Origin of the sequence: Psychroflexus lacisalsi, from assembly GCF_020164495.1 — a bacterium.
Lineage (GTDB): Bacteria > Bacteroidota > Bacteroidia > Flavobacteriales > Flavobacteriaceae > Psychroflexus > Psychroflexus lacisalsi.
Genome location: NZ_JAIQYZ010000001.1, coordinates 1,498,971 through 1,556,641, shown reverse-complemented (window position 1 = coordinate 1,556,641; position 57,671 = coordinate 1,498,971). Strand labels below are relative to the sequence as shown.

Here is a 57,671-nt window from a genome sequence, read left to right as displayed (position 1 = left end):
TATCGCTGAGCCAGTCGCTCAAATTTTTGTGTTTTATTCATCATTAAAATGCGGTCTCTTAATTTATCTATTTCTTCATAACTCATTTTATCACCATCAAAATAAATGTAATTGACCCTAAAATGTTCTACATTTTTTTTCTTAATAATTTTAAGCTTCTTTTTTTCTCTACCCTTCAGGGTTATACTCTTGCCTTCACTTAATTCGAAAAGCTTATTAGCAAGATTAGAATTGTGCTTCTCTGCATTAAAAATGGATAAGTTTCCTTCTGATTTTAATTCTAAAATTTCTTTTTCAGAATAATCAAAATCTGAATATGGATCCTGATTATGTCTGAATAAGTTATTTTGGGAATGAAGCTGAAAACTTAGTAAAATTAAAAGTAAAACTGATTTCATAAGGTTTGGTTTAGATGGCGTATCTAGCTTTGGAAGCGGTTGCTAAATCTGTAAATTGATTTTTCTGAAATTTTAGATATCCTACTATTCCAATCATAGCAGCATTATCTGTGCAATATTCAAATTTAGGGATGAAGACATTCCACCCAGCTGATTCTTTTTTTTCTAAAAGTGCATTCCTTATTCCAGAATTAGCGGAAACTCCTCCTCCAATGGCAATTTGATTGATCCCTGTTTCTTTGACAGCTTTTGTCAATTTTGTCAATAATATATCGACAACTTTTCTTTGAAAAGAAGCACAGAGATCTTCAATATTTTCAGAAATAAATTCAGGGTTTTCTTTAGTTTGTTTTTGAAGAAAATAAAGTACCGAAGTTTTTAAACCACTAAAACTAAAGTCTAAACCTTTTACCTTAGGTTTTGCAAATTCAAACTTTAAAGGGTTACCAAGTTTTGATAACTTATCGATTTCTGGGCCTGCAGGGTAGGGAAGTTTCATCATTTTTCCGCATTTATCAAAAGCTTCTCCAATAGCGTCATCCAGGGTTTCTCCAATGACTTCCATTTCAAAATAATCTTTGACTTTCACTATTTGAGTATGACCGCCACTTATAGTTACCCCAAGAAAAGGAAACTTTGGAACATCAGTTTTTCCGTCATTGATGAAATGTGCAAGTAAATGCGCTTGCATATGATTAACTTCTATTAATGGAATTCCTAGTGCAAGACTCAGAGATTTTGCAAATGAGCTACCAACGAGTAACGAACCCATAAGGCCAGGTCCCCTTGTATAGGCAATAGCAGACAAATCATTTTTATTAATATCTGCTTTTTTTAAAGCCTGATCAATCACAGGTACTATATGTTGTTGATGTGCTCTAGAAGCAAGTTCCGGAACCACTCCGCCATACTCTTTGTGAACCTGCTGAGTTGCGACAATATTACTTAAAACTTTATCGTTACAAAACACAGCAGCTGAAGTGTCATCACAAGAAGATTCAATTCCTAAAATGTAAATATTCTTCTCAATTTCCATCAGTTAAATTTAAATCTTTATAACCCTAGCAAATCTAAATAAATTTGTGGCTTCATATGAAGCATTTAGGATTAGTATTTGATATATCTTTGAAAAAAATATAATAGTAGAGTGCTCAAATCCCTTTGGAATTTTTTAAAAAAAACTGTTACAGCTGTAATATTGATACTATTGCTTATTGTACTTGTTTTTTTGATTCCTCAGGTACAGACTTATTACGGAAGCAAACTCACAAAAACCTTCAATGAAACTTATAATACAGACTTAAATGTAAGTAGGCTGAGTATAAACTACAAAGGCAATATTGTTTTAGACAACTTACTTTTGAGAGATGATTATGAAGATACAATCATCTATGCAAAGTCTCTCTCTACATCTTTAATAAATTTGGCTAATCTTTCTGGGAAAAATCTTCATTTCTCCAATACAGAGATTGATCAACTTAAATTTAAATTGAAACAGTATCAAAATGAAAAATATGATGAGTTTACTAAGTTTCTAGACAAACTGAATGACACAACTACAACTTCTGGCCAGTCTTTTCAACTTAAGATAAACAGAGCGCTTGCTTACAATAGTGATTTTAGTATCATCAATCAAAATATAGGTCAAGATCCCACTTTTTTTATCAAAGATTTAGATTTCAATCTATCAAACTTTAAGTTATTAGGGCCAGACCTTGATTTTAATCTCAGAAGGATGTCAGGCATCCTAAAGCAAGGAATAATAATCGACGATTTCAAAACTAGGTTTTCTTACAGTCCAAGTCAAATGCATCTTGAAGATCTAAGCTTAGAGACTCCTTATTCCAACATAGAAGGGGAAATAGAATTTGATTATAATCGCGAAGATCTTAAGGATTTCTTTGATAAGGTAAATATTAATGCCAAATTCAATAACTCATTGGTGTCGAGTACAGACTTACGACGATTTTATGATGGTTTTGGATATTCTCAAGAGCTGAATATTACTGGTGTTGCTTCCGGTCAGCTAAATAATCTTGAATTAAAAGCATTAAATATAACAGGAGTTCAGGATACTAGACTCGATGCCGAATTAAAACTTGTGAACTCATTTAGTGATTCTCCTTTTAGCATGAAAGGCTCTTCGATGGATATTTCTACTACCTATGGAGACCTTATATCTCTTTTTCCAGATGATCTGAATGAGAATTTGCCAATTTATTTTAAGCAATTTGGTTTGACAAATCTTAAAGGTAAAATTGAATTATCCAGCGACGAATTGTTTACAGTTCTAGACGTAAAATCAAAGCTCGGTAAGGCATCATTAAATTTAAATTTTGAAAACTACCAAAGCCCAGATGTTGTAAAATATGCAGGATTCCTAGATGCAGTCAAATTTGATTTAGCCTCTTTTTTAGGAATAACGACTTTAGGAAAAACAACCTTTAACTTCAATGTCAATGGATCTGGGTTTACGAAATCTTCACTTAACACTTTAGCAGAAGGGACCATAAATTCTATTGAAATAAATGGATACGAATACAGAAATATCAGACTTAATGGTAACCTGAAAGCACCATATTTTAATGGAAGATTAGAAAGTTTGGATCCAAACTTTCTTTTTTCTTTTGATGGTCTTTTGGACGCTTCAAAAAAAGAAAATACATACAATTTTAGTGCTGATATTGATTACGCCGATTTGGCTAAACTAAATATTATCAAACGCGATACTGTGGCAGATTTTCAAGGTAAGTTGAGAGTTGACCTTGAGGGAAATTCATTGGATGAGTTAAAAGGTAAGCTTAGCTTCAATTCATTTAAATATGAAAATACAAACGAAAAATATAGTTTTGAAGACCTTATTGTTCAATCTTCCTTTGAACAAGACAAACAGACCATAAGTATTGACAGTCCAGATGTGATCAGTGGTAAATTGGAGGGTGAGTTTAAATTGACCTCGTTACCACAACTTTTTTCTGATGCTGTTGAAAATTTATACTTCAGAAGCAAAAAAGACTCTAAAAGCAAAAATCAGTTTGTTGATTTTGATCTCAATATTTATAACAAAATTGTTGAAGTATTCTTTCCAGAGATTGAAGTTGCTCCAAAAACTTATATAAGAGGGAGTATTGATGCAGATGCAAATAATTTATCATTGAATTTTAGGTCACCTCATTTGGATATTTATGGTAATACGCTAGATAATATTAACATACAGATAGATACAGAAAATCCACTGTATAACTCATATGTCGAAATTGAAAGTATTATCACTTCGTTTTATAACATTTCAGATTTCAATATGATTAATGTAAATCTGAAAGACACATTGTTTGTTAGAACTGAATTTAAGGGAGGCAAGTTGCAGAAAGACAATTTCAATTTAAGTATTTATCAAACCTTGGATAGTGATGATAAATCTACATTTGGATTCAAGCGTTCAAGTATTGTTTACAATGATAATTTATGGTTTATCAATAGAGATTCCAATAAAAATAATAAAGTTGAAATCGAGCGAGGTTTTCAAAATTTCAATGTAGACTCCCTCAAAGTTACAAGTGGAAATCAATCAATATTTTTTGATGGGATTCTAAGGGATTCAACTTTTAAAGATTTAAAACTTACATTCAATAAGGTAGAGCTTGCTGATATAGTTCCTAAACAGGATAGTATCAATTTTGCAGGAGTTCTGGATGGAAGATTGGATATTTTCCAAAAAAACAATTTATATGCTCCAAATCTTGACATCATAATTGAGGATTTTGTGTTCAATGAAATTAAATATGGACAGTTTTCTTTGGAAGCAGATGGTAACAAGGACTTGAGTTCATTTAATTTACTTTCTGAATTAAAACTTGATGATGATTTACTTTTCAAAGCAGATGGATCAATATTTTCAATAGAAAATGATCAATATTTTGATGTTGACGTTAGTGTTAATGAGTTTGATCTTAGCTCTTTGACTGTGTTTGGTGAAGATGTCATTTCCAAGATCCGTGGATTTGCTTCAGGCAATGTTGATGTCACTGGCAAGCTTAACAATCCATACTTAAATGGAGAATTATTATTGAATGAAGCGGGATTAAAAGTCCCTTACTTAAATATTGATTTTGATTTTGATAAAAATTCAAAAATAAGTTTCGATGATAAAGACTTTGTTTTCGATAATATTGGTGTTACAGACGTCAAATACAATACCCAAGGTCTGTTAAACGGAAGAATAAGCAACCAAAATTTCAGTGAATGGTTTTTAGATTTAAATCTAAGTTCAAATAATTTAGTGGCTCTAGATACTGAATTTGAAGAAGGTGATCTTTATTATGGAACTGCGTTCATTGACGGATCAGCTTCGATTACAGGACCTACAGATGAAATAGAAATCAACGTAAATGCAATTACTCAGAAAAATACTGTGTTTAAAATACCCTTGGACGATTCTGAGTCTTTAGGCGATAATTCATTTATTTATTTTCTAAGCCTGGAAGACAAGCTATCCAAAGAAGCCGGCAGAAAAATAGAGTTGAAGGAGGTAAAAGGTTTGAGTCTAAACTTTGATCTCGATATCACTCGAGATGCCGAAGTGGAAATAGTAGTAGACCCAGCTAGTGGTAGCAGCTTGAAAGGAAGAGGGGCAGGGACACTTCTAATAGAGATCAATACCAATGGGAAATTCAATATGTATGGAGATTTCGTTGCCTATGAAGGTGAATATAATTTCAAATACTCAGGTTTGGTACAGAAGCGATTTGAGGTTGTTCCAGGATCGAATTTGACTTGGAATGGTGATCCTGTGAGAGCAAATATAGATGTACAGGCAAAATATATAACTGAAGCAAATCCAGCGATTTTACTTGAAAATCCTTCAGTCAACCGAGAAATTCCTGTGGAAGTCCTCATCAATTTAACTGGACAGATCATCCAACCTGATATTGAATTCAGTTTAAATTATCCCAATTTGTCTTCTGTAGTAAAAAGTGAGTTAGAATATCGTGTTCAAGGCCGAGAAAATACTGAACTTCAAGCTTTATCGTTGGTTACTCAGGGAACTTTTTATAGTCAGGCAGGTCTAGGACAGAATGCAATCACAGGTAACTTGATTGAAAGAGCTTCCGGGATAGTAGATGATATTATTTCAAAAGAGGATAATAAATTTAAACTCGGTTTGAATTATCAACAAAATGACAGAAGTCTTACTCAAAACAATCTTGCAGATAGAGTTGGACTTTCTATCAAAACTAAGATAAGTGATCGGGTCTTAATCAACGGTAGGTTTGGGGTTCCAGTAGGGGGAGTTACAGAGTCTGTTGTGTTTGGTGATGTAGAGATAAATTTTCTTCTGAATGAAACAGGGAGTTTGAGAGCAAATGTGTTTAACAGAGAAAGTGATATACAATTTATAGGAGAAGAACTAGGATATACGCAGGGAATTGGCTTGACTTACACCGTAGATTTTAACAACTTCAAAGAGTTGATTAATAAAATAATGAATAAGGAATTCACTAAAGAGAAGAAAGAAGACAAAAAAGATGAAAATGATAAAACAATTGAATTGCCTTCTTACATCAATTTCCCTTCAAATAGAGGAGCTAATTAATAATTCTTTTCCAAAAATAAATTATAACAGCTATAGAAATCAGGCAGATTAAAGCTGATAAAATAAAAAGAGTCATCTCATTATAAATAAGATACCCCGTAGCAAACAATGCTGAGTATACTCCAGCGACTCCTGCTATAAATCCAATTATTTTATACTTAAATCCATCAAATTTTTGACCGTTATCAAATACTTTCTTTTCAAAAGAATCTATAGTTTCTTTTGATGATGGTTTGGTTAGTAAAGTAACTCCTACCCAAATACAAGTCGTTATTAATACACCAATTACAAGTTCAATATGGGATTCTAATTGCCAAATCCCATAGGTTTTTCCTACAAAAAATGTAACAGCGATAATAAAGGAGGAGAGCATCGCCGCAATTTCACTATATGGATTTATTTTGTACCAAAACCACCTCAATATAAAAAGTAGACCAGTGCCAGCACCAATTTGAAGTAATAAATCGAAGGCTTCTTTTGCTTCTTCGAGGACTAAAGCAAGAAGAGCAGCAAAAATCATCATGAACAAGGTGGAAAGCCTACCAACTAATACTTTATTGCTTTCCGAGGCATTAGGCTTTAAAAACCTTACATAAAAATCATTTACAACATAACTACTTCCCCAATTGAGATGTGTGGAAATCGTACTCATAAATGCTGCAATCAATGATGTAATGACAAGGCCAAGAAGTCCAGCAGGAAGATAAGATAACATAGCAGCATAAGCTAAATCATTTTTAATAAAGTCTTCATTCAGATCTGGGAATGCAAGAGCTAGGCTTTGTAGGTCAGGAAATAATACAATAGAGGCTAAACCAATAATTATCCAAGGCCATGGTCTTACAGCATAATGCACAACTGTGAACAGAAGTGTTGCAAGGGTTGCATGTTTTGTGTTTTTGGCGGCTAGCATACGCTGGACAATATACCCCCCGCCACCTGGTTCGGCACCAGGATACCACACACTCCACCACTGGACGGCTAGGGGTACAACTAAAATTGGAATAAAAACTTTAGGATTTGAAAAATCTGGGAAAATCGAACTTTTCTCATTCACCTCAGGAACTGCAAGTAATTCTTGTAAACCACCAATTTCAGGCATTTCTACGATGTAGATAGTTGCCCAAATACTACCAGTAATAGCAATTGCAAACTGTATAAAATCGGTAAGAATAACACCTTTTAAACCTCCAAGCATTGAGTATAGGACAGTCACTGAACATGAAATTACTAAAGATTCAACTGCAGAAAAGTTGAACATCACATGACCAATTTTAATAGCAGCCAAGCAAACGGTCGCCATAATAACTATATTGAAGAATACTCCTAAATATATGGCTCTAAACCCTCTTAAAAAGGCAGCACTTTTGCCGCTGTAGCGGAGTTCATAAAACTCAAGATCTGTTGATATTTCACTTTTTCTCCAGAGTTTGGAATAAAAAAATACGGTAAGCATTCCTGTGAGTAGAAAACTCCACCAGACCCAATTACCATAAACCCCATCGTTTCTTACTATACCTGCTACAAGCCCTGGGGTATCAGCAGCAAAGGTGGTGGCCACCATCGATATACCAAGCAACCACCAGGACATATTCCGTCCGGATAGAAAGAAATTCTTCGCATTTTTCCCACTAGACCTGGAAGCATAGACGCCAATCCCAAGGCTTATTGCAAAAAAGGCGATGATAATAACCCAGTCAATGAAGCTTAGTAGCATATAATTTATCCTTGAAAGGCAATAAGGCTTATCTCAACATTAGCATCTTTTGGTAATCTTGCGACTTGAACAGTTTCTCTGGCTGGAGCTGTATCTTCATTAAAGTATGAGCCGTAGATTTCATTGATTTTTGAAAAATTATTCATGTCAGAAATAAAGATGCTTGTTTTTATCACATGAGAAAAGTCTAAGTTAGCTTCACTTAAAATGGCCTTCAAACTTATCATGACGCGGTTCGTCTCTTCCTCTATGGTATTAAATTCGGTTTTCCCTGTTTCAGGGTTTATTGCAATCTGCCCTGAGGTATAGAGAAAGCCATTTATGCTTACAGCTTGATTATAAGGTCCAATTGGAGCAGCAGCATGTTTAGTTTTAATTATTTTTTTCATAATGATTAATTTAAAGTTCTATCTCTTTCTCTGTTCTTATCATATTTCACATCTTGTAATATATTGGATTTAATTCCTATAAAGAAAAACCATGATTTTCTTATTCCAAAAGGTGTCCAGTTAAAACTCATCTGCCAACTTTTCAAGTCTTTAGCAAACCGAAGTTGTGTAAATGAAAATCCTTTATTTTTAATATCATAACCAGATGATACACCCACCTTCCATGTAGGAGATAATTCTACATCTCCAGAAAACATTAAGGAATGAGAACTTATCTCGTTTTCTCTTGCTTGATTAGAATAGGTCATTGTGTAAGATAAATTTAAATTCCAGGGTATGGCGTAATTATAAAATTCATTTTCATCACTTTTAGACTCTTCATTATTGGGCCGTCGATTCATCATTTCACTCGTTCCAAAAAGATCATCCGGACGTCCACCATTTCGATAGCTTTCAGAATCAAATTCTTCATCATCTCCGTCTCCATCATCTTCACCTTCATCTTTTTGAAAATCTTTATTTGAAAATGAATAACTAAAACTTAAATTACCTCTTGTAAGTCTAAATAAACTTCCTCCGTTATTAATATTAAGAGTGTTTATTCTACGATTATTACTGTTTAGAGCATACATGTCTAACGACCCCAAGAAGTTGACTGCCAGCTTATCTTTCACTACAGGCAATGTACCTCTCACAGATACTGGACTTAAATTTAATGAATCAAGTGCAAAATTATAATTTGTACTAAAGCTTAAATTACTTAAAAGACTTCTCTTTTCGAAGCGGTCATCACCTGTAAGTGTTGAGTCTTTTTTTCTCACCTTGGCTTCAAAATCATTTGTGACACTGAAGGACATACTACTGGTGAAATTGTTTCCCGGCGCACCATTTAGTGTTCCTTCAAACCTTGAATACTCTACAACTTCATCTTCAAGTCCCGCAATTCCTGTTCTCGTATATTCATCGTAATATTGATCAAAGGCTGGTCCTATGTTGTAAGACACAGAAGGTCTTATCACATGACGGATGGCTTTTATATTACTATGATCGCCAAAATCGAACATTCCGTAGACAGTGGTTCCTACCGAAGTTGAAAAATCGTATGTTCTGTAAGAATCAAATCCATTTATCGTGTCCCTTTCTACTTGACCTATCTGCTCATCAAATCTCTGTTCGAAGGTCTTAAGAGTCCAGACTTCGTTAAAATTTGCACTTGTACTCACACTAAAATGATCAAATATTTTAAAATTTGTTGAAATTGGGATTGTATGTCTAGCTCCTGAATTTGCATTTTCAAACATTTCCGGGCGAAAGAATAATGAGTCTGTTGTAGTAATTCTGTTTTCTGCTCTTACATTATACTGAAGATTTATATTTTGTATAGCTCCCTGCTTAGTTCCTGTTTTTGGCTCAAAAGGGAAAACCCTCCCAATGCTGAACTGTAAGGTAGGTAATGTAAGGTTTATGACTTCAGTATTGGTATTTTGGTTATGTGTAGCAGAGATATTCAAATTCATACCCGGTTCTCCTTCAAACGTTTTTGAATAGGAAATGGAAGAATTTAATGTATTATTTAAAAAATTACCTGTATTATTCTGGTTTACAGATTGCTGGTAGTAATCACTGGATCCTAAATTTACAGAAGCTGAGAATCTTGATGATGGGTTTGCCTTTTGGTCTTGATTATGACTCCAACGCAGGTTATATATGGTCGTTTCACTAAAATTTGGAAATCCCCGTTCTTCGAGTAATAATTTCTCATATCTAAAGGCTACGTTTCCGTTAAAACGATACCTGGCATTGTAGTTACTTTCTAGCCGAACACCGTAACTTCCATTGGTGTAATAATCTCCCTGTACTGCTAAATCGGCATAATCACTTATTGCAAAATAGTATCCACCATTTTGTAAAAAGAACCCTCTATTTATATTTTCACCGTAAGAAGGAATGATAAAACCAGATGATTGTTTTTCTGTCAATGGAAAGTATCCAAAAGGTAAACCTAAGGGAGTTGGAACATCTGCTATATACATATTGACAAAACCCGTAACGATTTTGCTATCAGGAACAAATTTTATTTTTCTTGCAAAAAAATAGTAATCTGCGTCATCTACATCTTCCGCAGTGGTGAATTTTGCGTTAGCTAAATAATAAATGGAATCGTTTTGTCTCTTAGAAATTTCCCCTTTTACCTTAAAGCCACCCTGTTCTGTCCTTGAATTAAAAACCAAAGCTTTCTGTGAATCAAAATTAAAAATCAAACTATCGGGTTCAACTAAATTATTACCTTGTTTGAAAGTTGGTTTTTGGGTGTAAGTCCCCGTAGAATCAATAATTCCTGCTGCAAAGACTTCTTTAGTTGAATTATTCATAACGATTCTCCCTGCATTGATGATCATGTCACCATACTCTACAACGGCTTCGTTATAGAGGTACATTTTGTTTTCCTTTCTTGATAATTTTTTGTAGTCTTTGGCAAAAGCATTTACAATATCAGTCAAAGTTTCTCGCTTTCTAACTGTTTGATTTTGAGAAATGGTGTCCCCAATTATGTATTTTATTCTCTGAGTTATAGAATCGGCCTTATTATTGATTAAGTAACCAAGGTCAGTTTTTTTTGATTCTTTTTCTTGTCCATAAAGGCCGAAATTCAAAAGAAATACAATAAAAAAAAGTATGTAAAGTAAGTTTGTACGCAAAGCTTTTAGTACTATTTTTGTAAAAGTGGCCATTATTAAGAAGTCCCAAAATTACATTTTATTTTTATGCTTCCTAAAAAAGTTTCAAATAACATCCACAATTATAAAATCTATGTTTAGACCTAACTTTAGTCTCCCTTTATTATTGTTTTTATTCATTTTTAATTTGAGTGTAAATTTGACTTACGCTCAATCTGCTTCTAAAAAATTTATTGTGGTATTAGACGCTGGACATGGTGGTAAGGATGCAGGTAATACTGGTAATAATTATTTTGAGAAGGATATAGCATTGAAGATTGTTCTTAAGGTTGGTGAGCAGCTTAAAAAATATGAAGACTTAAAAGTGATTTATACAAGAGATAAAGATGTGTTTATTCCTCTAAATAAAAGGGCTGAAATTGCAAATAAGGCTAATGCTGATCTGTTTGTTTCGGTACATTGTAATGGTGTAAATAATAGCGCCCCATCTGGTACAGAGACTTTTGTTCTAGGTTTGCATAGAAACAAGGACAATTTGGAAATTGCAATGAAAGAGAATTCAGTTATAAAGTTTGAAGATGATTATCAGATAAAATACGATGGTTTTGACCCCGATTCTCCTGAGTCTTATATTGGGTTTTCAATCATGCAAGAAGAATTTTTGGATCAGAGTGCTTTGCTTGCCGATTTTGTTCAAAAACAATTTTCAAGTACAATGAGTTTAAAAAATAGAGGTGTTAAGCAAGCTGGATTTCTTGTATTGAGAGAAACTTACATGCCAAGTGTTTTGATCGAAACTGGATTTCTGACCAATAAAGCTGAGGGCGCTTTTTTAAATTCTGTCAATGGGCAGACCAAACTCGCAGATGCAATTGTCGATGGTATTAATAATTATAAAAACATTATTAATGTTAAAGCTTTAGAGGCAGAGCTTAGCGAATACAAAGTAAATTCTAGTGACGTAATAGAAGATTTTTCTTCAGTAAAATTTAAAATTCAATTAGCGGCAAGTTCAAGAAAAATTGATCCAAGTCCAGAAAACTTTAAACAATTGGTGCCAATATCAAGATATCAAGAAAATGACTTGTTCAAATATCTATTTGGAGAAACAAATAACTACATGAGTGCACAAACCTTAAGAGATAGAGCTAAAGCAGAAGGTTATACATCTGCATTTATTGTTGCTTTCAATTCTGTAGGTGAAAAAATTTCAATAAAAGAAGCGCTCAATACAAGAGTTAATAACTAGTTTTCATTAAAGTTTACTACATTTGAAACAAAACATTATCCTTTGAAAAAAGAAGTAAAAGTTGGCATTTTAGCCATTGTTGCGGTAGCCTTATTTATTTTTGGTTACAATTTCCTTAAAGGAAATAACTTATTTAATACATCACGAACTTTTTATGCGGTTTATGATAACGTTGAAGGTCTAAACCAATCAGCACCTGTTACTATTAATGGATATCAAGTAGGTTCAGTTACCAAAATTGATTTTATCGAATCTGGTAAATTATTGGTTACCATGAATATGAGCGACGATTTCACTTTTCCTAAGAAAAGTGTTGCAAAAATTTACGGTGGAGGACTTATAGGTGGTAAATCTATGAAAATTGAACTAGATGATGATTTTAGTAATATAGCCAAGTCCGGTGATACTTTACAATCTGGAGTTGAAGAAGGTTTAATTGAACTTGTAAATGAGAAGCTTACACCATTAAAGGATAAAATTTCTCATGCTGTTGTAGAAATTGATACTTTACTTGGGTCTATTAATTATGTTCTGGATGCACAAACAAGAAATAATTTAAAAGAATCTATAAAGAGTCTTAATGGGACAATGGCTTCACTAAACTCATCTTCCTCTAAAATGGAAGGTATCCTAGATACAAACAGAGATAAGATAAACCTGTCCATAGATAAATTCAGTCAGACTGCAGATAATCTTTCTAAAATGACAGATTCTTTATCTCAAATTGAGTTTAAAAGTATTGTTCAAAATGCAGATGAAACACTGTTAAACCTGAATGAAATTTCAAGTAAATTGAATAGCGGAGAAGGAAGTTTAGGTAAATTACTAAATGATGATCAACTATACCAAAATGTTGAAAACGCTACTAAAGAGATGGAAGAGCTTATGAGAGATTTGAAATTAAATCCTAAGCGTTACGTTCATTTTTCAGTATTCGGTAAAAAAAACAAAGAGTATAACAACCCTGAAGATTAAAAAACAATGTTAGAATATTTACCACAGATTTTATTTTTAATAGTTTTAGTTGGAGCATTTTTATTTTTTATTAAAAATGTCTCTTCCTTAAAAAGGAATATCAATTTAGGTAAGGAAATTGATCGATCTGATCGAAAAGATCAAAGGTTAAAAAAAATGTTGAGGGTGGCTTTAGGTCAGTCTAAAATGGTTGCAAGACCCATAGCTGGGATTTTACACATAATTGTATATGTGGGGTTTGTGATCATAAACATCGAAGTCCTTGAAATAATAATTGACGGTATTGCTGGAACTCATAGAATCTTCGGATTTCTTGGGCCTGTGTATGATTTTTTAATCGGTAGTTTTGAAATCTTAGCTTTCTTAGTATTAGCTAGTGTCATCATTTTCTGGATCAGAAGAAACATGATGAATATCAAAAGATTTTTATCCAAAGAATTAAAAGGTTGGCCTAAAAATGATGCAAATTATATTCTTTATTTTGAAGTTGTGTTAATGGTGCTTTTCTTAACCATGAATGCTACAGATTATCAGTTACAACTACTCGGGGCATCTCACTATGCCAGTGAAGCTGGTATCACAGGATCATTTCCTATTAGTCAGTATTTGCTTCCTCTTTTTGATAAAATGAGTGTAGAGTCACTTGTAATCATAGAGAGAACAGCTTGGTGGCTTCATATTGTAGGAATTCTAATTTTTCTGAATTATTTATATTATTCAAAACATCTTCATATTTTACTCGCTTTTCCAAACGTATATTTTTCGAAGCTTGATGATTTAGGAAAGTTTAAAAATCTTGATGCAGTTACAAAAGAAGTAAAAATGATGATGGATCCAGACGCAGATCCGTATGCTGAACCAGAAGGAAGTGATGACGATATCCCAGAGAAATTTGGAGCTAGTGATGTTCAAGATCTTAGCTGGTTCCAGTTATTGAGCGCTTATACATGTACAGAGTGTGGACGTTGTACTTCAGAATGTCCAGCTAACCAAACTGGTAAAAAATTATCTCCAAGGAAAATAATGATGGACACCAGAGATCGATTAGAAGAGGTTGGTCAAAAACTAAATAATAAAGAAGAAATTACAGCAGATAATCAACTACTCGATAATTATATTAGTCGTGAAGAGTTATGGGCATGTACAACTTGTAATGCATGTGTTGATGCCTGTCCTATAGGAATTGATCCATTGTCTATAATAATGGACATGAGACAATACCTCGTTATGGAAGAAAGTGCTGCTCCTGTAGAATTAAACAATGCAATGTCCAATATTGAAAATAATTCTGCACCATGGCCTTACAACCAGCAGGATAGATTGGACTGGGCAAAAGAAGAAGCTTAATCATCATGTCACAAAAACAGCAAGATTCCAAAGGCCAAACAATCAGTCCAAGTTTACCAGATGGTGTAAAAAACTATTTAATTGATATTGATGGAACAATCACAGACGATGTTCCAAATGAAGAGCCAGAGAGAATGGCTACCTGTGAGCCTTTTCCCGACGCATTGAAAACTGTGAACAAATGGTATAATGAGGGACATCAGATTTGCTTTTTTACGTCTAGGGTACAGGAACACAGAAAAGTAACTGAAGATTGGCTGAATAAACATGGTTTCAAATACCATAGTTTATTAATGGGGAAACCCAGAGGTGGTAATTATCATTGGATAGACAACCATATTGTAAAAGCTACTAGATATAAAGGTCAGTTCACAGATTTAGTCGATAAAAAAGAGACAATACAAGTATTTAAAGAATAAAAGATACAATAATGAGTGAAAATTTAAAAGTGCCTACAATGGCATCATATTTAGCAGAAGGAAAACAACCAGAAGTCCTATTTTGGGTAGGTTGTGCAGGTAGTTTTGATGATAGAGCCAAAAAAATAACCAAGGCCTTTGTTAAGATTTTAAATAATACAAATGTTGATTTTGCAGTTTTGGGAACTGAGGAAGGCTGTACTGGTGATCCTGCCAAGAGAGCTGGTAACGAGTTTTTGTTTCAAATGCAAGCCATGACAAACATTGAAGTTTTGAATGGCTATGAGGTGAAGAAAATTGTGACAGCTTGCCCTCATTGTTTCAACACAATCAAAAACGAATACCCATCGTTGGGTGGAAACTATGAAGTTGTTCATCATACTCAGTTCTTAAAACAATTATTGAATGAAGGGCGATTAAAAGTTGAAGGAGGAAAATTTAAGGGAAAAAGAATCACCTATCACGATCCTTGCTATCTTGGAAGAGCAAATGGAGAATATGAAGCACCAAGGGATTTACTTCGAAAACTTGAAGTAGAACTTGTTGAAATGAAATCATGTAAATCTAAAGGTTTATGTTGTGGTGCAGGCGGTGCCCAGATGTTCAAGGACGCAGAAAAAGGTGATAAAGAAGTTAATATTCATAGAACTGAACAGGCTGTTGATGTTAAGCCAGATGTTATTGCAGCTGGATGTCCATTTTGTAACACAATGATGACAGACGGAGTGAAAAACAAAGAAAAGCAAGATGATATTGCAGTTTTGGATGTTGTCGAAATGATTGCAAACGCTGAAGATTTATAAAATATATGGTAGTAGAATTTAACCAATTACCAGATTCTTCACGAGTCTGGGTTTTTCAAGCCAATAGAGGATTTAGTGAAACTGAGCTCGAAGAAATCAAGCCTGAGGTTGAAGCGTTCTTGAAAAGTTGGACTGTACATGGACAAGCTTTGAAAGCTGGTTTTGAAATAAGATATAACAGGTTTATTATACTTGGACTAGATGAGTCACAAGCAAATGCAAGTGGTTGTTCAATAGACGCATCAGTTCATTTCATTCAAAGTTTGGAAAAGGAATACAACGTGGATCTTTTGGATAAAATGAATGTAAGTTTTAAAAATGGAGAATACGTAGCCTATAAATCACTTCTAGACTTCAAAAAAATGGTAAAGCAAAAAGCAGTTTCTCCCCAAACAATTGTTTTCAATAATCTTGTGAATACAAAAGCTGAATATGAAGAATTTTGGGAAGTGCCAATGACGGAGAGCTGGCACAGCCGTTTATTATAATTTTATATGATTTCTAAAAACTATTTGAAAGTCGTCTTTATGATGACTTTTTTTTCATTCAATTGTGTTTTTTCACAAAGCAGCTTGTTTTCTGAAGATATAAATAAACAGAGAAAATGGGTAGAATCTGTTTATTCAAACTTGAGTCTTGATGAGAAAATTGGACAATTGTTTATGATTGACGTTTTTACAAACAAATCTGATAGTGAACTTGAATCTATAAAGCGTTTTATAAAAACAAACCACATTGGTGGTGTTATTTTTTCAAAAGGTACACCATATAGACAAGCAAAATTCACAAATGATATTCAAACTGAAAATAAAGTCCCTCTTTTAGTAGGTATGGATGCAGAGTGGGGGCTCGCCATGCGTCTGGACTCTACTTACGCTTTCCCCTGGAATATGACTTTGGGTGCAATCCAAGATACAAGTATTGTGAAAAAAGTTGGATATCAGATAGGTAAACATAATAAAAGGCTTGGAGTTCATATCAATTTTGCCCCGGTAGCAGACATAAATACCAATCCTGAAAATCCAATAATTGGTAACCGTTCTTTTGGTGAAAGCAAAGACATTGTGATTTCTCACTCCGTTGCTCTCATGAAAGGCATGCATGAGGCTGGTATCTTGACAAGTGCAAAACATTTTCCAGGGCATGGTGACACTCAGCAAGACTCACATAAGACGCTTCCAACAATCAATTTTTCAGCAGATCGCATTCGTGATGTTGAACTAGAGCCTTTTAAAGCCTTAATTAAAGAAGGTGTAAGTAGTGTAATGGTAGCACATCTTAATGTACCAAGTTTAGATAATCGTCCAAATTACCCCTCTTCACTTTCTCCGAAAATTGTTTCTGAAATACTTATAGAAGAACTGAACTTCAAAGGGCTAGTTATCACAGATGCGTTGAATATGAAAGGCGCAAGTGATAATAACTCTCCAGGTGAAGTTGATCTAAGGGCTTTTATGGCTGGAAGCGATATTCTTCTGATTTCAGAAAACGTTCCGAAAGCTATTCAAATTATAAAGAATGCAATTTCAAAAGGTGATCTTTCTAAAGATAGATTGGAAAGATCAGTAAAAAAAATATTGTATGCGAAATATAAAGTTGGCTTGAATGAATTTGAACCAATAGAGACTTCAAATTTGACAGCAGAATTAAATTCTGAAGAAAATGATGCCTTATATCAACATGCAATTGAAAATGCAAGTACCCTAATAAAAAATGACCTGGGGATCTTACCTATTAATGATATAGAATATCAAAAAATAGGATATTTGGAGCTCGGGGATGATAGTGGTGATAAGTTCTTTAAAGCTATGAATACTTATGCCGATGTCAAAAAGATTGAGAATAAGGATTCAATACTTGATGATCCTGGACAATTGGATTTTGATCATGTCATAATTGGCTTTCATAAGTCAAATGCAAACCCTTGGACAGATTATAAATTTACCCCTTTTGAATTAAACTTAATAAACTCCATTTCAAAGGAAAATAAAGTTACGCTTGTCAATTTTTCGAGACCTTACAGTCTGCTTGATCTTCAGAGTTTTATAAATATAGATGTGATCTTACAAATATATCAGAATAGTGATATAGCTCAATTTGTTGCCGCTCAGCAAATCTTTGGAGCTTCATCTATAAACGGTAAACTACCAGTAAGTATTTCTTCAGCTTTTCCAGTAGGGACTGGTTATAAGTTAAAATCTAACGGTCGACTCGGTGTGGGCTACTCTCAGAATTTAGGTTTCGACTCGAGTTTTGAAGCTAAAATCGATTCTCTTGCTAATTATGCACTAGAAGAAGAGATGACACCGGGTATGCAAATATTGATTGCCAGAAAGGGAAAAATTATTTATGACAAAAATTTTGGGTTTCATACCTATGATAAAAAAATAAATGTCGAGTCCAGTAATGTCTATGATTTAGCTTCTCTTACCAAAATACTTACAACATTACCTATTTTGATGACCCTTCAAGAATCTGGCAAACTTAGTTTAGACTCAAAGCTCCACGAGCTGTTACCAGAACTTGCTAGCACAAATAAGGCCAATATTACCGTCCTAGATATGCTATCGCATTATGCTAGATTAGAACCTTGGATTCCTTTTTATAAAAAAACTCTTGAGAATAAAAACGACTATTACGAAACCGAACAGTCTAAAGATTTTAGTATAAAAGTTGCAAATAATATGTATCTAAGGACAGATTATAAGGATTCTATTTATGCTGAGATTGTTGAGAGCGATTTAAGAGATACGTTGGAATATAAATATTCAGATTTGCCTTATTACTTTTTAAAAAAGTTCATTGAAAAAGAAACAAATTCTTCATTGAACAGTTTAGCAGAAACTTTTTTTTACAAACCAATGGGGCTTCAACGCTTAAAATTCTTTCCACTACAGCACTTTGCAAAAGAAGAAATTGTACCTACTGAATTCGATACAGAATGGAGAAATGAACTTGTTCATGGAACAGTCCATGATCAAGGTGCGGCAATGCTTGGCGGAGTTGGCGGGCACGCAGGATTATTTGGAAACGCTCGTGATGTAGCTTCTTTCATGCAATTGTATTTAAATGGAGGTGATTTTGGGGGTAAAACTTATTTTAAACCAGCTACAATGACTAGATTTAATACTTGCTATTACTGTGAGCAAAATGTGAGGAGAGGAGTTGGTTTTGATAAACCGCAGCTTGAAGACATTGGTCCAACATGCGGATGTATTTCTATGTCGAGTTTTGGTCATTCTGGATTCACAGGCACTTATGCCTGGGCAGATCCAGAAGAAGAAATTATCTACGTTTTTCTATCCAATAGAATTCATCCAGATGCTTCCAATGCAAAACTTATCAAAGAAGACATAAGGACCAAGATTCAAGGTTTTATTTATGAAAGTCTGCAATTGAAAAATTAATTTGAGATTAGTTTAAGACTAAGATATTTTTCAAACTTCTACTTTTGAAATCTATAATTTAAAATATGAAAATAGCCATAGTGTGTTATCCTACATTTGGTGGGAGTGGAGTAGTAGCTACAGAACTTGGAATTGCACTGTCAAAACGTGGGCATGAGATACATTTTGTGACTTACAAACAACCTGTAAGACTGGAATACTTGTCCAGTTCAATTCATTACCATGAAGTTCTAGTTCCTGAATATCCATTATTTCATTATCAACCTTATGAACTGGCTCTTTCCAGTAAATTGGTGAGAGTAGTACAAAAACATAAAATAGATATTCTACACGTTCATTATGCTATTCCTCATGCTTATGCAGGATTTATGGCTCAACAAATGCTATTGGAAGAAGGAATGAAGTTACCAATGATGACAACATTACACGGTACTGATATTACTCTTGTCGGCAGCCATTCTTTCTACAAACCAGCGGTAAACTTTAGCATTAACAAGAGTGATATTGTCACATCGGTTTCCGAAAGCTTAAAAAACGATACACTCGATATTTTTGACATTAAGAAGAAAATTGAAGTTGTACCAAACTTTATTGATATATCCAATCTTAAAGAATCTTTTGAAGATTGTAAACGTCATATGGTTGCTTTTGAAGATGAGAAAGTGATAACTCATGTCAGTAATCTCAGGGAAGTAAAACGCCTGACTGACGTCATTGAAATCTTTTATAGAATTCAATCTAAAATTAAGTCGAGATTGATCATCGTTGGTGATGGACCTGACAGAGAAAAAGCTGCTAATTTGGCCAAAGATTTAAATATAAAAGATAGAGTGATTTTCTTAGGAAAAAGTAATGAAGTTGAGCGTATACTTTGCTATTCGGATCTTTTTCTCTTGCCATCAGAAAAAGAAAGCTTCGGACTTGCAGCCCTTGAGGCTATGGCTCATAGAGTTCCTATTATTTCTTCTAATGTAGGAGGTTTGCCAGAAGTTAACAAGCATGGTATTTCTGGTTATTTGAGTAATGTAGGTGATATTGATGATATGGCCCAAAATGGAATTAAAATCTTATCAGATGATAATGTTCTAAATAAGTTTAAAGCTGGAGCTAGAGCTATTGCTGAGCAATTTGATGTAGAAAGGGTTGTTTGTCAGTATGAAAAATTATATCAGAAGATGATTTAACTCGCTAGGTTAATAGTGATTTAAGAAAATACCTCGACAGCTTTGCTTCGAGGTATTTTTTTACTCCTTAATATTCCTAATATCAATCTTTTCAGACCTAAATTTATTTTTTCCAAAATCCAAAGTTCTTATTGGGAATGGTATGTTAATATCATTTTCGTTATAAGCTGCTTTAATCGCTAGAATTGCATTATGTTGAGCTTTATAAACATCGCCCTGATTGCCAACATCTGCCCAGAAGCGCAATTGATAATTTATAGAACTATCACCAAATTCTGTATAATAGAACTGAATGCTTTCCCCTGGTCTTTGCTCAAAAATCTTTTTGATAGCGTTTACCGTTATTTCCTGCACTTTTGGCAAATCACTTTCATAACCAACTCCGCATGTCAAAATTATACGACCTCGAGGTGTTCTACTGAAGTTTTTAAAAGGTGCATCAACAATTTTAGAATTAGGGATTATAACTAAATTGTAGTCAACTGTTTGAATCACGACACTTCTCAAATTGATATCCACTACAAAGCCTGCATAATCATTCGTCTCAATCCAATCTCCTATCTGAAGCTTGGGTATAAAACTTATAATTACTCCGGCAAAAGTATTGTGCAAAGTGCCCTGAAGAGCAAAACCAACAGCAAGACCAATAACACCAGCCGCACCTAAAATAGACGTAAGAACTGTATTCAAGTTTAAGATACCTAAGGATAAAAATAATCCAAGGCCTATTATAAATACTTTAAAAACTTTTACAGAAACCGTACGAATAGAATCTTGCGCACTGCTTTTTCTAAAGATTTTATCGACTAATTTGCTTGAATATTTAGCAAAAATGACGAATAGAAATAAAACGAGAACTGCAAGTAAAAAATTGGGTAGATTCAAAATTAATGAATCTACCCAATTTATAACTTTGTCAGATAACTCTGACCATGACTTTTCAGTCTTTTCAATTATTTCAGAATCTTGCATTTTTTAATTTAAGAATGTTGTTTTTCCTCTTTTTTCATTATCCAAGCATCAAGCATCCAACTTGTTTTCTCTAACTCTCTAATATAAGCTCCAACAAGATCAATGGTACCTTCATCTTCATTTTTATCTGCTACATCTATAGTAATCCTCATTTGAGATATGATTTTGCTATGGTCTCTAAGCAAAGCGGCTACCATTTCAAAATCTTCGATATCTGAAGAAACTTCAGATAAATTGGATATATCGAGGTATTGAGTAAAATTACTTTCTGGTTGAAAACGTAAAGTTAAAATCCGTTCAGCAATTTCGTCAACTTTAACTTTTGCATCATTATACATATCTTCAAATTGTTCATGTAGGTCAAAGAAATTATGACCTGAAACGTTCCAATGAAAATTTCTCAATTTTTGATAATATAAATGATAATCAGCAAGTAAAATATTTAATTGTTTTACTGTGTCTTTAGTTTTTGATTTATCTAAATTTAGATAATTCATAAATTAAAATTTTTAAAATTAAACTTTAGTCATTTTTATTTGTCTGCTAGCTTGTTATTCCAAGCGTCAAGCATCCAGCTTGTTTTTTCTAGCTCTCTGATGTAAGCACCAATTAAATCAATTGTTCCTTCATCATCATTAGCATCTGCAACTTCTATAACTTTTCTCATCTGGGTAATAATAAAACCATGATCATGTAAAAGCTCACTAACCATTTCAACATCTTCTTTGTCCGAAGTCGATTCTTTCAGATTAGATAGTTTTAAATAAGTTGAAAGATTACTTTCTGGATAAGATCTTAAAGTTAAAATTCGCTCAGCTATTTCATCAACTTTGAGTTTAGCATCATCATACATGACCTCGAATTGCTCATGTAAATCGAAGAAGTTATGACCCACAATATTCCAATGAAAATTCCTCAATTTCTGGTAATACATATGATAGTCTGATAAAAGAATATTTAATTCCTTGACCGTATCTTTAGTTTTGTTTTTATCTAAGTTTAAGTAATTCATATAATTATTGTTTATTTAATTTTCAATTTATTCATCATTTCTTGTGATACTTGACCGCCGGATTTTCCGTAACCATCAACTAGCATCCCTTTATGTCCATCTGAAGTTTTTATAGCGTACAAAATGGAATTATCAGCTGGATTTGCCATACCCTCAAATCTGAAATATTCATCAACTTTAAACTCATTAATAGGATATTTTTTATTTTTAGACCGATTTTCAATTTTGTCATCAAGAAGATTTAGATCATCTATATAACCTTTATCTCTCAATGCATTCATTGTTTCGGATAATGTATCTTTTTTTTTCATCTTTTACTGTTTATTATAAATGTAGAGGTAAACTCAGTCTAAGTCAAAAAATTGAATTGCTTTAATCAATATTTAACTATTAGTCTTTCTTATCGTTTCCTTTAGTATAATAGAATATACCTAAAGGAAAACTTAGCAATAAGAATATGAACTGACGAGTTACAATACCATATATGGTAATGAGTGCAGCAATGACATATATCCAAGTCGTTTTAGTGACCTTCATGGGTTTTGTTTGTATTTGATTTCAAATCCACATAATACAAAAAAGCTCCTTTATAGGAGCTTTTTTGTAATTTAATTCTAATTATGATTCCTTATTAGCTGCTTTTTGAACTTCTATCACTAGCTCATCTTTTTCTTTATCGAAGTCCATATACAAAGAATCACCTTCTACAATAGATGAATTGATAATTTTTTCTGCTAAGGCGTCTTCAATATATTTTTGAATCGCCCTATTAAGAGGTCTCGCTCCATATTGTCTATCAAAACCTTTTTCAGCGATAAAGTCTTTAGCCGACTCACTCAAAGAAAAACTATAACCAACATCATTTATTCTAGAGAAAAGTCTTTCTAATTCAATGTTGATAATTTTCTTAATATCCTCTTTTTCCAAAGCATTGAAAATAACTACATCATCAACACGGTTTAGAAATTCTGGTGCAAAAGCTTTTTTCAATGCACCTTCTATGACTTTTTTGGTATTATCATCCTCCTGCTGTTTTTGGGATTGAGTTCCAAACCCAACACCAGTACCAAAATCTTTAAGCTTTCTTGCACCAACATTAGAGGTCATTATAATAATCGTATTTCTAAAATCAACTTTACGTCCAAGACTATCCGTTAAGTGTCCATCATCAAGAACTTGCAGTAGCATATTAAATACATCGGGGTGAGCTTTTTCAACTTCATCGAGTAAAATTACAGCATATGGTTTTCGTCTTACTTTTTCAGTTAATTGACCACCTTCTTCATATCCAACATATCCTGGAGGTGCTCCAATCAATCTTGAGACAGCAAATTTTTCCATATATTCGCTCATATCAAGTCTAATCAAAGCATCATCATTGTCAAATAACTCTCTAGCTAAGACTTTTGCAAGTTGAGTTTTACCAACTCCAGTTTGACCTAGAAATATAAATGAACCAATTGGTCTATTTGGATCTTTTAAACCAGCTCTATTCCTTTGAATCGCTTTAACTATCTTAGTTACTGCTTCGCTTTGACCAATGACTTTGTTTTTGATGGTTTCAGGTAATTCAGCAAGTTTATTGCCTTCAGTTTTAGCAATACGTTTTACTGGAATACCCGTCATCATTGAAACAACATCTGCAATATGGTCCTCAGTTACTGTTTCTTTATTTTCTTTTGAATCTTTCTCCCATTCTTCTTGAGCTTGCTGCAAATCATTTTCAATTCTTTTCTCATCATCTCTTAATTTGGCAGCTTCCTCATACTTCTGTTTTTTAACAACAGAATTTTTTTCATCACGAATATCTTCAAGCTCTTTTTCGAGTTCAAGAATACGTTTTGGAACATTGATATTTGTGATGTGAACTCTACTTCCAGCTTCATCCAACGCATCAATTGCCTTATCAGGTAGAAATCTATCTGTCATGTATCTGTTTGTTAAAGTGACACATGATTTGATAGCTTCTTCAGTATAAAGAACATTATGATGGTCTTCATATTTGTCTTTAATATTGTGAAGAATTTCAATGGTTTCATCAATTGAAGTAGGTTCTACTATAATTTTTTGAAATCTTCTTTCAAGAGCACCATCTTTTTCAATATGCTGTCTGTATTCATCAAGAGTAGTTGCACCAATACATTGAATTTCACCTCTAGCAAGTGCAGGTTTAAACATATTACTGGCATCCAAACTTCCAGTAGCACCTCCAGCACCAACAATGGTATGAATTTCATCGATGAAAAGTATGATGTCATCATTCTTTTCTAATTCATTCATGACAGCCTTCATGCGTTCCTCAAACTGTCCTCTATACTTAGTCCCTGCAACAAGACTGGCAAGATCTAAGGTGACAAGCCTTTTGTCATAAAGTATTCTTGATACCTTACGTTGAATAATTCTTAAGGCCAAACCCTCTGCGATTGCACTTTTACCTACGCCTGGTTCACCAATAAGTAGAGGATTATTTTTCTTCCTTCTACTTAAAATCTGAGATACTCTTTCAATTTCTTTTTCACGGCCCACTACAGGGTCAAGTTTTCCTTCCTGCGCCATTTCTGTTAGATCTCTACCAAAATTATCTAAAACGGGTGTTTTAGATTTTTTAGTAGATTTTCCTTTGGAATTTCCAGAACCTCCAAGAGATTCTCTTCCAGAATCACCAGAACTAGTGGCATCATCAGAAAAGGCATCTGTCGGTGTATCCATGTAATCTCCATCTTGCGTGATCATAGCTTTGAATTCTTCTTTGACGTTATCATAATCAACTTTAAGCTTATTCAACAGCTTGGTTGTTGGATCATTTTCGTTTCTTAAAATACATAACAATAAATGAGCAGTGTTTATTGAAGAACTTTGAAATAATTTGGCCTCCAAAAAAGTAGTTTTTAGAGCTCTTTCAGCTTGTCGCGTTAAATGAAGATTTTTCTTTTCTTGAGATATATCTGTGTTTGTGTGGTCTGAAGGATTTAAAATTTCAACTTTTCTTCTCAACAACTCCAAGTCAACATTCATCGCATCTAGTATATTTATAGCCTTTCCGCTACCATCACGAAGCAAACCAAGCATAAGATGCTCAGTTCCTATAAAATCGTGACCTAAACGTAAAGCTTCCTCTTTACTATATGCAATTACTTCTTTTACTTTCGGTGAGAAATTATCATCCATAGTCTTTAAATTTATTAGACATTACTCAAAAATAATACCTTATTAGTGATATATGCTATTTCAATAGTGAAAATCTTATTAAATATGAATTCAAAAAAAGTTTGTATTTCAAGATTAAGGGTCTCTAAGGATTTGTTAGGTTTTGTATATTTGCTAATTAGCAACTCAATAGTTGTTGAACTATAATATTTAAAAATACTTTAAAATATTAATTTAAATTGAATTAAATGGCGAACGGTGAACAGCTAATACCAATTAATATTGAAGATGAAATGAAAACAGCTTACATCGATTATTCGATGTCTGTAATTGTTTCTAGAGCGCTTCCAGATGTGAGAGATGGTCTAAAGCCAGTGCATAGAAGAGTCCTTTTTGGGTTGCAAGAGCTTGGTATATTCTCAAACAAATCACATAAGAAATCAGCAAGAATAGTAGGTGAAGTTTTAGGTAAATACCACCCTCATGGTGATACTTCAGTTTACGACGCTATGGTAAGAATGGCTCAAGAATGGAGTATGAGGTATCAGCTTGTCGATGGTCAAGGTAACTTTGGCTCTGTTGATGGGGATAGTCCAGCTGCAATGAGGTATACAGAAGCCAGGATGCAAAAAATCAGTGAGGAAATGCTTGCTGATATTGATAAAGAAACTGTTGATTTCACTCTAAATTTTGATGATACCCTAGAAGAACCAACTGTTCTTCCTACAAGAGTTCCAAATTTATTAGTAAATGGCGCAAGCGGTATTGCCGTTGGTATGGCTACCAATATGCCACCCCATAATCTTACAGAAGTTGTCGATGGTGTAAGAGCCTACATCGATAATAGAGATATTTCGATTGAAGAGTTGATGACCTACATCAAAGCCCCAGATTTTCCTACTGGTGGTATAATTTATGGTTACGAAGGCGTGAAAGATGCCTTTATGACAGGGCGTGGACGAGTTGTCATGCGTGCTAAAGCAGAAGTAGAGGAAATTAAAGGTAAAGAATGTATTATTGTTACCGAAATTCCTTACCAGGTCAACAAAGCAGATATGATTAAGAAAACTGCTGATTTGGTTAATGATAAAAAAATTGAAGGTATTTCATTGATCAGAGATGAATCTGACAGAAATGGAATGCGTATCGTCTATATTTTAAAGAAAGACGCTCTACCAAACGTTGTTTTAAATACTTTATATAAGCATACAGCACTTCAGTCTACTTTCAGTGTAAATAATATCGCACTAGTGAAAGGCAGACCTCAAATGCTTAATCTTAAGGACATCATTTACAATTTTGTTGAGCATAGGCATGAAGTTGTCATTCGAAGGACTAAATATTTACTTCGTAAGGCAGAGGAGAGAGCACATATTCTTGAAGGTTTAATTATTGCATCAGACAATATTGACGAAGTGATTGCTTTAATTAGAGGGTCTCAGAATGCGGAAGAAGCTCGAGGAAAATTAATAGAGCGTTTTGAACTTTCTGAAACTCAAGCTAAAGCGATTGTTGAAATGCGTTTGAGACAACTTACAGGCCTTGAACAAGATAAACTTAGATCTGAATATGATGACTTAATGGTTACTATTGAAGATCTTAAAGATATTCTCGATAACGAGCCTCGTAGGATGGAAATTATCAAAGATGAACTTATAGAAATAAAAGATAAGTACGGTGATGAGCGTCGTTCAGAAATAAACATGATTGGTGGTGACTTTAGTATGGAAGACATGATTCCAAACGAAAGTGTTGTTCTAACTATTTCTCATGCTGGCTATATTAAAAGAACGCCACTCAAAGAATATAAGACTCAAAATAGAGGTGGAGTTGGTCAAAAAGCTTCTACAACTAGAGATGAAGATTTCTTAGAATATATTTTTTCAGGAACCAATCATCAATACATCCTATTTTTCACTCATAAAGGGAAATGTTTCTGGATGAGAGTTTTTGAAATTCCTGAAGGAAGTAAAACTAGTAAGGGCAGAGCTATTCAAAACTTGATGAATCTTGATCCCGACGATAGAATCAATGCCTTTATTCTAGTTGAAAACCTTTCTGATGAGGAATACATTAATAATCATTACGTGTTAATGGTGACCAAAAAGGGACAAGTTAAGAAAACGGTTCTTGAACAATATTCCAGACCTCGCGTAAACGGTATTAATGCTATTTCTATAAAAGAAGGCGATGAATTATTATCTGCTGTATTGACAGATGGTGAAAACCAAGTGATGTTAGGATTGAGAAGCGGTAAAGCCTTAAGATTCGAAGAAAAACACATTCGACCAATGGGACGTGGAGCTGCTGGAGTGAAGGGTGTGACTTTAGCTTCAAATAAAGATGAAGTTATCGGCATGATTTGTGTAAAACATCCGCAAGATGAAACAGTTTTAGTTGTTTCAGAAAAAGGCTATGGAAAAAGAACTTTCATCGATGACCAGGATGGTGAGCCAGTATACAGAATAACCAATAGAGGTGGAAAAGGTGTGAAAACCATTTCTATTTCAGAAAAAACAGGTGAATTGGTTGCTATGAAAACTGTGAAAGATGATGATGATTTGATGATTATCAAAAAATCTGGTGTTGCAATTAGAATGTCTGTGTCTGATATCAGAACAATGGGTAGATCTACACAAGGAGTCAGATTGATATCCTTAAAAGGTGATGATGAAATTGCTGCCGTAGCTAAAATTCTGAATGAAGATGAGGATGATGCTATTGAAGATAACACTGAAACAAATGAATCTGACGATCAAACAACAATTGAATAATATTAACTTTAAATAAATAAATAGGATAAAACATGAAAAAGTCAATTTTAGCAATAGCTCTAATAGGAATAACAAGCTTAGGGTTTTCTCAAAGAAGCGAGATCAGAAGTGCCGAAAGTGCTGTTGAGGATGGAAATTATAGTGAAGCTTTAACAGAACTAAATGCTGCAAAGCCACAATTGGTTGATGAAAAAGATAAATGGGTAGTTCGTTATCATTTAGCTAAGGCAAAAACACATGGTAACATGGCATCCAGCCAGTCTGGTGATGAGATGATGGATAATCTTAATACTGCTTTGGAATCTGTAGATAAAGTCTTGGAGCTAGAAAATGATAATGAAGATGCATTAAACTATCAGACCAAATTAAGACAAACTATGGTGCAGACTGCTATAGATGGTCAAAATGAAGGTGATTTTGATACAGCACAAAAATTGTTGTACAAAACTTACCAGATGAATAAAAACGATACTGTAATGCTTTACTATGCAGCATCAGCTGCAGTAAATGGTAAGATTTATGATAAGGCTTTAAATTACTACGGCAAACTTTTAGATCTTGGTTTTGATGGTTCAACTACACAATATGTAGCTACGAATAAAGAATCTGGAGAGGTTGAAATTTTTGAATCTAAAAATATGCGAGATATCGCAGTGAAAACAGATGAGTTCGCTGATCCGTCAATTCAAAAAACACCTAGACTTACCGGTGAAATTGCAAAAAATGTTTCTTTGATCTATATCCAGCAAGATAAGCCAGATGAAGCTTTAGTGGCGATTCAAAAGGCAAAAGAAGAGAGTCCAGATGACATAAGTATTATGCAAGCTGAAGCTGATTTATACTACAGAATTGGAAAAGTTGATAAGTATAATGAAGTGATGAAACAAGTCGTATTAAAGGATCCAGAAAATCCTTCCTTATATTACAACTTAGGTGTGGCATCTGAACAATTGGGAGACAAAGATTCTGCAAAGGATTATTACAAAAAAGCGATTGAGCTAGATCCAGAAATGGTCAACGCTTACATTAATTTAGCAGCACTCACCTTAAGTGGAGAAAGAAGCATTGTTGAAGAAATGAATAAACTTGGAAATTCTAGAGCAGACAATAAGAAATATCAAGAATTGAATGAAAAGAAAAAGCAATATTATAAAGATGCTTTACCATACCTTGAAAAGGCAAATGAATTAGATCCTGACAATTTGGATGCTATGCAAACTCGTTTGAACATTTATTACCAATTAGAAAAAAATGAGGAAGCTAAAAAACTTCAGGAGCAAATTAATTCAATGAAGGAATAATCAAATAAAGAAATACCAATCACTAAAAAAAGCCGAAACAGATGTTTCGGCTTTTTTGTTATTAAAAATTTTATTGATTTATCTGGAACTCATCTTCTCTTTCTTCTTTTGAAGCTGTCTAGTGATGTCATCTATTGTATTTGTGATGGCTAATTCAAAACTTTTTTCATTTGACGAAGCAAAAACATTTTGACCAGGCGCACTCAATTTAACTTCGCAGATCATACCAGTATCAGGACTAGATGTATTTTCAGTCTTGAAGAAAACTTCACCTCTGACTATCCAATCGTATCTATTTTCCAGCTTGTTTAACTTTTTACTTATCAATTCTTCAAGTCTTTCGCTCGCAGTAACGTGTACGTAATTAAAATTAATGTCCATAATTAAAAATTTTGAGTTGTCTGTTTAGTGTAACTTTTTAGATTTAATCAAACTCAACCCATTGTTGAGCTTAAAACATAAATTTAGCAAATTAAAGTTACTGTATTTATTTTTTTCAAAACTTTAATGTTAAGCTCTGATTTTTATCATTTAATTTTAGATTTAATCTTATACTTTGTTCAGGATTGAAATAAAATAATCTACAGTATTTTTGATATCTTATTCAAGTATAATGAAATTAGAATTTAAATCTTTATCCAATTCTATTGAGGGAGATGTGCAAACAGATAGTTTATATACTTCTATTTATGCAACAGATGCATCTGTATACAGGGAAATTCCTTTGGCGGTAATTTATCCTAAAAGTAATTCAGACCTTAAAAAGATACTTGAATTTTCAAATGAACACAAATTATCTATTACGCCTCGTGCGGCGGGTACATCATTAGCTGGGCAATGTGTTACAGATGGTATAATTTTAGACTTAAGCAAGTACTTTACTAAGCAACTTAATTTTGATGTTTCGAAAAAAACTATTCGCTTAGAACCTGGTATAGTAAGGGATGCTTTGAACAGAGATATAAAATCAAAACGTCTTTTTTTCGGTCCTAATACATCTACGAGTAATCGCTGTAATGTAGGAGGTATGTTTGGAAACAACTCCTCAGGAACCACATCTATAAAATATGGAGTTACCCGAGATAAAGTCATTTCTTCAAAAGGTTTTCTGTCTGATGGTAGTTTTATTGAAGTGAAGCCAATCACAAAAAAAGAATTTGAAGAAAAATTAAAATTAAACACTCTTGAAGGTGCTATTTATAAATATTTCAATGATCTTTTTCAAAGAAATTATATTGAAAAACTTATAGAAAAGGGATTTCCAAAGTCATCAATTCATAGAAGAAATACGGGTTATGCAATAGATGAATGCTACAATACGTCTTTTTTCAAAAGCGATTCAAATCCATATTTTAATCTAAATAGACTTCTATGTGGTAGTGAGGGTACTTTATACATAGCTACAGAATTAGAATTAAGACTTGACGATTCTCCTCCGAATCACTCAGCACTTATTGCAGCTCATTTCTCTAGCATTTCAGACTGTCTTGAGTCTGTAGAAATAAGTATGAATCACAATTTATACACTTGTGAAATGATGGATAAAACCATCTTAGACTGTACGAAAGAGAGTATGAAATATAAGGACCATCGGTTTTTTATAGAAAAGGATCCTGAAGCCATATTGATGCTTGAATTGAAATCTGATTCTCAAGAAGAACTTACAGATCAAATAAAAAACTTATTAAATGATTTAAAATCTTCTACAAAAGCTTACGCGACACCTGTTTTGAAAAACGGTGAAATTGATTTGGCCGCAGAACTGAGAAAAGCAGGATTGGGACTTCTCGGTAACATAAAAGGAGATGAAAAAGCTGTTGCTTGTATTGAAGATACTTCTGTTACGATTCAAGATTTACCTCATTATATTTCTGATTTTACTAAAATCATGAAATCATACAATCAGAAAGCGGTTTATTATGCTCATGCAGGTGCCGGTGAAATTCATTTAAGACCAATTTTAAATCTGAAAACATCTAAAGGTGTCGATGATTTCAAAAATATTTCTAAAGATGTTGCTAATCTTGTAAAAAGTTATGGAGGAGCCTTAAGTGGAGAACATGGTGATGGAAGAGTGAGGGCTCCTTTTACAAGAAGCGTTGTTGGTGAAGAATGTTATTTAATTTTCCAAAAGATTAAACATCTATTTGATCCCGAAAATCTCCTCAATCCTGGAAAAATTGTAAATCCTAAAGCAATTGATACCGATTTACGATATGAAACAGATAGAAAAGAGCCAGAGATTTCAACAAAAATGGACTTTTCTAAAAACCTTGGCATCTTAAGAGCTGCAGAACAGTGTAATGGTAGCGGAGACTGCAGGAAATCTCATGAATTTGAAGGTGGCATGTGTCCAAGTTACCAAGCCACAAAAAATGAAAAGGATACAACAAGGGCCAGAGCAAATATGCTTAGAGAGGTGCTCACCCAAAATCATCTAGAAAAAAATGCATTTGATAATGAAAATTTAAAAGATATTTTCGATTTATGCATAAGTTGTAAAGCATGTAAGAACGAATGTCCAAGTAATGTGGATGTAGGAGCTTTCAAAACGGAATTTCTTTATCAGTATCAAAAGGCAAACGGAGTAAAGTTAAAAACTAAAATCTTTGCAAAAAATAACTCAATCAATAAGCTTATATCTCCAGTAGCGCCAGTTTATAATTGGTTGAATTCAAATGCACTCACTTCTAGTTTAGTCAAGAAAACAGCAGGTGTCGCCCAAGAACGTAGCTTACCAAAATTGAGTTCAGACTCTCTGAAACACAAAATTAATAAAGGTAAAATTTCATTAAGCTCTAGAATTGATAAAAAGAAAATCGTTTACTTGTTTATTGATGAATTCACCAACTATTTGGATGTAAACATTGGTGTCGATGCAATTGAGCTTCTCACAAAACTTGGTTATGAGGTTAAGACTTTAAACCACGAAGAAAGTGGAAGAGCTTATTTCTCTAAAGGACTGCTGAATGAAGCTCAAGGTTTTATAGATAAAAACATCAAGATTTTTAATCCAGTTGTTTCTACAGAATCTCCTTTGCTAGGAATTGAACCATCTACAGTTTTAAGCTTTAGAGATGAATACTTAAAGTTAGCTTCAGATAAAAAATCTGCGGAAAATCTCTCAAAGCATGTTTTTCTCATAGAAGAATTTTTGGATTCTGAAATTCAAGCCGGAAATCTTACAGCTGACCAATTTTCAAAGGAAACCAAAGAAATCAAAATTCATAACCATTGCTATCAAAAAGCTTTATCAAGTCAGATACACACATTTAATTTGATGAACTTGCCCGAAAATTTCAAAGTAACATTGATCCCCTCAGGTTGTTGTGGTATGGCTGGTAGTTTTGGATACGAAAAAGAACATTATGAGGTAAGTCAAGCCATTGGTGAGCTGGTATTATTTCCAGCGGTAAGGAAATCAAATGGGATTATTTGTGCTAACGGGACGAGTTGCAGGCATCAAATCAAAGATGGGACACAAAAAGAAGCACTACATCCAGTTTCGATTCTCAATAAGTATGCTTTATAAATTTGTACTCAAGCTATAACTTATAAGATTCTGAGTTGATGTTGAATTTACATCAGATATCTCAGTATTTAATTGTTCAGGAATATCTTCAAAAATTATTTCAGTATTGACTCTGCTATAAATCAATCCAATGTCTTTGGCGTAATAATTAGTTATCTTAATGACGTCTTGTTTTTGAAGAATTGAAAAATCTGAAATGACTAAAAAAACACTTGCAGATAGTGAGATATTAATTTCAGAAACAAAAACATCTTCATAAGTCACATCGTTTACAACTTCAGAAATTAAAAATCCTTTATGGGTTGAGCTTATTTCATATTCAAAATCCACTGGGAAACCATTTATATTTTGTTGGAGTTCTCCAGCATTGGAAAACATGACGTCTCCTTGAGTAAAATTGGCGTCGTAAAGAATGACGTCTTCAAGTGTAAATTCAAAGTTTTGAAGATTATTATTAAGCGCTAAATTTAGATTTCCATCGTAGATTATTTCTTGATTACCGTTTTGTTTATAAACTTCCCCCGAAGCCAGAACATTAGTAAACAATCCAGCCTGAGAATCTATGACCTGAGAAAAACTAAATCTATTGCGTACTTGATTATCAATACTTAAAGTTTCAACTCCCTGCGAACTCTCGGTATTAGAGTTCAATTGATTATTATAGGTCCAGTAATTTTCAAGTTCTAACGGAAAATAATCAGTATCAGAGACTAAAAACGAATCGTCTTCTTCAGAACAAGAAACTGAAGCCAAAATGAACGCAGAAAATATGAGAATCTTTTTCATGATTTATATATTAAGCAAATAACGTAATTTATTTGTTTTTCATGTTTGAATTGAAAAATCCTGTGTAATAATCTTCTGGATTTATTTTTGTTATTGATTATCAAAATTAAAGATTAAAATTTCAATAGATTACTTTATTGTTGTTTTAATTTATTTCACTTAATTGCTATTTTAATTATACAATCTATTTTGATTACTTTTTGATTATTACCTAAAACGATTACATTTGTTCAAAACATCTCATGGCATCAAATAGCTTCGGAAAATTTTTAAAACTCACTACCTACGGTGAATCTCATGGGGTTTCTATTGGTGGAATTTTGGATGGAGTTCCTCCAGGAACACATTTAGATTTAGAAAAAATTCAGATTGAACTGGATAGAAGAAAACCGGGGCAATCCTCAATTGTGACTCAAAGAAAAGAATCTGATATTGTGCATTTTAAATCTGGAATTTTTGAAGGTGTCACAACTGGTTTACCTATTGGCTTTGAGATTCAAAATACAGATAATAAGTCCAAAGATTATGGTCATATAAAAGATGTATATAGACCAAATCACGCAGATTATACATACGATCAAAAATACGGACAGAGAGATTATAGAGGAGGAGGAAGGTCCAGTGCCAGAGAAACTGCATCCTGGGTTGTAGCTGGAGCAGTTGCAAAACAACTATTGAAAGATGTAAAATTTACAGCATACACTCATTCTGTTGGATCACTTCAATTATCTGATGAGGATTCCATAGATTTTGATGTTATCGAAACAAATCCAGTGAGGTGTCCAAATCATGAGATGGCAACTCAAATGGAAGCTTACATCAAAAAGATCAGAAAAGAAGGAGACACAATAGGTGGCATTGTGAAGTGTCAAATTTCAAACGTTCCCAAAAATCTTGGCGATCCTATTTTTGAGAAACTCCATGCTAACTTAGGTAAAGCTATGATGACAATCAATGCCGTAAAAGGATTTGATTATGGTTCCGGTTTTGACGGAATTTCTATGAAAGGAAGTGAACATAACGATTTGTTCAATACAGATGGAACGACCAAAACCAATCATAGCGGAGGTATTCAAGGCGGAATTTCTAACGGGATGGATATTAATTTTAGAGTTGCTTTCAAACCTGTTGCAACTCTTATGCAAAAGCAACAAACTATAAATAAAAATGCTGAGGAAGTTGAAATGCATGGAAAAGGAAGACACGATCCTTGTGTTGTTCCTAGAGCTATTCCTGTGGTTGAAGCTATGGCTGCTCTTGTACTTGCAGATGCTTTCTTATTAAACAAATCAATTAATTAACATGAAAAAACTAGAACTGCACTGGCAAATCCTCATAGGAATGGGCCTAGGAATTTTGTTTGCCTTTATATTATCAAATTTCGAATGGGGAAGTGGATTCATTACAGATTGGATAAAACCATTTGGTACAATATTCATCAATGCATTAAAACTTATAGCAGTTCCTTTAATTTTAGCTTCTTTAATTAAGGGTGTTTCAGATTTGAAAGATATTTCAAGTTTGTCTCAAATGGGATTAAGAACAATTTTAACTTATCTCACGACAACGGTAATCGCTGTCTCTATTGGTTTGATAATAGTTAATGTCTTTGAACCAGGTAAGAGTATAGAAAGTGATACAAGAGAAGAACTCGTAGAGAGTTATGGTGGAGATGCTGAGATGACTCGCCAAAATGCTCAAAAGCAAAAGGATTCTGGTCCGCTTCAAGCTTTAGAAGATTTGGTACCTGATAATATTTTTGGAGCAGCTTCCAGCAATTCCAATATGCTTCAAGTTATTTTCTTCGCTGTTTTCTTCGGTATTGGGATGATTCTAATTCCTGAGAAAAAATCGAAACCGATAAAAGAATTTTTTGATTCGCTTAACGAAGTCATTTTAAAAATGATAGATCTCATTATGCTTGCAGCTCCTTATGGTGTTTTCGCCTTATTAGCAGCTTTAGTCGTAGAGGCGCCAAGCACAGATTTATTCATTGCTCTAGGTTATTATGCTTTATGTGTAGTTGGAGGATTGCTACTTATGATTGGGGTTTATGCTATAATCGTAGGTATTTTTACTAAAAAATCACCACGCTTTTTTCTCAATGGAATTTCGCCAGCTCAGTTATTGGCATTTTCAACAAGTTCGAGTGCTGCAACTTTACCAGTGACCATGGAACGGGTGGAAGAGCATCTAGGCGTTCATCCTCAAGTTTCAAGTTTTGTATTACCTATTGGTGCAACTATCAATATGGATGGAACGAGTTTGTATCAAGCTGTAGCAGCTGTATTTATTGCTCAAGCCTTTGGTATGGAGTTAAGTTTTGCAGCGCAATTGGGAATCATTGCAACAGCAACTCTCGCATCTATAGGTTCCGCTGCTGTCCCAGGTGCAGGAATGGTGATGTTGGTTATTGTTTTAGGTCAGGCTGGAATCCCTGAAGCAGGTCTAGCCTTAATTTTTGCTGTAGACAGACCACTTGATATGTTAAGAACAAGCGTTAATGTAACCGGTGATGCTGCTGTTTCTATGCTTGTTGCTAAATCTCAAAATAAACTTGGTGACCCTAATGTTAAGAATTGGGACGATAAATACACCAAAAAAGAGTTCGAAAAATAGTTATACGAAAGAAATCTACTAAACTAAAAAAGCAGCTCTAAAGCTGCTTTTTTTATAGAAATTATCTAATATTAATTAGTCAAAATAGCTAAAAGTATCACCGCTCTTTATTTCAAGTAAAGAGTTATAAATTAATTTAATGACGTTTTCTACATCATCTCTGTGAACCATCTCTACTGTGGTATGCATATATCTTAACGGCAAGGAAATTAGTGCAGAAGCTACACCACCATTACTATAGGCAAAAGCATCTGTATCTGTTCCAGTCATTCTACTTGCAGCTAAGCGCTGAAATGGAATCTTGTGTTTTTCAGCCGTATCAATAAGCATTTCCCTTAATTTGTTTTGAACTGCAGGTGCATAACTAATCACAGGTCCTGCACCAATCTTGGTCAAGCCCTCTTTCTTTTTATCAATCATTGGAGTAGTGGTATCATGACAAACATCTGTTACGATAGCAACATTAGGTTTAATCGTATTACTTATCATTTCTGCTCCGCGTAAGCCAATTTCTTCCTGAACAGAATTTGTAATGTAAAGTCCAAAAGGTAGATCAACTTTATTTTCTTTTAGCATTCTGGCCACTTCTGCAATCATAAATCCTCCCATTCTGTTGTCTAACCCTCTGCAAACAAATTTGTCATTATTCAGAATAAAAAATTCATCAGGATAAGTAATTACACAACCAACATGGACGCCGAGTTTTTCAACTTCTTCCTTGGTTGAGCAACCAACGTCAATGCATATATTCTCAATCTTAGGTGTTTCTTCTTTGGATTTATCTCTAGTGTGAATTGCAGGCCAGCCAAAAACACCCTTTACAACTCCATCTTTTGTATGAATATTTACACGTTTAGAAGTTGCAATTTGATGATCACTACCACCATTCCTGATGACATAAATGAGTCCTTCATCTGTAATGTAGTTGACATACCATGAAATTTCATCTGCATGGCCCTCAATCACTACCTTGAAGTTTGCCTCTGGATTGATAATTCCAACAGCTGTTCCGTATGTATCTGTGATAAATTCATCTACATAGGGTTTGAGGTAGTCCATCCATAATTTTTGCCCTTCCCATTCATAGCCAGTTGGAGCTGCATTATTTAAATATTTTTCTAAAAATTTAAGTGAATTATCGTTCATATCTATCTGTTTTGTAATGCTAATTTAGTAAAGTATTGAGATAAAATTGAAAACGAATCCTTAATTTTGGAATGATTATAGTTCGTATAATTACTAAATTTAGTATTGTGAAATTTGCTGTTTGTTTTTGTGCGCTAATGTGTTTATCACTGAACGCTCAAGAATTTAGATATAAAGAAATAACTACTGTTCCGAATAGTGAACAGAAAAAATACATTATCATAAGCAAAGACACTACATATGTAAGTGAAGTTGAACTTGATGAAGTTATTATTTATCCAAAGCTAAAATTTAAAGACAGAAATGACTTTAGAAGCTATCTTATTCTTAAGCGAAAAACAAAAAAAGTATGGCCATATGCTAAGTTAGCCTCAGAACGGTTTCAAGTCCTGAATGAACGTCTCGAAAGCATTGATTCCAAAAGTGATAAGAAAAGGTATACAAAGGTGATTCAGAGATATGTTGAAAATGAATTTGCAGATGAGCTAAAGAAACTCACGAAAACTGAAGGTCAGATTTTAGTCAAACTAATTCATCGCCAAACTGACGTTACTACTTTTGACCTGATAAAAGACCTAAGATCTGGCTGGAATGCCTTCTGGTATAATACTACCGCTAATTTTTTCAATATTTCTCTAAAAGAAGAGTACAATCCTTCAATCAATAAAGAAGATTTTTACATTGAAGATATACTTCAAAGAGAATTTCAATCCGGTGCTTTAGAAAGTCAAGCTCCAAAAATCAAAATCAATCATCTAGAACTTTTGACAGAATGGCAAAAAAAATCGACAGCTATCTATCCCCCTTCAGCAACTCCTATCAAAAGATATTAGTGTTGGTTTAACCCAAAATCAGCATATGCATCCATTCCGTGTTCATGAATATCAAGCCCTTCAACTTCGTGTTTAGCAGAAACTCTTAAACCATATATTTTTCTCAGAGGCATCAATATGATGCAAGCACTCAAACAGCAAAATCCACCAATAGTCATTACAGATGCAAATTGAATAAAAAGTTGATTTAGACTGGCCATACTTCCAAATATTCCAACTGCAAGTGTTCCCCAAATACCACAACATAAATGGACAGGTATTGCACCCACAGGATCGTCTACTCTTAATATATCCATAAGTTTTACAGCCAGAACAATAATCAAGCCTGCTATAAGTCCTATGCAAATGGCTTCAAGAGGAGACATGAGGTCTGCTCCGGCTGTAATTCCAACCAGCCCTCCCAAAATTCCGTTCATAAACATTGTTACATCAAAATTCTTAAAAACCATAAAACTACTTATGCAGGCTCCTAGTCCGCCAGCAGCAGCAGCCAAGCTTGTAGTCACTAAAACTAAAGATGTACTTGAGGTCTCGGCTGACAACACAGATCCTCCATTAAATCCAAACCAACCAAACCAAAGTAGGAATACACCTGTAGCTGCTAAGGGTATATTATGTCCGGGAATAGCGAAGATCTTTTTCCCTTTAAATTTTCCTATTCTTGGTCCTAAAAAAATGACTGCCATCAAAGCTGCCCAGCCACCCACAGAGTGAACTAAGGTTGAGCCTGCGAAATCATAAAAACCAAAATCACTTAAAAAACCACCGCCCCAGAGCCAGGATCCGCTGAGGGGATAAATAATCCCTACATAAATGATAGAAAAAATCATAAAAGCACCAATTTTGATTCGTTCTGCAACAGCACCAGAGACAATAGTCGCAGCTGTTGCGGCAAACATTCCTTGGAATAAAAAATCTGTCCAGTATGTGTAACCTCCTTCTGCATAAGCTGCTGTAAGTCCATTTTCTGGAAGCTCAAGTCCAATTCCACTTAAACCTATCCAACCATTAAAGTCCCCTGGATACATTAAATTGAAACCAATCAGATAATAGAGTATTAAACCAGAACAAATGATAAAGAAATTTTTGAATAGGATATTGATTGTGTTTTTTTGGCGAGTTAGCCCAATTTCAAGTAAAGAAAATCCAAGATGCATGATAAATACCAAGGCGATACATAACATCATCCATAAATTATTTGCAGTAAATAATGCCTGGTCCATATAGTTTTATTTAATTGATTTTATCCCTCTTTCGTTTGTTCTGATTCTTATACAGTCTTCGATATTTGAAATGAAAATCTTACCATCTCCAACATCTCCAGTCTTTGAGTGTTCGATTATGGTATCAATTGTTTTCTCGACAAAATCATCAGAAACGACAATGACTAAATATCGCCTTTGGATATCGGTTGTACTGTAGGAAATCCCCCTGTATACATGACCTTGTTGTTCGTTTCCTACACCAGTAACATCCCAATAGCTAAAAAAATTAACCTGTATATTATGCAGTGCTTCTTTTACTTTATCAAAACGTGACTTTCTTATAATAGCCTCTATTTTTTTCATAAAAACTTTATTTAGGGGGGGGGGGGTAAATCTACAATAAAGTCTTATAAAAATAAAAAAACCCCTATTTAAGAAGGGGTGTTTTTATTTAAAGAGTCATATTAAAACTAAAATTCAATAAAATTACATGTTAATTCTGAATTGAATTTTTTATCTCACTAAAAAAAGGATCTGTTATTTCATTAAAATTTAAAATAATCAAATTGTTTAGAATTTATATAAATTATTTTATGATCACATTGTGTTGTTTTAAAACGCTTTGATATTCTTTTTTATCAAATTTAAAATTTGAAAAGATTTCATCGTGTCTTGATCTGTTTTCCATCCGTTTTATGTTTTTGATAAATCGGCGGTAATCATCTTCAGTTTCCAATTTCAAACCTGGTACTTCCGCTGATTTTCCGTCTTTATCTTTTGCAACCATTGTAAAATAGGATGAATTGCAATGTTTTTTGGTTCCGTCATGAATATGCTCGGATTCTACTCTTATACCAACTACCATGGAAGTCCTTCCCACATAATTTATGGTAGATTTCAATGTGAGAAGCTCACCAACTTCTACAGGATTTAAAAAATCAACCCGGTCAACACTAGCTGTGACACAATAATTTTCTGAATGTTTGGAGGCACAGGCAAAAGCTACCTGGTCAAGTAACGATAAAATGAAACCTCCATGAATTTTACCACCAAAATTGGAATGGGAGGGTAGCATCAATTGGCTGAGTATGACAGCAGATTCTGAACTATGTTTAAATTTCTTGGTCATTGGTTTGATTTTTATGTGCAATCCATTTTGGATCAATTCTTTTTTTGGTAGTGACTCCCAGATTCTTTAAAATTTCAACATCTTTTATAAGATTCTGTTGTCCAGTAAGTTTTTTCATGGCTTGATCGTAAGTAGATTTTGTGGAGTCAATACGGTTTCCTACAGCATCCAATCCCTCGATCAGATTCACAAATTTATCATACAAATCACCAGCATGTTTTGCAATTTCCAGTGCGTTTTGCTGTTGCTTTTCATTACTCCATACCATATCTACAGTTCTAAGGGTCGAAAGTAAAGTCGTAGGGCTTACCATCAATATATTATCCTGAAAAGCCGTATAAAAAAAATTGGAATTCTCATTTTGAGCCAAAAATAAAGCCGGTTCTACTGGAATGAACATGAGTATGAAATCCGGGGAAGCATTTCCTCCTAATAAATCATATCGTTTTTCTTTCAGGCTTTTGAGGTGAGTTTCCAGAGACTTCACATGAGCTTTCAGATAAGTCTGTTTTTTCTGCTCATCTTCAGTATTGATGTAGTGTTCGTAGGCCTTCAAACTGACTTTAGAATCGATGACCATCAACTTTTCATTTGGTAAATGCACCACCACATCCGGCAGTTTACTTGCCCCATTTTCATCTTTGTAATGCCTCTGGATTTCATATTCTTGACCTTTAACCAGTCCAGATTTTTGTAAGACTTTTTCCAGAATCATCTCACCCCAATTGCCCTGTGTTTTATTGTCGCCCTTTAAAGCTTTGGTCAAATTATTGGCTTCTTCAGAAATTTTTAGGTTTTGCTCATTCAAATGTTTCAGTTGTTCGCCCAATTGTGAATGACCTTTTAGAAAATCAGTATTCGTTTTTTCAATTTTGGTTTCAAAAGAATTAAGTCTCTCCTTCAATGGATCTAAAATATGAGAGATGTTTTTTTTATTCTCCAGGGTAAACTTTTCAGATTTTTGTTCTAATATTCGCTGAGCTAAATTTTCAAATTCTTCCCCAAATTTTTTCTGTAAGTCTTTCATTTCTGTCCTTTGCTCCGCCCATTGCCTTTTTAAACCTTCGAGTTCGGTTTCTTTTTGGGTGAATTTATTCTGAATTTGATAGCGTTCATTTAATTCAGATTTAAGTTCCGCTTGGAGTTTTTCGTTAGCTTTTGAGTATTCGTCTTTGGCTTTTTCCTCACGCAGAAAGGACTCAGTATAAAGTGTTTCAAAATGAGAAGATGTCGTTTGCCATTTTAAAATTGAAGAGCGGTCTATTAATTTGGCGATAACAAATCCCACTATTGCAGCAACTACACCAACTATTATTATACTTGACATGTCCATAAAAGAGATTTTTTCAAATATAGAAAAGGAATATTTAGAAAAGCTTACTTAATTTATCTCTACCTGGTTTTTTTAACTTCAGAGAGATCCAAAAGATTAAAGGGATTAATACCCAAACCTTTAACAGCTTTGGACCTAAAGCGAACCACCTCATCGTAGTATAAAGGGATAACTGGAGCTTCTTCAATCAACAGAGAATCCATTCGTGAATATAACTCATACCTCAAAGAATCCTTAGTAATGCTTAAGGCTTCTTCATAGAGTTGGTCGTAAAATTCATTCTCGAAATGAGTGTAGTTAGGGCCATTAGGAGAAAAGTTATCGCTATAAAACAACGATAAATAATTGATGGCATCAGGATAATCTGCAATCCAGCTGGCTCTGAAATTATCCAGTTGTCCTGCAGAACGTTTTTGCCGAATAGTAGAAGGTGGCATGACATCAATTTCTACACGAACTCCTATTTTTTGTACTTCCTTTTGAATAAATTCAACTAGATCTATATAAGACGGATTTGTACTGATGGTAAGTTTAGGAATTTTCACTCCTGTTTCTTCCTTAAATTTCTCAATAAGTGTTCTTGCTTTTTCTGGCTTATAAGCATAACCTTCAGTTTTTGAACGGCCAGAAAGTCCTTCAGGAATAAAACCTCTATGTGCTGGGATTCCAATATTGTTCCTTAGAAATTTTATCATCTTATCACGATCGAAGGCATAATTGATGGCTTGCCGAAACGCTCTCGATTTCATTTCTTCAGACTCAGAATCTAAATAAAAACCTAGATATTCTGTATTAAGGTACGGGCTCTTCTCCATATTTATATCGGTCTCAAATTTAGGATTAAGCTCCCCAGTCACAGTAATTAATTCATCTTTGTAGGAGGGATCCAAACCACTAAGAAAGTCTAATTTTCCTTGTACAAATGCTAAAAATTCACTCTGTTTATCCGGTAAAAAGGTGATGGCTACAGCTTCCAAGTAAGGCAGTGGTGTGCCTTTATCATCCGTTTTGAAAAAAAGGTTATTTTTCCTTAAGACCAATTTCTCACCTATTTCCCAACGTTTAAATTTAAATGGTCCTGTACCAATAGGAGAAGTTTGAAAATCTAACTCATTCATTTCCAAAGGAAGTATTGAACAGAATTTTGAAGTCAATAATCCAAGAAACGCAGGAAACTTTTGTTTCAGTTTAATTTCAATAATAGAATCATTTATGGCTTCAATTCTCTCTACATCAGACATAACCCAATTTCCTGGTGAGGCTACTTTTGGATCGGTAAGCCGTTTTAAGCTGTATTCGACATCTTGAGCAATTACCTGTCGTGTCGAATCATTGCCAAAAATGCTGTGTTTGTGAAAAAAAACATCCCTTCTCAATTCAAATGTGTAGGTCAGTCCATCCTCAGAAATAGACCAGGTTTTAGCAACATCGCCTTCAGTCACAAGATTATCATCAAGTTTTACCAGCGTATTGTATAGCTGGTGAGTGGGCCAGATATTCCGTTGATCTTTGGCGAAAGCGGGATCCAGTGATGTGATATTTGCATGTTCGTTGTACCTAAAGACTAGGTGATCTCGATCTTTAAAATCGGCATCTGAGCATGAAGTTAATAATATTAAATTCAGCAGAAAAAGTAAAGACGGAATAGAGTAGGAGTTCAATTTTAGAAAATAAATTATAGTTGGTATCTTTGCAAACAATTGCGAATATAGAGGTTTCTTCTGAATTTGTTTTCGATCACCTGAGTCCTCCAAATTTAAATTATGTCTCAACCCAAAGTAGCATTTTACACCTTAGGCTGTAAGCTGAATTTTTCTGAAACCTCCACCATAGCCAGGAATTTTCAAGAAGAAGGATATGAACGTGTAGAATTTGAGAACGACCCTGATGTGGTGGTCATCAATACCTGTAGCGTGACTGAAAATGCGGATAAGCGTTTTAAAACCATCGTCAAACAAGCTCAAAAAACCAATCCTGACGCCTTCATTATTGGAATAGGTTGTTATGCACAACTTAAGCCAGAAGAACTTGCAGATGTAAGTGGAGTGGATTTGGTGCTCGGAGCAACTGAAAAGTTTAAGGTAACCGATTACATCACAGATTTGACCAAAAATGACTTCGGCGAAGTGCATTCTTGTGAAATTGATGAAGCCGATTTTTATGTGGGTTCCTACTCCATAGGAGACCGAACGCGCGCTTTTCTTAAGGTGCAAGACGGTTGTGATTATAAATGTACGTATTGTACCATCCCATTGGCAAGAGGTATTTCCAGGTCAGATAAATTGGAAAATGTTCTCAAAAATGCGAAAGAAATATCAGAGCAAGGCATCAAAGAGATTGTGTTAACCGGCGTCAACATCGGAGATTACGGAAAAGGCGAATTTGGAAACAAGAAACACGAACATACATTTCTAGACCTAGTCAAAGCACTAGATCATGTGGAAGGAATCGACAGAGTGAGAATTTCTTCTATAGAACCAAACTTGCTCAAAGATGAAACAATAGATTTTGTGGCGCAAAGCAACTGTTTTGTTCCACATTTCCATATTCCTTTACAAAGTGGAAGCAATACACTTTTAAAAAAAATGCGGAGACGCTACATGAGAGAACTTTATGTAGATCGCGTGGAAAGCATTAAAAGAAATATGCCTGATGCTTGTATTGGTGTGGACGTCATTGTTGGTTTTCCAGGAGAGACGGATGAATTATTTTTGGAGACTTTCAATTTTTTAAATGAATTGAATATTTCTTACTTACACGTTTTTACTTTTTCAGAACGAGATAATACTCCTGCGGCAGAGATGTTAGAGGTGGTACCTCTAAAAGTCAGAAAAAAGCGCAGCAAAATGCTAAGAGGACTTTCTGCTAAGAAAAGACGAGCTTTTTATGAAAGTCAATTAAATTCGACCCATGAAGTTTTATTTGAAGGCGAAAATAAATCCGGTTATATTCATGGTTTCACCGAAAATTATGTGAAAGTAAAAACATTCTGGAATCCAGAATTGGTCAATACAAAAAACCAAGTTATTTTAAATGAAATTGACGAAGATGGGCTGGTAAAAATTGATTTTATAAATGAATGTGAGCCCGCAGAATAATTGAATTTATCAATCCAATCGTATATCTTTAGATCAAGTCTAAATGAAAAGCTAAAGTTGATATAAAACAGGCTGACCTAAGAATCATTATTTATTTTTATTAAATACTTGATTCAGAATTGTATTCTGAAGAAGATTGAATATTAATTAATAATAAATTTCAATTATGGCACATTTAAGATTGGGCGATACAGCACCAGATTTCACACAACAAACTTCTGAAGGAGAAATTTCATTTCATGATTGGCTAGGAGATAGTTGGGGAATTATTTATTCACATCCAGCCGATTTCACTCCAGTATGTACAACAGAATTGGGGAGAACAGCTCAATTAAAAGACGAATTTGACAAAAGAGGTGTAAAGGTAATTGCCTTAAGCGTCGATCCAGTAAAAGATCATCTTGAATGGATCAAGGATATTAACGAAACCCAGAACACGACCGTCAACTTCCCTATAATTGCAGACGAGGATAGAAAAGTTGCAGAATTGTATGACATGATTCACCCCAATGCATCAGAGAAAGCTACAGTACGTTCGGTTTTTGTTATTGGCCCTGACAAAAAAATTAAGTTGACGTTGACCTATCCACCTTCTACAGGTAGAAATTTCAATGAATTACTTAGAGTGATTGATAGTCTTCAATTAACAGCTAACCACAAACTAGCAACTCCAGCAGATTGGAAACAAGGGGATGATGCTATTATTTCTCCCTCTGTAAGTGACGAAGAAGCGAAAAAATTATTTCCAAATTATAAAGAAATTAAGCCTTACCTAAGGACGACTTCATACTAAAATAAATTTTGAACACGTCAAAAACTCTCTATCGGAAGATAGGGAGTTTTTTATTCAATTAAGTTTCCCTCTTTGTCTATATGAATATTCTTGTATAAACGATCGTAGGTGTAGGATTCCCAAAAGTAAGTTTCTTCAACTGCATTAAAGATTCTAGAAACTTTCTCCTCAAAACGTTCCAAAATGAGGTTGTCATCACTCCCCATGATGACGCGTTCAAAATTATTTTCTTTAGTAAATACAGTCAATGGAATTCCAATAAAATAGCGATTACTTGATAAATAAAAAGCTCCATTTTTTAATTCACCTGGAAATGTTTTTTTAAAAGCGAATCCTTCACTTTCATAACTGAGCTGTAAAGTCTCATCATCAATAAATTTTAAATTCACGAAAGTGATGGAAAGCGGTATTTTGATATCAAAAAAGCTATCAATTCCTTTTAGAGATTGGGACATAGAAGGACTGTCGTAGGAGTTGATCAAGTAATAGCCGTCCATAAGATTCAGTTGGCCTTCATAGATTTTCACAGATTCCTCAGGAAGTTTTCGGGATCCGCAAGATTGTAGTAAAACCAAAATGACCAAAAAAAAGATGTATTTGATGATTTTCATAGGATGAATAATTTTGACCAAATTATGATAATATGAAAATAATTACATCAAAATCTTTCCAATTTATTTTTTTACAGAAATAATTTCGAACTTAATTTTAAGCTACATTTGATAGGTTATTCAATTCATAAATGAACAAACTTATCGTGGTTAGCCAACCCGAAAAATGGCCTTTCATAATGGATCATACGTCCATTATAACCTCACAAGATTACTTGACAAACTCCTTATATTCAGAATTAAAAAATGTGAGGGTTTTCAATTTGAGTGACAAATACAGCTACCAATCCAAAGGATACTATGTTTCCCTTTTGGCGGAAGCTCGCGGTCATACTTCTATTCCTACCATTAGTAACTTGGTGGACCTTGGTGAAAAAAAACTTGTCAAAATTGTTTCAGAAGATTTTGAAGAAGAAATTCAGAAGAGTTTGAAGTTTATTAAATCTCAGGAATTCACTTTGAGTATTTATTTTGGACAAAATGTGGCACAGAAATACCGAGAATTAAGCAGCATAATATTCAGGCATTTTCAAATTCCATTTTTGAGAGTCATTTTTAAACACACCACCAAATGGAACATCAAATCTATAAAAGCCATATCCCTTACAGAAATTCCATCTGAGCATTTGGAGAGCATGCATTATTTTGCTTCTGAATTTTTTTCAAAAAAGAGATACGACAGCCCAAAAGCAAATAAAGCTGAATATGATTTGGCGATCTTAGTCCAAAACAACGATCCAGCACCACCAAGTAACCCAAAAGCCATTAAAAAATTTATCGACTTGGCTGAGAAAATGAATTTTTACGTTGAAGTTATTTCACCTAAAGATTTATACCGTCTTTCATCTTTTGATGCCTTGTTTATCAGACAAAGTACTGAAGTCAACAATGAAGCCTATGCGTTTGCTAGAAAAGCATTGCAAGACGGTTTAGCGATTGTTGATTATCCTGATGCGATCTTAAAATGTTGCAATAAAGTTTTTATGGCGGAAGCACTTAATAAGAATGGGATTCCAACACCCAAAACGATGATCGTCCATAAAGACAATAAACATGAAGTTTTAAAAGTAACAGGATTGCCATGTGTTCTTAAATCTCCTGATTCTACCTTTTCTTTTGGAGTAAAAAAAGCAAAGACAGAAGAAGAATATGTAACCCTCATTACCGAGATGTTTAAGACTTCCGACCTAATCATTGCTCAGGAGTTTACCTATTCTGAATATGATTGGAGAATAGGAATTATGGATAACAAGCCGTTTTATGCGTGTCGCTATTTTATGGCTAAAGGACACTGGCAAATTTATAATTGGTCTGCCGAAAAAAAGGATGACCAAGACGGAAACGCAGACTGCTTTGCTGTAGAAGATGTTCCAGAACAAGTGATGAAAGTTGCATTAAAATCAGCTAAAATCATGGGGAAAGGCTTATATGGCATTGATGTCAAAGTTGTTAACGGAAAGGCTTTGGTCATAGAAATCAATGACAATCCAAATATTGATTTAGGTGTGGAAGATGGATTCTACGGTGATGCTGTTTACACAACTATTCTTCAAGCTTTTAAAAATCGTCTTAATTCTAAACAAGACTCATGAAATACCATCTTTTTGAAGTTTTTGGAATTGAATTGGAATATATGCTTGTCAATTTTTTGACTGGCAAAGTTCAGCCCTCTGTAGATAAATTGATGAAACTGAAAACTGGTAAAATTATTTCAGATGTAGATAATGGCCCAATTGAATGGAGTAATGAACTCGCTGCTCACGTGGTTGAATTTAAGACCAACGGTCCTGCCAAAGACCTGGATACTTTAGACATAAAATTTTACGATAATATACTTGAAGTAAATAAGTTACTTAACGGTGCGAATCTTCGTTTGTGGCCAACAGCTTCGCATCCATTGATGAATCCAGAATTGGAGATGAAATTATGGCAACATTCTTATAGCGAAGTGTATGCGCTTTACAACAGAATTTTTGATTGTAAAGGTCACGGTTGGTCCAATGTACAAAGTATGCACATCAATTTGCCGTTTTACGATGACTCTGAATTTGAGAAGTTACACGCTGCTATACGGATTTTGCTGCCTATTTTACCGGCATTGAGTGCGAGCTCACCGATTCTAGATGGTAAACCGACAGGTGAACTAGATTCCAGGATGAAGTTGTATTTGACCAATCAAAAACAAATTCCAGAAATGACAGGGAAGGTGATTCCCGAACAGGTGTTTAGCCAAAAAGAATATCAGAAAAAAATCTTCGATCCTATTAATTCTGCAATTGCACCGTTTGATGAGGACCATATTTTAGAACATCATTTTTTAAATTCCAGAGGAGCTATTGCCAGGTTTGATAGAAACGCAATAGAGATACGAGTTTTGGATCTACAGGAATGCGCTTTGGCAGATGTCTCTATTGCAAGTTTTATTGTCGAAATTTTAAAAGATTTGGTTAATGAAATATATTCAAGTTTGAAGGATCAAAAGTTATGGCACGAAGATGTTCTATTTGAAATTTTGAACCTTAGTATTGAGTATGCTGAAGAAGCTGTAATTAATAATAAAGCCTATTTGAAACTTTTTGGAATTGATGCTGAATCTATGGCTGTAAAAGACATTTACAAGCATTTATTTGAAAAGATATTCTCTAGATTAAATAAAAGACATTCTGAAGCTATTGAATTTATTTTAGCACATGGTAGTTTGTCCACAAGAATTCTAAAAGCATTAAATGATGATTTTTCTGAAGTGAATATTCTGAAGGTATATCAAAAGCTTGGAGATAGTCTATCCAAAAATGAATTGTTCCTACCGTGAAATTAATGTTGACTTGTGAGCATGCGACCAATTTGTTACCAAAACAATATGAATTCTTATTTAAAGATCATAAAGATCGCTTGGAAACTCATGAAGGCTACGATATAGGTGCTTTTGAAGTTTACAAATCTTTACAACATCTAGCTAATTATTCTTTTCATTACCCATGGAGCAGACTTTTGATAGAAGTGAATAGGTCTTTGCATCATCCCAAATTATTTTCTAGCATCTCAAAACAGCTGGATAAAGCGGAAAAAAACTGCTTAATTGTTGATTATTATCAATTTTATCGGCATCAAATTCAGCAGGAAATAAAAAGCCTTATTAAAGAAAATGAGACCGTGTTGCATCTATCTATTCACAGTTTTACACCAGTTTTGAATGGAAAAGTCCGGGAAGCGGATCTTGGGATTTTATACGACCCTAGGCGAAAAGTTGAAAAAGAGTTTGCCAATAAATTCCGTAAAGAATTAAGCTTACAAATTGCTGGTATCAGAATTAGAATGAATTATCCTTATAAGGGGAAGTCTGATGGATTTACGACGAGTCTACGGAAGATATTCCCAAATGATTATATAGGAATTGAACTGGAAATCAATCAAAATATAACTTTAAATCCCTTTAAGATAATGAAGCTTAATGCTGATTTAAAAAAGTGTTTGGGTAAAATACTATGATTTTCAATAGTGGTTTTTCAATAGTTAACCATAATGCTAATAAGCGACTAGTGACATTAAAAATCGTTTTTGTAATTTAGCAGCTCATAAATACGATAGTAAATGAATAAAAATACAGTTTTAGCGTGGGCAACTTTCATCATGGTTATTGTAGGTTTAGGACTTATTGCCTTAGGCGCTTTTAGATATAATGAGATAGCTGGCTGGGGTTTCGCTTCTGTTGGAATCGGTTTTTTTGCAATTGCATGGGTGTTTAACGCCCTAAAAGGAAGAGTATAATCAAAATAAAAATTAATGGCAGACGATAAAAAAGTGATATTCTCTATGTCGGGAGTATCCAAAACTTACCCTGGAGAAGACAAACCAGTTCTTAAAAATATATACCTAAGCTTTTTTTATGGAGCTAAAATAGGAATTCTCGGGCTCAATGGTTCTGGAAAATCCACGTTGATGAAAATCATTGCAGGGATAGAAAAAAACTACCGGGGGGATGTAGTCTTTTCTCAAGATTACTCCGTTGGTTATTTGGAACAGGAACCAGAACTGGATCCTGAGAAAACAGTACTTGATGTAGTGAAAGAAGGAGTTGCCGATGTTGTAGCTATTTTGGACGAATACAACAAAATCAATGATGATTTTGGTCTACCAGAAGTTTATGAGGATGCAGATAAAATGCAAAAACTAATGGATCGACAGGCCAAACTTCAAGATAAAATTGATGCTACCAATGCCTGGGAGCTTGACAATAAGCTAGAAGTAGCAATGGATGCGCTTAGAACTCCACCTTCTGATCAAAAAATTGAAAATCTTTCTGGTGGTGAAAGACGTAGAGTAGCGCTTTGTCGATTATTACTCCAGGAGCCAGACGTTTTATTACTTGACGAACCTACCAACCACCTGGATGCAGAATCTGTGCATTGGCTCGAACATCACTTATCACAATATAAGGGGACTGTCATTGCTGTCACTCACGATAGATATTTCTTGGATAATGTAGCAGGCTGGATTTTGGAACTGGACAGAGGTGAAGGAATTCCTTGGAAAGGAAACTATTCGTCTTGGTTAGACCAAAAGTCTAAACGTATGGCTCAGGAACAAAAACAAGCTAGCAAGCGTCAGAAGACCTTAGAACGGGAACTGGAATGGGTGAAGATGGCTCCAAAGGGCAGACAATCCAAACAAAAAGCCCGACTTAACAATTATGATAAATTAATGAGTCAGGATCAAGATAAGCTTGATGAAAAACTTGAAATCTATATTCCCAACGGGCCACGTTTGGGAACCAATGTGATTGATGCTAAAAATGTAAGCAAAGCATTTGATGATAAGTTGCTCTACGAAAATTTAGATTTCAAATTGCCACAAGCAGGAATTGTTGGTGTCATAGGTCCGAACGGAGCAGGTAAAACGACCATTTTCAAAATGATTATGGGAGAAATTCAGCCTGATAAAGGTGAATTTATTGTGGGAGAGACTGCTAAAATCGCTTACGTCGATCAAGCGCATTCCAATATAGATCCGAATAAGTCAATTTGGGAGAACTTCAGTGAAGGTCAGGATTTGGTGATGATGGGAGGCAAAAAAGTAAACTCCAGAGCGTATTTGAGCCGTTTCAATTTTAATGGAAGCGAACAAAACAAGAAAGTTGATAAGCTTTCTGGAGGAGAGCGAAACAGACTTCACCTCGCTATGACTTTAAAGGAAGAAGGTAATGTTTTGTTACTTGATGAGCCAAACAATGATTTGGATGTCAACACATTGAGGGCTTTGGAAGAAGGATTAGAAAATTTTGCCGGATGTGCTGTTGTGATTTCTCACGACAGGTGGTTTTTAGACAGAATTTGCACTCATATATTGGCTTTTGAAGGAAATTCTGAAGTTTATTTCTTTGAAGGAAGCTTTAGTGATTATGAAGAAAACAAGAAAAAACGACTAGGCGGAGATACCATGCCAAAACGAATTAAGTATAAAAAACTCGTTCGATAGATCACTGATTTTCGATGCATAAAAAAACTCTGTTGCTTTTTAAGCTTCAGAGTTTTTTTATTAATTATAACTTAACCTGAGAATCTGTAATAGATGAATTAATGTCTTAATTTTATGAAAACTTGATTAAAATGAAGAAAATCACCTTTTTGGCTATTGTCTTGATCAGTCAGCTTGTTTTTTCTCAGGATATTATCATTAATGAAGTCGATTCAGATACTGAAGGTGTAGATACAAAAGAGTTTATTGAACTTAGGACGCCTTTGCCAAATACCACTCTTACAGGTTATGTTCTTGTTTTATTTAATGGATCAATAACAGGTGGCGATTCCAGCTATTTCGCATTGAATCTAGATAGTTTTACTACAGATTTTAATGGTCTATTTGTTTTAGGTGGACCAGAACTCACTCCAAGTCCTAATTTCCTTTTGCCTTCAAATTTTATTCAAAATGGAGCTGATGCAATTGCTGTTTACAGAAGTTCAGAACTAGACTTTCCGGAGGGGACTTTAGCAACAACAGATAATATAATTGATGCTTTGGTTTATGGAACCGACGATCCAACTGATCAGGATTTATTAGATCTTTTAGCACAGACTGAGCAAATAAATGAAGATTTAAATAATAACAAAGACAATGAATCCATACAGAGAAATTCTGATGGAACTTGGTCTTTAGGATCTCCTACACCAAGAGAATTAAATGACGGTTCTGGAATATCCCCTGTTTTTATCGATATAACTCCAAGTAAAACTATAGTTGATGAGGGCGATAGTTTTAATATTGATTTTTCAACATTAAAGCCTTTAGCTGTTGATTTGATTATTAATTTCAGTTTAGCGAATAGGACTTTCACCGATGATGATTACAACGGGCCTAGTTCCATTATGTTATCTGAAGGTACAAGCACAGGTTCTGTAACTATTGATATTGTAGATGATGCTATAGATGAAGGAGATGAATTCATTAATATCGTAGTAGATATAATTGAAGATCCCTTTATATTGAATAGTAATTTTATACAGATCATTGTCGTGGACAATGATTTTACTGTGGCCGATTGGGGAATTCCCACAAATCCGACCTTCGATAAGGTCAATTCTACAGGACCAACAAATTATTTTGAAAGTTTAAATGGTAAATCTGGTAATGCTCTAAGAAAAGCTATACAAGATATTATTGCCGAAGAAGGTGTAGTAAAAATCCATACCTATTCAGACATTATAGATATTTTAAAATCTGCAGACCAAAGCCCAAGTAATAGTAACCAGGTTTGGTTAGCCTATCGCGAGGAATCTCGGCCTAAATATTTGTATCAATTAAGTTCTTCGGGAACTGGATTTTGGAATAGAGAGCATGTGTTTCCAAGATCTCGAGGTGGTTTTTTCAGTATAGAAGAAGATGATGTTGCTACCGGGATAAATGAATGGTGGGAAACTAGCGCAGACTCGTTGAGACACGCCAATTCTGATGCACATGGTTTGAGAGCTACGGATGCGAATGAAAACAGCTCCAGAGGAAATAAACATTTTGGAAGTATAAACAATGCTGATTCTTATGCTGGATCTTTTGGAACTCTGGGAAGTTTTAGAGGAGATGTGGCGAGAGCAGTTTTTTATCTAACTATTCGTTACAATAATCTTTTTGTAGTTAACGGATTTTCAGATGTTACAGGCCAATTAGGAGATTTGGAAACACTCCTGCAATGGCATACAGATGATCCTGTAGATGATTTTGAAATGAACAGAAATAATGTTGTTTACACTTGGCAAAATAATAGGAATCCTTTTATTGACTATCCAGAATTAGTGGGTTATATTTGGGGAGACAAGCAAGGCGAAACCTGGAACCAATCGCTTTCTGTAAATCAAAATAAGTCTCAAGATATTTCTATTTATCCTAACCCAGCTACAACTTACATTCAATTTAAAGGTATAAAAACTGCTACGAATGTAGAATTTTACTCAATGACAGGTAAGAAAGTGTTGGAAAAGCAGATTTTGAACGGAACTCAATTATCTTTGAATCTTATTTCCGGGGTGTATTTAGTTAGGATTATCACAGACTCTAAAGTCACCACAAAGAAATTAATCATCAAATAATAGATTATTACTAATTATTATTCAAAAGCCATTTGTAGTAAAATGGCTTTTTTAATTTTATAAAAAATATAAAATGAAGGCATCTTATTTTAAACATACATTGGAATTTAAAAAACCGAGTGGAACTTCAAGAGGAGTTTTAAAAACCAAAGAGTCCTGGTTTATCAAGATAGAAACTGAACATAAATTCGGAATAGGGGAGTGCGGGCTTCTTAAAGGTTTGAGCATCGATAGAATCGAAGATTACGAAGATACTTTGAATTGGCTTTGTGATAACATTCATCTAGGACTTGATTCTCTATATTCTAAGCTTAAAGAGTTTCCATCGATTCAGTTCGGATTGGAAATGGCTTTTCAATCTTTTGCTTCAGCAAATCCTTATGTTTTATTTCCTTCAAAATTTACAGAAGGTGAACAAGGAATGGTCATCAATGGATTGATTTGGATGGGAGAAAAGTCATTTATGAAAAGTCAAATTCAGGAAAAAATAAAACAAGGTTTCAGTTGTATTAAATTGAAAATAGGAGCGATTGATTTTGAATCTGAATTGGAATTACTGAAATACATCCGAAGTGAATTTTCAGCTTCAGAGATCGAATTGCGCGTTGATGCTAATGGTGCTTTTTCTCCAGAAGATGCTCTCGACAAATTGAAAAGATTAAGTGAATTTGATTTACATAGTATTGAGCAACCAATCGCTAAGGGTCAGTGGAAAGAAATGGCAAAACTCTGTGAGCAAACGCCTTTGCCAATTGCTTTGGATGAGGAATTAATTGGAATTAAAGACGTAACAAAAAAGGAAAAAGCATTACTAACGATTAAACCTCAATATATAATTTTGAAACCTAGTTTAATTGGTGGGTTTCAGGGATCGAGAGAATGGATCGAGCTAGCAAATCAGCAGAACACCAAATGGTGGATAACGAGTGCACTGGAAAGTAATATTGGGTTGAATGCTATCGCTCAGTTTACTTTTTTACAAAATAATAACATGCCACAAGGATTGGGAACAGGTGGTCTTTATACGAATAATATTGAAAGTCCTTTAACGATTGAAGGAGAACACATCACGTACAACCCTAAACAAAACTGGGAAAATAAATTTAATTTATGAGAGATAGAACATTTATCCAACAAGCTTACACAGGAAAAATCGGCCAATGGAAATATGTTATTCCAGTTTTTTTGTTTTTTGGCTTAATGGGGCTTAATATCTTATTTTCATACTTGATGGATATTGATCAGTCTGAAATTATTGCAGAGCAAATAGAAGCGGACGGGAAAAATTTTACTTTTTTTACACTTTTAATACCATTTGCCTTTTTATTATTTTTTTTATTTATTTATGTAAAATTTGTTCATCAGCAGTCCATTAAATCATTAACTACAAGCAGAAAAAAAATAGATTGGTCAAGAGTAGGTTTTAGTTTTCTACTTGTCTCAATATTTATTTCATTAATGACTTTTGGTGATTATTTTTTTAGACCCGATGCTTATGAAATGAACTTTGATTTTTCTCAGTTTATAGTTTTAGCTGCAATAGCGATTATTTTAGTACCAATACAAACAAGTTTTGAGGAATACATGTTTAGGGGTTACTTAATGCAGGGAATTGGAGTTATCTCAAGATATCGTTGGGTTGCCTTAATATTAACTTCATTGATTTTTGGTTTAATGCATTTTGCAAACCCTGAAGTAAGTGTGTTAGGACCTGTTATTATGATTAGTTATATTGGGACTGGTTTCTTGTTAGGTATAATGACTTTAATGGACGAAGGTTTGGAGCTTGCCCTGGGTTTTCACGCAGGGAATAATTTAATTACAGCATTACTAGTCACTGCTAATTGGACAGCATTTCAAACTGATTCTGTACTCATTTATACTGAAAAACCCACAGCAGGGTTTGATGTTCTAATTCCAGTCCTTGTCATATATCCAATTTATTTATTAATTATGGCTAAAGTTTATAAGTGGAAAAACTGGAATTCAAAGCTCTTTGGTAAAGTCGAACTGCCTGATAATGAGTTATAATAATTGGTTGAGAGTTTCAAAATGATTGTTATATTTATGGAATATTATAAGGATTCATAAATCTATTATTATGGTAAAGTATGCAGTTGAAATCCATCCTCTTTTTAAAATCAATGGTCATCATTTTAATAAATCTGAATTGTATTCAGTGGCTTATAGCTTTGTAAAGGAAGGAGAGCCTTTCGAAGAACAAATCGGCAATTTTCTGCTGGATTGGCTAAACGAAGATTATGAAACAATAAAAGTTAGAACTTCTGGATCGACTGGTGATCCGAAAGTCTATTTTTTGGACAAGCAAAAAATGATCAATAGTGCCCTGGCCACGGGTAAATATTTCAAAACTCCCGAAGAAACTAAAGCTTTACTTTGCCTACCAGCTAATTATATTGGAGGGAGGATGATGATAGTAAGAGCGATGGTTCTAGGTTGGGATTTGGATCTGGTGGAACCCAAATCAAATCCACTTGATGAGCTTTTCAAAACCTATGATTTTTGTGCGATGACTCCATTCCAAATGGATAATTCTCTTGGAAGACTTCATTTGATTAAAAAACTGATAGTTGGAGGTGGCGCCGTCACAGATAATCTAATCGGATTAATACAAGGCATACCTACAACCGTTTATGAAGTGTATGGGATGACAGAGACCATATCTCACATTGCAGCCAGAAAATTGAACCCTAAGACTGATAATAAAGAGAAAAGGCCTTTTAAAGCTTTACCCAACGTAAGTGTATCACAAAACGAAAACAATTGCCTGGTCATAAAAGCACCTAAAATTTTAGATGAGGAATTGATCACCAATGATATTGTTGAGGTACTTACCTACAAGAAATTTTTCTGGAAAGGAAGATTAGATAATGTTATCAACACTGGTGGAATTAAAATTTTTCCAGAAACTGTTGAGAAAAAACTCCAAAAACTTATCACACATAGATTTTACGTTGCAGGAGTCCCACACGATTCACTTGGCGAAGAAGTTGTATTGTTTATTGAAGCTCCCGAAAACAAACAGTATTTAAGCGATCTGAAGCATGCTATCGAACAAAAGAAATCTTTGGATAAATATGAAAAGCCAAAGCATATATACTTTGTTGATAAATTTGAAGAAACCGATTCCGGTAAAATTCACCGTAAAAAGACCTTATCAAAATTGATTAGCTGATTCAATTTAATCTCTTACTTTTTCTACATTAATATAATACCCATATTTATTAATAGCTAGCTCTTCCATATTTTTCAGATCAATTTCAATTAATTTCCATTGATGCGTTATAACCTCTCTATAAACAAAATTTTCTGATGAATTTTGAAATTCTATGGGCATCTTAAAGTCATTTACATCTGCTTCCCATCTCATATACAATCGATCTCTTTCATCAAATTTTAATTGCAATGTCGGTATGGAGGAAAAATTGAGATATTGATTGAATATTGGTTCAAGGCTTTTTTTTGTTCTTTGATCATAAAATGCTATCACATCATTAGTGTTGATCGTTTTATATTTAAAAGTTTCATGAAATTCTTTCAAGAGTGACCACCATTTTTCATCATTATTAACCACACTCCTCAAAGTATTGAGCATATTGGCTCCTTTGTAATACATATCTCCA

47 protein-coding genes (2 of these 47 cut by a window edge) are annotated in these 57,671 nt (G+C 34.0%); 26 read left to right on the top strand and 21 right to left on the bottom strand.

All coding sequences use genetic code 11. The features are described from left to right. Positions 1-398: the 5' portion of a peptidylprolyl isomerase gene (locus LB449_RS07270; protein WP_224454405.1), read on the bottom strand. 217 nt of this gene lie to the left of the window's left edge; only the first 398 of its 615 coding nucleotides appear in the window; its start codon is at positions 396-398; its stop codon lies off the left edge, out of view. A 10-nt stretch (positions 399-408) separates the two neighbouring features. Then, positions 409-1,434, bottom strand: a complete 1,026-nt coding sequence (gene tsaD, locus LB449_RS07265) for a tRNA (adenosine(37)-N6)-threonylcarbamoyltransferase complex transferase subunit TsaD (RefSeq protein WP_224454404.1) — start codon at positions 1,432-1,434, stop codon at positions 409-411. A 171-nt stretch (positions 1,435-1,605) separates the two neighbouring features. On the opposite strand from tsaD, the gene LB449_RS07260 reads away from it, so the two are divergent. Next, positions 1,606-5,991: a translocation/assembly module TamB domain-containing protein gene (locus LB449_RS07260; protein ID WP_224454403.1), complete on the top strand. Its 4,386-nt coding sequence runs from the start codon at positions 1,606-1,608 to the stop codon at positions 5,989-5,991. On the opposite strand, the gene LB449_RS07255 is transcribed toward LB449_RS07260, so the two are convergent. The 3 genes from LB449_RS07255 to LB449_RS07245 are packed head-to-tail and all read right to left on the bottom strand — an operon-like array spanning position 5,984 to position 10,829. Next, positions 5,984-7,708: a sodium:solute symporter family protein gene (locus LB449_RS07255; protein WP_224454402.1), complete on the bottom strand. Its 1,725-nt coding sequence runs from the start codon at positions 7,706-7,708 to the stop codon at positions 5,984-5,986. The genes LB449_RS07260 and LB449_RS07255 overlap by 8 nt on opposite strands. Before the next feature lie 5 nt (positions 7,709-7,713). Continuing rightward, positions 7,714-8,097 carry a Rid family detoxifying hydrolase gene (locus LB449_RS07250; RefSeq protein WP_224454401.1) on the bottom strand — a complete coding sequence of 128 codons (384 nt, stop codon included), beginning with the start codon at positions 8,095-8,097 and terminating at the stop codon, positions 7,714-7,716. Positions 8,098-8,102: 5 nt separating this feature from the next. Continuing rightward, positions 8,103-10,829, bottom strand: coding sequence for a putative LPS assembly protein LptD (locus LB449_RS07245; protein ID WP_224454400.1), 2,727 nt, complete (start codon positions 10,827-10,829; stop codon positions 8,103-8,105). Between the two features lie 79 nt (positions 10,830-10,908). On the opposite strand from LB449_RS07245, the gene LB449_RS07240 reads away from it, so the two are divergent. From LB449_RS07240 to bshA, 8 genes are all read left to right on the top strand, one after another. After that, positions 10,909-12,024, top strand: a complete 1,116-nt coding sequence (locus tag LB449_RS07240; protein WP_262901828.1) for an N-acetylmuramoyl-L-alanine amidase family protein — start codon at positions 10,909-10,911, stop codon at positions 12,022-12,024. A gap of 42 nt (positions 12,025-12,066) precedes the next feature. After that, on the top strand, positions 12,067-12,999 hold the full coding sequence (locus tag LB449_RS07235; protein ID WP_224454398.1) for an MlaD family protein: 933 nt from the start codon (positions 12,067-12,069) through the stop codon (positions 12,997-12,999). A 6-nt stretch (positions 13,000-13,005) separates the two neighbouring features. Next, entirely contained in the window at positions 13,006-14,346 is a 1,341-nt protein-coding gene (locus LB449_RS07230) for a (Fe-S)-binding protein (RefSeq protein ID WP_224454397.1), read from the top strand. A gap of 5 nt (positions 14,347-14,351) precedes the next feature. Next, positions 14,352-14,765, top strand: coding sequence for an LNS2 domain-containing protein (locus tag LB449_RS07225; protein WP_224454396.1), 414 nt, complete (start codon positions 14,352-14,354; stop codon positions 14,763-14,765). Between the two features lie 11 nt (positions 14,766-14,776). Beyond that, positions 14,777-15,568: a (Fe-S)-binding protein gene (locus tag LB449_RS07220; RefSeq protein ID WP_224454395.1), complete on the top strand. Its 792-nt coding sequence runs from the start codon at positions 14,777-14,779 to the stop codon at positions 15,566-15,568. A 5-nt stretch (positions 15,569-15,573) separates the two neighbouring features. Beyond that, positions 15,574-16,056: an ABC transporter ATPase gene (locus tag LB449_RS07215; RefSeq protein ID WP_224454394.1), complete on the top strand. Its 483-nt coding sequence runs from the start codon at positions 15,574-15,576 to the stop codon at positions 16,054-16,056. Between the two features lie 42 nt (positions 16,057-16,098). Continuing rightward, a complete protein-coding gene (locus LB449_RS07210; RefSeq protein ID WP_224454442.1) occupies positions 16,099-18,975 on the top strand; it encodes a glycoside hydrolase family 3 N-terminal domain-containing protein in 2,877 nt (958 codons plus the stop codon). Between the two features lie 65 nt (positions 18,976-19,040). Further along, positions 19,041-20,159, top strand: a complete 1,119-nt coding sequence (gene bshA / locus LB449_RS07205) for an N-acetyl-alpha-D-glucosaminyl L-malate synthase BshA (protein ID WP_224454393.1) — start codon at positions 19,041-19,043, stop codon at positions 20,157-20,159. 60 nt (positions 20,160-20,219) lie between these two features. Here the strand turns inward: bshA and LB449_RS07200 are convergent, their stop codons facing one another. The 6 genes from LB449_RS07200 to LB449_RS07175 all read right to left on the bottom strand — a co-directional run bounded on the left by LB449_RS07200 (position 20,220) and on the right by LB449_RS07175 (position 25,311). Further along, complete coding sequence (locus LB449_RS07200; RefSeq protein ID WP_224454392.1) at positions 20,220-21,131, bottom strand: mechanosensitive ion channel family protein; 912 nt, start codon at positions 21,129-21,131, stop codon at positions 20,220-20,222. An 8-nt stretch (positions 21,132-21,139) separates the two neighbouring features. Next, a complete protein-coding gene (locus LB449_RS07195) occupies positions 21,140-21,628 on the bottom strand; it encodes a Dps family protein (RefSeq protein WP_224454391.1) in 489 nt (162 codons plus the stop codon). Positions 21,629-21,663: 35 nt separating this feature from the next. Then, complete coding sequence (locus LB449_RS07190) at positions 21,664-22,143, bottom strand: Dps family protein (protein WP_224454390.1); 480 nt, start codon at positions 22,141-22,143, stop codon at positions 21,664-21,666. 11 nt (positions 22,144-22,154) lie between these two features. Further along, a complete protein-coding gene (locus LB449_RS07185) occupies positions 22,155-22,454 on the bottom strand; it encodes a phosphoribosylpyrophosphate synthetase (RefSeq protein WP_224454389.1) in 300 nt (99 codons plus the stop codon). 79 nt (positions 22,455-22,533) lie between these two features. Continuing rightward, positions 22,534-22,680: a hypothetical protein gene (locus LB449_RS07180; RefSeq protein WP_224454388.1), complete on the bottom strand. Its 147-nt coding sequence runs from the start codon at positions 22,678-22,680 to the stop codon at positions 22,534-22,536. 81 nt (positions 22,681-22,761) lie between these two features. After that, positions 22,762-25,311 (bottom strand): ATP-dependent Clp protease ATP-binding subunit, encoded by a 2,550-nt coding sequence (locus LB449_RS07175; protein ID WP_224454387.1) that lies wholly within the window; start codon positions 25,309-25,311, stop codon positions 22,762-22,764. A gap of 227 nt (positions 25,312-25,538) precedes the next feature. Here LB449_RS07175 and gyrA point away from each other — a divergent pair, with 227 nt between their 5' ends. Then, the gene (gene gyrA, locus LB449_RS07170) at positions 25,539-28,064 is read left to right on the top strand and encodes a DNA gyrase subunit A (RefSeq protein WP_224454386.1); all 2,526 of its coding nucleotides are present in this window, start codon (positions 25,539-25,541) and stop codon (positions 28,062-28,064) included. 32 nt (positions 28,065-28,096) lie between these two features. Beyond that, positions 28,097-29,365: a tetratricopeptide repeat protein gene (locus tag LB449_RS07165; RefSeq protein WP_224454385.1), complete on the top strand. Its 1,269-nt coding sequence runs from the start codon at positions 28,097-28,099 to the stop codon at positions 29,363-29,365. A gap of 78 nt (positions 29,366-29,443) precedes the next feature. Here the strand turns inward: LB449_RS07165 and hpf are convergent, their stop codons facing one another. Continuing rightward, positions 29,444-29,746, bottom strand: coding sequence for a ribosome hibernation-promoting factor, HPF/YfiA family (hpf, locus tag LB449_RS07160; protein ID WP_224454384.1), 303 nt, complete (start codon positions 29,744-29,746; stop codon positions 29,444-29,446). A gap of 232 nt (positions 29,747-29,978) precedes the next feature. On the opposite strand from hpf, the gene LB449_RS07155 reads away from it, so the two are divergent. After that, positions 29,979-32,897, top strand: a complete 2,919-nt coding sequence (locus LB449_RS07155; RefSeq protein WP_224454383.1) for an FAD-binding and (Fe-S)-binding domain-containing protein — start codon at positions 29,979-29,981, stop codon at positions 32,895-32,897. On the opposite strand, the gene LB449_RS07150 is transcribed toward LB449_RS07155, so the two are convergent. Beyond that, positions 32,892-33,683, bottom strand: coding sequence for a hypothetical protein (locus LB449_RS07150; protein WP_224454382.1), 792 nt, complete (start codon positions 33,681-33,683; stop codon positions 32,892-32,894). The two genes, LB449_RS07155 and LB449_RS07150, sit on opposite strands and share 6 nt — an antisense overlap. A 242-nt stretch (positions 33,684-33,925) precedes the next feature. Between LB449_RS07150 and aroC the strand changes: the two genes are divergently transcribed. Both aroC and LB449_RS07140 read left to right on the top strand, forming a co-directional pair. Beyond that, positions 33,926-34,984, top strand: a complete 1,059-nt coding sequence (gene aroC, locus LB449_RS07145) for a chorismate synthase (protein WP_224454381.1) — start codon at positions 33,926-33,928, stop codon at positions 34,982-34,984. A 1-nt stretch (position 34,985) separates the two neighbouring features. Continuing rightward, positions 34,986-36,302, top strand: coding sequence for a dicarboxylate/amino acid:cation symporter (locus LB449_RS07140; protein WP_224454380.1), 1,317 nt, complete (start codon positions 34,986-34,988; stop codon positions 36,300-36,302). 75 nt (positions 36,303-36,377) lie between these two features. On the opposite strand, the gene LB449_RS07135 is transcribed toward LB449_RS07140, so the two are convergent. After that, positions 36,378-37,448, bottom strand: coding sequence for a M42 family metallopeptidase (locus LB449_RS07135; protein ID WP_224454379.1), 1,071 nt, complete (start codon positions 37,446-37,448; stop codon positions 36,378-36,380). Between the two features lie 107 nt (positions 37,449-37,555). On the opposite strand from LB449_RS07135, the gene LB449_RS07130 reads away from it, so the two are divergent. After that, positions 37,556-38,281 (top strand): DUF4294 domain-containing protein, encoded by a 726-nt coding sequence (locus LB449_RS07130; protein WP_224454378.1) that lies wholly within the window; start codon positions 37,556-37,558, stop codon positions 38,279-38,281. Here LB449_RS07130 and LB449_RS07125 read toward each other — a convergent pair. From LB449_RS07125 to LB449_RS07105, 5 genes are all read right to left on the bottom strand, one after another. After that, the gene (locus LB449_RS07125) at positions 38,278-39,504 is read right to left on the bottom strand and encodes an ammonium transporter (RefSeq protein WP_224454377.1); all 1,227 of its coding nucleotides are present in this window, start codon (positions 39,502-39,504) and stop codon (positions 38,278-38,280) included. The genes LB449_RS07130 and LB449_RS07125 overlap by 4 nt on opposite strands. Before the next feature lie 6 nt (positions 39,505-39,510). Next, the gene (locus LB449_RS07120; RefSeq protein WP_224454376.1) at positions 39,511-39,849 is read right to left on the bottom strand and encodes a P-II family nitrogen regulator; all 339 of its coding nucleotides are present in this window, start codon (positions 39,847-39,849) and stop codon (positions 39,511-39,513) included. A gap of 223 nt (positions 39,850-40,072) precedes the next feature. Next, the gene (locus tag LB449_RS07115) at positions 40,073-40,615 is read right to left on the bottom strand and encodes an acyl-CoA thioesterase (RefSeq protein WP_224454375.1); all 543 of its coding nucleotides are present in this window, start codon (positions 40,613-40,615) and stop codon (positions 40,073-40,075) included. Next, a complete protein-coding gene (rmuC, locus tag LB449_RS07110) occupies positions 40,599-41,942 on the bottom strand; it encodes a DNA recombination protein RmuC (protein WP_224454374.1) in 1,344 nt (447 codons plus the stop codon). Before rmuC ends, LB449_RS07115 begins: the two co-directional genes overlap by 17 nt. 65 nt (positions 41,943-42,007) lie before the next feature. Beyond that, the gene (locus LB449_RS07105; RefSeq protein ID WP_224454441.1) at positions 42,008-43,573 is read right to left on the bottom strand and encodes an ABC transporter substrate-binding protein; all 1,566 of its coding nucleotides are present in this window, start codon (positions 43,571-43,573) and stop codon (positions 42,008-42,010) included. A 138-nt stretch (positions 43,574-43,711) separates the two neighbouring features. Here LB449_RS07105 and mtaB point away from each other — a divergent pair, with 138 nt between their 5' ends. Together mtaB and LB449_RS07095 are read left to right on the top strand one after the other, a co-directional pair. Next, complete coding sequence (gene mtaB / locus LB449_RS07100) at positions 43,712-45,046, top strand: tRNA (N(6)-L-threonylcarbamoyladenosine(37)-C(2))-methylthiotransferase MtaB (protein WP_224454373.1); 1,335 nt, start codon at positions 43,712-43,714, stop codon at positions 45,044-45,046. Positions 45,047-45,212: 166 nt separating this feature from the next. Then, positions 45,213-45,839 (top strand): peroxiredoxin, encoded by a 627-nt coding sequence (locus LB449_RS07095; RefSeq protein ID WP_224454372.1) that lies wholly within the window; start codon positions 45,213-45,215, stop codon positions 45,837-45,839. Positions 45,840-45,889: 50 nt separating this feature from the next. Here LB449_RS07095 and LB449_RS07090 read toward each other — a convergent pair whose 3' ends face one another. Continuing rightward, positions 45,890-46,450: a hypothetical protein gene (locus LB449_RS07090; protein ID WP_224454371.1), complete on the bottom strand. Its 561-nt coding sequence runs from the start codon at positions 46,448-46,450 to the stop codon at positions 45,890-45,892. Positions 46,451-46,581: 131 nt separating this feature from the next. Here LB449_RS07090 and LB449_RS07085 point away from each other — a divergent pair, with 131 nt between their 5' ends. The 9 genes from LB449_RS07085 (at position 46,582) to LB449_RS07045 (ending at position 57,223) form a co-directional block, all read left to right on the top strand. Next, complete coding sequence (locus LB449_RS07085) at positions 46,582-48,042, top strand: RimK family protein (protein ID WP_224454370.1); 1,461 nt, start codon at positions 46,582-46,584, stop codon at positions 48,040-48,042. After that, complete coding sequence (locus tag LB449_RS07080) at positions 48,039-49,262, top strand: glutamate-cysteine ligase family protein (RefSeq protein ID WP_224454369.1); 1,224 nt, start codon at positions 48,039-48,041, stop codon at positions 49,260-49,262. Before LB449_RS07085 ends, LB449_RS07080 begins: the two co-directional genes overlap by 4 nt. 5 nt (positions 49,263-49,267) lie before the next feature. After that, positions 49,268-49,939: an N-formylglutamate amidohydrolase gene (locus tag LB449_RS07075; RefSeq protein ID WP_224454368.1), complete on the top strand. Its 672-nt coding sequence runs from the start codon at positions 49,268-49,270 to the stop codon at positions 49,937-49,939. Between the two features lie 102 nt (positions 49,940-50,041). Further along, complete coding sequence (locus LB449_RS07070; RefSeq protein WP_224454367.1) at positions 50,042-50,218, top strand: CAL67264 family membrane protein; 177 nt, start codon at positions 50,042-50,044, stop codon at positions 50,216-50,218. Positions 50,219-50,233: 15 nt separating this feature from the next. Next, positions 50,234-51,925 (top strand): energy-dependent translational throttle protein EttA, encoded by a 1,692-nt coding sequence (gene ettA / locus LB449_RS07065; RefSeq protein ID WP_224454366.1) that lies wholly within the window; start codon positions 50,234-50,236, stop codon positions 51,923-51,925. A 131-nt stretch (positions 51,926-52,056) separates the two neighbouring features. After that, positions 52,057-54,027, top strand: a complete 1,971-nt coding sequence (locus tag LB449_RS07060) for an endonuclease (RefSeq protein ID WP_224454365.1) — start codon at positions 52,057-52,059, stop codon at positions 54,025-54,027. A 73-nt stretch (positions 54,028-54,100) separates the two neighbouring features. Continuing rightward, complete coding sequence (locus LB449_RS07055) at positions 54,101-55,141, top strand: o-succinylbenzoate synthase (RefSeq protein ID WP_224454364.1); 1,041 nt, start codon at positions 54,101-54,103, stop codon at positions 55,139-55,141. Continuing rightward, positions 55,138-56,058 (top strand): CPBP family intramembrane glutamic endopeptidase, encoded by a 921-nt coding sequence (locus LB449_RS07050; RefSeq protein WP_224454363.1) that lies wholly within the window; start codon positions 55,138-55,140, stop codon positions 56,056-56,058. The genes LB449_RS07055 and LB449_RS07050 overlap by 4 nt, the downstream gene beginning before the upstream one ends. Before the next feature lie 70 nt (positions 56,059-56,128). Then, positions 56,129-57,223: an AMP-binding protein gene (locus LB449_RS07045; RefSeq protein WP_224454362.1), complete on the top strand. Its 1,095-nt coding sequence runs from the start codon at positions 56,129-56,131 to the stop codon at positions 57,221-57,223. A 6-nt stretch (positions 57,224-57,229) separates the two neighbouring features. Here the strand turns inward: LB449_RS07045 and LB449_RS07040 are convergent, their stop codons facing one another. Continuing rightward, on the bottom strand, positions 57,230-57,671 hold the 3' portion of the coding sequence (locus tag LB449_RS07040) for a M1 family metallopeptidase (RefSeq protein WP_224454361.1). 1,211 nt of this gene lie beyond the right edge of the window; the window shows 442 of its 1,653 coding nt (coding positions 1,212-1,653); the start codon falls outside the window, past its right edge; it ends in the stop codon at positions 57,230-57,232.

Excerpts from the sequence above, each read along its gene's own strand:
- LB449_RS07045 (WP_224454362.1), top strand. The coding sequence starts at position 56,129 with ATGGTAAAGTATGCAGTTGAAATCCATCCTCTTTTTAAAATCAATGGT.
- LB449_RS07175 (WP_224454387.1), bottom strand. The coding sequence starts at position 25,311 with ATGGATGATAATTTCTCACCGAAAGTAAAAGAAGTAATTGCATATAGT.
- LB449_RS07090 (WP_224454371.1), bottom strand. The coding sequence starts at position 46,450 with ATGAAAATCATCAAATACATCTTTTTTTTGGTCATTTTGGTTTTACTA.
- LB449_RS07085 (WP_224454370.1), top strand. The coding sequence starts at position 46,582 with ATGAACAAACTTATCGTGGTTAGCCAACCCGAAAAATGGCCTTTCATA.
- LB449_RS07150 (WP_224454382.1), bottom strand. The coding sequence starts at position 33,683 with ATGAAAAAGATTCTCATATTTTCTGCGTTCATTTTGGCTTCAGTTTCT.
- LB449_RS07050 (WP_224454363.1), top strand. The coding sequence starts at position 55,138 with ATGAGAGATAGAACATTTATCCAACAAGCTTACACAGGAAAAATCGGC.
- LB449_RS07115 (WP_224454375.1), bottom strand. The coding sequence starts at position 40,615 with ATGACCAAGAAATTTAAACATAGTTCAGAATCTGCTGTCATACTCAGC.
- LB449_RS07190 (WP_224454390.1), bottom strand. The coding sequence starts at position 22,143 with ATGAATTACTTAAACTTAGATAAAAACAAAACTAAAGATACGGTCAAG.
- ettA (WP_224454366.1), top strand. The coding sequence starts at position 50,234 with ATGGCAGACGATAAAAAAGTGATATTCTCTATGTCGGGAGTATCCAAA.
- aroC (WP_224454381.1), top strand. The coding sequence starts at position 33,926 with ATGGCATCAAATAGCTTCGGAAAATTTTTAAAACTCACTACCTACGGT.
- hpf (WP_224454384.1), bottom strand. The coding sequence starts at position 29,746 with ATGGACATTAATTTTAATTACGTACACGTTACTGCGAGCGAAAGACTT.
- mtaB (WP_224454373.1), top strand. The coding sequence starts at position 43,712 with ATGTCTCAACCCAAAGTAGCATTTTACACCTTAGGCTGTAAGCTGAAT.
- LB449_RS07095 (WP_224454372.1), top strand. The coding sequence starts at position 45,213 with ATGGCACATTTAAGATTGGGCGATACAGCACCAGATTTCACACAACAA.
- LB449_RS07140 (WP_224454380.1), top strand. The coding sequence starts at position 34,986 with ATGAAAAAACTAGAACTGCACTGGCAAATCCTCATAGGAATGGGCCTA.
- LB449_RS07120 (WP_224454376.1), bottom strand. The coding sequence starts at position 39,849 with ATGAAAAAAATAGAGGCTATTATAAGAAAGTCACGTTTTGATAAAGTA.
- rmuC (WP_224454374.1), bottom strand. The coding sequence starts at position 41,942 with ATGTCAAGTATAATAATAGTTGGTGTAGTTGCTGCAATAGTGGGATTT.
- gyrA (WP_224454386.1), top strand. The coding sequence starts at position 25,539 with ATGGCGAACGGTGAACAGCTAATACCAATTAATATTGAAGATGAAATG.
- LB449_RS07215 (WP_224454394.1), top strand. The coding sequence starts at position 15,574 with ATGGTAGTAGAATTTAACCAATTACCAGATTCTTCACGAGTCTGGGTT.
- LB449_RS07195 (WP_224454391.1), bottom strand. The coding sequence starts at position 21,628 with ATGAATTATCTAAATTTAGATAAATCAAAAACTAAAGACACAGTAAAA.
- LB449_RS07180 (WP_224454388.1), bottom strand. The coding sequence starts at position 22,680 with ATGAAGGTCACTAAAACGACTTGGATATATGTCATTGCTGCACTCATT.
- LB449_RS07250 (WP_224454401.1), bottom strand. The coding sequence starts at position 8,097 with ATGAAAAAAATAATTAAAACTAAACATGCTGCTGCTCCAATTGGACCT.
- LB449_RS07240 (WP_262901828.1), top strand. The coding sequence starts at position 10,909 with ATGTTTAGACCTAACTTTAGTCTCCCTTTATTATTGTTTTTATTCATT.
- LB449_RS07185 (WP_224454389.1), bottom strand. The coding sequence starts at position 22,454 with ATGAAAAAAAAAGATACATTATCCGAAACAATGAATGCATTGAGAGAT.
- LB449_RS07125 (WP_224454377.1), bottom strand. The coding sequence starts at position 39,504 with ATGGACCAGGCATTATTTACTGCAAATAATTTATGGATGATGTTATGT.
- LB449_RS07055 (WP_224454364.1), top strand. The coding sequence starts at position 54,101 with ATGAAGGCATCTTATTTTAAACATACATTGGAATTTAAAAAACCGAGT.
- LB449_RS07210 (WP_224454442.1), top strand. The coding sequence starts at position 16,099 with ATGACTTTTTTTTCATTCAATTGTGTTTTTTCACAAAGCAGCTTGTTT.
- tsaD (WP_224454404.1), bottom strand. The coding sequence starts at position 1,434 with ATGGAAATTGAGAAGAATATTTACATTTTAGGAATTGAATCTTCTTGT.
- LB449_RS07255 (WP_224454402.1), bottom strand. The coding sequence starts at position 7,708 with ATGCTACTAAGCTTCATTGACTGGGTTATTATCATCGCCTTTTTTGCA.
- LB449_RS07200 (WP_224454392.1), bottom strand. The coding sequence starts at position 21,131 with ATGCAAGATTCTGAAATAATTGAAAAGACTGAAAAGTCATGGTCAGAG.
- LB449_RS07245 (WP_224454400.1), bottom strand. The coding sequence starts at position 10,829 with ATGGCCACTTTTACAAAAATAGTACTAAAAGCTTTGCGTACAAACTTA.
- LB449_RS07070 (WP_224454367.1), top strand. The coding sequence starts at position 50,042 with ATGAATAAAAATACAGTTTTAGCGTGGGCAACTTTCATCATGGTTATT.
- LB449_RS07080 (WP_224454369.1), top strand. The coding sequence starts at position 48,039 with ATGAAATACCATCTTTTTGAAGTTTTTGGAATTGAATTGGAATATATG.
- LB449_RS07230 (WP_224454397.1), top strand. The coding sequence starts at position 13,006 with ATGTTAGAATATTTACCACAGATTTTATTTTTAATAGTTTTAGTTGGA.
- bshA (WP_224454393.1), top strand. The coding sequence starts at position 19,041 with ATGAAAATAGCCATAGTGTGTTATCCTACATTTGGTGGGAGTGGAGTA.
- LB449_RS07155 (WP_224454383.1), top strand. The coding sequence starts at position 29,979 with ATGAAATTAGAATTTAAATCTTTATCCAATTCTATTGAGGGAGATGTG.
- LB449_RS07220 (WP_224454395.1), top strand. The coding sequence starts at position 14,777 with ATGAGTGAAAATTTAAAAGTGCCTACAATGGCATCATATTTAGCAGAA.
- LB449_RS07060 (WP_224454365.1), top strand. The coding sequence starts at position 52,057 with ATGAAGAAAATCACCTTTTTGGCTATTGTCTTGATCAGTCAGCTTGTT.
- LB449_RS07075 (WP_224454368.1), top strand. The coding sequence starts at position 49,268 with ATGTTGACTTGTGAGCATGCGACCAATTTGTTACCAAAACAATATGAA.
- LB449_RS07165 (WP_224454385.1), top strand. The coding sequence starts at position 28,097 with ATGAAAAAGTCAATTTTAGCAATAGCTCTAATAGGAATAACAAGCTTA.
- LB449_RS07135 (WP_224454379.1), bottom strand. The coding sequence starts at position 37,448 with ATGAACGATAATTCACTTAAATTTTTAGAAAAATATTTAAATAATGCA.
- LB449_RS07225 (WP_224454396.1), top strand. The coding sequence starts at position 14,352 with ATGTCACAAAAACAGCAAGATTCCAAAGGCCAAACAATCAGTCCAAGT.